Source organism: Hymenobacter armeniacus (genome assembly GCF_014699055.1).
Taxonomy (GTDB): domain Bacteria; phylum Bacteroidota; class Bacteroidia; order Cytophagales; family Hymenobacteraceae; genus Hymenobacter; species Hymenobacter armeniacus.
This window is the reverse complement of sequence record NZ_JACXAC010000003.1, coordinates 342474-400144: the sequence shown is the minus strand read 5'-3', so window position 1 is coordinate 400144 and position 57671 is coordinate 342474. Positions and strand designations below refer to the sequence as shown.

At 63.9% G+C, this 57671-nt stretch carries 38 protein-coding genes (1 of these 38 only partly in view); 21 read left to right on the top strand and 17 right to left on the bottom strand.

Annotated elements, in window-relative coordinates:
• Window positions 1-136: 136 nt before the first annotated feature.
• The 5 genes from IC234_RS22170 (at window position 137) to IC234_RS09950 (ending at window position 12336) form a co-directional block, all read left to right on the top strand.
• Window positions 137-2365, top strand: coding sequence for a GEVED domain-containing protein (locus IC234_RS22170; protein WP_317173355.1), 2229 nt, complete (start codon window positions 137-139; stop codon window positions 2363-2365).
• A 99-nt stretch (window positions 2366-2464) separates the two neighbouring features.
• Entirely contained in the window at window positions 2465-7996 is a 5532-nt protein-coding gene (locus IC234_RS09965) for a T9SS type B sorting domain-containing protein (RefSeq protein WP_190924037.1), read from the top strand.
• A 310-nt stretch (window positions 7997-8306) separates the two neighbouring features.
• Window positions 8307-10280, top strand: a complete 1974-nt coding sequence (locus IC234_RS09960; RefSeq protein ID WP_190924035.1) for a WG repeat-containing protein — start codon at window positions 8307-8309, stop codon at window positions 10278-10280.
• 113 nt (window positions 10281-10393) lie between these two features.
• Window positions 10394-11821 carry a 23S rRNA (uracil(1939)-C(5))-methyltransferase RlmD gene (gene rlmD / locus IC234_RS09955; RefSeq protein WP_190924032.1) on the top strand — a complete coding sequence of 476 codons (1428 nt, stop codon included), beginning with the start codon at window positions 10394-10396 and terminating at the stop codon, window positions 11819-11821.
• Window positions 11822-11961: 140 nt separating this feature from the next.
• Window positions 11962-12336, top strand: coding sequence for a hypothetical protein (locus IC234_RS09950; RefSeq protein WP_190924030.1), 375 nt, complete (start codon window positions 11962-11964; stop codon window positions 12334-12336).
• 151 nt (window positions 12337-12487) lie between these two features.
• Here IC234_RS09950 and IC234_RS09945 read toward each other — a convergent pair whose 3' ends face one another.
• The 4 genes from IC234_RS09945 to IC234_RS09930 all read right to left on the bottom strand — a co-directional run bounded on the left by IC234_RS09945 (window position 12488) and on the right by IC234_RS09930 (window position 16095).
• Window positions 12488-12943 (bottom strand): YybH family protein, encoded by a 456-nt coding sequence (locus IC234_RS09945; protein WP_190924028.1) that lies wholly within the window; start codon window positions 12941-12943, stop codon window positions 12488-12490.
• 113 nt (window positions 12944-13056) lie between these two features.
• On the bottom strand, window positions 13057-13581 hold the full coding sequence (locus tag IC234_RS09940) for a glycine zipper domain-containing protein (RefSeq protein ID WP_190924026.1): 525 nt from the start codon (window positions 13579-13581) through the stop codon (window positions 13057-13059).
• 140 nt (window positions 13582-13721) lie between these two features.
• Window positions 13722-14753, bottom strand: a complete 1032-nt coding sequence (gene thiL, locus IC234_RS09935) for a thiamine-phosphate kinase (RefSeq protein WP_190924024.1) — start codon at window positions 14751-14753, stop codon at window positions 13722-13724.
• 175 nt (window positions 14754-14928) lie between these two features.
• Entirely contained in the window at window positions 14929-16095 is a 1167-nt protein-coding gene (locus tag IC234_RS09930; RefSeq protein ID WP_190924022.1) for a T9SS type A sorting domain-containing protein, read from the bottom strand.
• Between the two features lie 219 nt (window positions 16096-16314).
• Between IC234_RS09930 and IC234_RS09925 the strand changes: the two genes are divergently transcribed.
• The 4 genes from IC234_RS09925 (at window position 16315) to IC234_RS09910 (ending at window position 18436) form a co-directional block, all read left to right on the top strand.
• Entirely contained in the window at window positions 16315-16914 is a 600-nt protein-coding gene (locus IC234_RS09925; RefSeq protein ID WP_190924020.1) for a TetR/AcrR family transcriptional regulator, read from the top strand.
• Between the two features lie 151 nt (window positions 16915-17065).
• Window positions 17066-17683, top strand: coding sequence for a hypothetical protein (locus IC234_RS09920; RefSeq protein ID WP_190924018.1), 618 nt, complete (start codon window positions 17066-17068; stop codon window positions 17681-17683).
• Window positions 17684-17767: 84 nt separating this feature from the next.
• Window positions 17768-18127: a hypothetical protein gene (locus tag IC234_RS09915; protein WP_190924016.1), complete on the top strand. Its 360-nt coding sequence runs from the start codon at window positions 17768-17770 to the stop codon at window positions 18125-18127.
• A gap of 165 nt (window positions 18128-18292) precedes the next feature.
• A complete protein-coding gene (locus IC234_RS09910; RefSeq protein WP_190924014.1) occupies window positions 18293-18436 on the top strand; it encodes a hypothetical protein in 144 nt (47 codons plus the stop codon).
• Window positions 18437-18516: 80 nt separating this feature from the next.
• On the opposite strand, the gene IC234_RS09905 is transcribed toward IC234_RS09910, so the two are convergent.
• Window positions 18517-20259 (bottom strand): M3 family oligoendopeptidase, encoded by a 1743-nt coding sequence (locus tag IC234_RS09905; protein ID WP_223827588.1) that lies wholly within the window; start codon window positions 20257-20259, stop codon window positions 18517-18519.
• Between the two features lie 148 nt (window positions 20260-20407).
• Complete coding sequence (locus tag IC234_RS09900) at window positions 20408-21508, bottom strand: ferredoxin--NADP reductase (RefSeq protein ID WP_190924012.1); 1101 nt, start codon at window positions 21506-21508, stop codon at window positions 20408-20410.
• A 184-nt stretch (window positions 21509-21692) separates the two neighbouring features.
• On the opposite strand from IC234_RS09900, the gene IC234_RS09895 reads away from it, so the two are divergent.
• Together IC234_RS09895 and IC234_RS09890 are read left to right on the top strand one after the other, a co-directional pair.
• Window positions 21693-22382, top strand: a complete 690-nt coding sequence (locus tag IC234_RS09895; RefSeq protein WP_190924010.1) for a peptidoglycan DD-metalloendopeptidase family protein — start codon at window positions 21693-21695, stop codon at window positions 22380-22382.
• A gap of 155 nt (window positions 22383-22537) precedes the next feature.
• The gene (locus tag IC234_RS09890; RefSeq protein WP_190924008.1) at window positions 22538-23053 is read left to right on the top strand and encodes a DUF4760 domain-containing protein; all 516 of its coding nucleotides are present in this window, start codon (window positions 22538-22540) and stop codon (window positions 23051-23053) included.
• Between the two features lie 42 nt (window positions 23054-23095).
• Here the strand turns inward: IC234_RS09890 and IC234_RS09885 are convergent, their stop codons facing one another.
• Window positions 23096-24319 carry an ABC transporter permease gene (locus IC234_RS09885; RefSeq protein WP_190924006.1) on the bottom strand — a complete coding sequence of 408 codons (1224 nt, stop codon included), beginning with the start codon at window positions 24317-24319 and terminating at the stop codon, window positions 23096-23098.
• A gap of 107 nt (window positions 24320-24426) precedes the next feature.
• On the opposite strand from IC234_RS09885, the gene IC234_RS09880 reads away from it, so the two are divergent.
• Genes IC234_RS09880 through IC234_RS09870 form a run of 3 tightly spaced genes read left to right on the top strand, consistent with a single transcriptional unit; the run spans window position 24427 to window position 27181 of the window.
• On the top strand, window positions 24427-25662 hold the full coding sequence (locus tag IC234_RS09880; RefSeq protein ID WP_190924004.1) for an exo-beta-N-acetylmuramidase NamZ family protein: 1236 nt from the start codon (window positions 24427-24429) through the stop codon (window positions 25660-25662).
• A 40-nt stretch (window positions 25663-25702) separates the two neighbouring features.
• Window positions 25703-26647, top strand: coding sequence for a methionyl-tRNA formyltransferase (fmt, locus tag IC234_RS09875; RefSeq protein ID WP_190924002.1), 945 nt, complete (start codon window positions 25703-25705; stop codon window positions 26645-26647).
• A 45-nt stretch (window positions 26648-26692) separates the two neighbouring features.
• Window positions 26693-27181, top strand: coding sequence for a dihydrofolate reductase (locus IC234_RS09870; RefSeq protein ID WP_190924000.1), 489 nt, complete (start codon window positions 26693-26695; stop codon window positions 27179-27181).
• Window positions 27182-27251: 70 nt separating this feature from the next.
• Here the strand turns inward: IC234_RS09870 and porU2 are convergent, their stop codons facing one another.
• Together porU2 and IC234_RS09860 are read right to left on the bottom strand one after the other, a co-directional pair.
• Window positions 27252-32477: a putative type IX secretion system sortase PorU2 gene (gene porU2 / locus IC234_RS09865; protein ID WP_190923998.1), complete on the bottom strand. Its 5226-nt coding sequence runs from the start codon at window positions 32475-32477 to the stop codon at window positions 27252-27254.
• 72 nt (window positions 32478-32549) lie between these two features.
• Window positions 32550-33677 carry a putative type IX sorting system protein PorV2 gene (locus tag IC234_RS09860; RefSeq protein ID WP_190923996.1) on the bottom strand — a complete coding sequence of 376 codons (1128 nt, stop codon included), beginning with the start codon at window positions 33675-33677 and terminating at the stop codon, window positions 32550-32552.
• 375 nt (window positions 33678-34052) lie between these two features.
• Here IC234_RS09860 and IC234_RS09855 point away from each other — a divergent pair, with 375 nt between their 5' ends.
• Both IC234_RS09855 and IC234_RS09850 read left to right on the top strand, forming a co-directional pair.
• Complete coding sequence (locus tag IC234_RS09855) at window positions 34053-34400, top strand: PadR family transcriptional regulator (RefSeq protein ID WP_190923994.1); 348 nt, start codon at window positions 34053-34055, stop codon at window positions 34398-34400.
• A 60-nt stretch (window positions 34401-34460) separates the two neighbouring features.
• On the top strand, window positions 34461-37115 hold the full coding sequence (locus IC234_RS09850) for a PspC domain-containing protein (RefSeq protein WP_190923992.1): 2655 nt from the start codon (window positions 34461-34463) through the stop codon (window positions 37113-37115).
• A 94-nt stretch (window positions 37116-37209) separates the two neighbouring features.
• Here IC234_RS09850 and IC234_RS09845 read toward each other — a convergent pair whose 3' ends face one another.
• The 3 genes from IC234_RS09845 to mce form a co-directional block, all read right to left on the bottom strand.
• Window positions 37210-38649 (bottom strand): CCA tRNA nucleotidyltransferase, encoded by a 1440-nt coding sequence (locus tag IC234_RS09845; RefSeq protein ID WP_190923990.1) that lies wholly within the window; start codon window positions 38647-38649, stop codon window positions 37210-37212.
• Window positions 38650-38672: 23 nt separating this feature from the next.
• Window positions 38673-39245: an L-threonylcarbamoyladenylate synthase gene (locus tag IC234_RS09840; protein ID WP_190923988.1), complete on the bottom strand. Its 573-nt coding sequence runs from the start codon at window positions 39243-39245 to the stop codon at window positions 38673-38675.
• A gap of 76 nt (window positions 39246-39321) precedes the next feature.
• On the bottom strand, window positions 39322-39726 hold the full coding sequence (gene mce, locus IC234_RS09835; RefSeq protein WP_190923986.1) for a methylmalonyl-CoA epimerase: 405 nt from the start codon (window positions 39724-39726) through the stop codon (window positions 39322-39324).
• A gap of 211 nt (window positions 39727-39937) precedes the next feature.
• On the opposite strand from mce, the gene IC234_RS09830 reads away from it, so the two are divergent.
• The 4 genes from IC234_RS09830 (at window position 39938) to IC234_RS09815 (ending at window position 42615) form a co-directional block, all read left to right on the top strand.
• Window positions 39938-41152 carry an IscS subfamily cysteine desulfurase gene (locus IC234_RS09830; RefSeq protein WP_190923984.1) on the top strand — a complete coding sequence of 405 codons (1215 nt, stop codon included), beginning with the start codon at window positions 39938-39940 and terminating at the stop codon, window positions 41150-41152.
• A gap of 99 nt (window positions 41153-41251) precedes the next feature.
• Window positions 41252-41662 (top strand): Fe-S cluster assembly scaffold IscU, encoded by a 411-nt coding sequence (iscU, locus tag IC234_RS09825; RefSeq protein WP_190923982.1) that lies wholly within the window; start codon window positions 41252-41254, stop codon window positions 41660-41662.
• Between the two features lie 112 nt (window positions 41663-41774).
• Window positions 41775-42170: a hypothetical protein gene (locus IC234_RS09820; protein ID WP_190923980.1), complete on the top strand. Its 396-nt coding sequence runs from the start codon at window positions 41775-41777 to the stop codon at window positions 42168-42170.
• A gap of 118 nt (window positions 42171-42288) precedes the next feature.
• Complete coding sequence (locus tag IC234_RS09815) at window positions 42289-42615, top strand: HesB/IscA family protein (RefSeq protein WP_046244758.1); 327 nt, start codon at window positions 42289-42291, stop codon at window positions 42613-42615.
• 161 nt (window positions 42616-42776) lie between these two features.
• Here the strand turns inward: IC234_RS09815 and IC234_RS09810 are convergent, their stop codons facing one another.
• From IC234_RS09810 to IC234_RS09795, 4 genes are all read right to left on the bottom strand, one after another.
• Window positions 42777-48419, bottom strand: a complete 5643-nt coding sequence (locus IC234_RS09810; RefSeq protein WP_190923977.1) for a T9SS type A sorting domain-containing protein — start codon at window positions 48417-48419, stop codon at window positions 42777-42779.
• An 894-nt stretch (window positions 48420-49313) separates the two neighbouring features.
• On the bottom strand, window positions 49314-50585 hold the full coding sequence (locus IC234_RS09805) for a glycosyltransferase family 4 protein (RefSeq protein ID WP_190923975.1): 1272 nt from the start codon (window positions 50583-50585) through the stop codon (window positions 49314-49316).
• 301 nt (window positions 50586-50886) lie between these two features.
• Entirely contained in the window at window positions 50887-51639 is a 753-nt protein-coding gene (locus tag IC234_RS09800; RefSeq protein WP_190923973.1) for a LytR/AlgR family response regulator transcription factor, read from the bottom strand.
• 63 nt (window positions 51640-51702) lie between these two features.
• Window positions 51703-52827 (bottom strand): sensor histidine kinase, encoded by a 1125-nt coding sequence (locus IC234_RS09795; RefSeq protein WP_190923971.1) that lies wholly within the window; start codon window positions 52825-52827, stop codon window positions 51703-51705.
• A gap of 320 nt (window positions 52828-53147) precedes the next feature.
• Between IC234_RS09795 and pulA the strand changes: the two genes are divergently transcribed.
• Window positions 53148-55136: a type I pullulanase gene (gene pulA, locus IC234_RS09790; protein WP_190923969.1), complete on the top strand. Its 1989-nt coding sequence runs from the start codon at window positions 53148-53150 to the stop codon at window positions 55134-55136.
• A 121-nt stretch (window positions 55137-55257) separates the two neighbouring features.
• On the opposite strand, the gene IC234_RS09785 is transcribed toward pulA, so the two are convergent.
• On the bottom strand, window positions 55258-57671 hold the 3' portion of the coding sequence (locus IC234_RS09785) for a glycoside hydrolase family 3 C-terminal domain-containing protein (protein WP_190923966.1). It continues 250 nt past the right edge of the window; the window shows 2414 of its 2664 coding nt (coding positions 251-2664); the start codon falls outside the window, past its right edge — the gene reads right to left on this strand; it ends in the stop codon at window positions 55258-55260.

Here is a 57671-nt window from a genome sequence, read left to right as displayed (position 1 = left end):
AATAGCCGATTTTGGCCTTTCTATCCCAGCTTTCTGCTTACATTTATCCACTGAATTCTATTGTTTTCCCCCATAATACCGTATGCACCCACTCTTACGTTCTTGGTCCCGCGTTGCACCGGGCGTTGCTGCCGTTTTGTTATCGCTGGGCCTGTCGTCGACGGCGGAGGCCCAGTGTCCTGTTGCGGCGGCCTGCACCCCGGGCTCGGCCAGCGTGGCCAATCCGTCGCTTTACGGCATGGCCATTCTGGGCGTAACGGTGAACAACACCGTGCTGGCCAACCGGACGGCTTACACCACCGGCTACCGCGACTTCAGCTGCACCGTGGCCGCCGTGCCGCTGGTGGTGGGCCAGACGTACCCCATCAGCATCCGCACCACCACCACGGCCGTGCAAAACGTGCGGGTGTACATTGATTACAACAACGACGGGGCCTTCACCGGCAACGACGAGTTGGTGTATCAGGACATTAACCCCGCCGGCAGCACGCCCGCCAACCCGCATGTGGGCACTTTCACGCCGCCCGCCACGGCCACCCTGGGCGCCCGCCTGCGCCTGCGCGTGGCCACCGACTACATCAACAGCCCCCTGCCCACCTCGTGCTCGACGCCGGTGTACTCGCAGGACGAGGACTACAGCGTCACGCTCTCGGCCAACGTGAGCCCGCCGCTGGCGGCCTTCACCACCAACGGCACCACCACCTGCTCGGGCTGCGTGCAGTTCACCGACGCCAGCCAGAACCTCCCCACCTCCTGGCTCTGGACCTTCGGCGACGGCACCACCAGCACCCAGCAAAACCCCAACCACTGCTACACCACGGCCGGCACCTACGCCGTGACCCTGCGCGCCACCAACGCGGCCGGCAGCGCCACCAGCGCCGCCACCACCATCACCTACAACACGACGGTGCCGGTGGCGGCCAGCTGCACGCCCAGCACCACCAACTTCTTCGCCAACTACGGCATCGTGCGGTTCCGGCTGGGCACCATCGACAACGCCTCGGCCGACGGCAGCGCCGGCTACCAGGACTTCACCTGCCCGCAGCGCACCGACCTGCAGGTGGGCCTCAACAACCAGATGATAATCACGACGGGCGGCAGCAACGCGCACGACATCCGGGTGTATCTGGACCTAAACAACGACGGCACGCTGGCCACCTCCGAGCTGGTGTACCAGGGCCTGAACTCGCCCAGCCCCGGCCCCACCGCCACCCTGAACCTGCCCGCCAGCACCGTGCTCAACCAGCCCCTGCGCCTGCGCGTGGTGGCCGACGCCGTGGGCAGCAACCCCGGCCCCTGCACCAACCAGGTGAGTGGCCAGGCCGAAGACTACACCGTGGTGGCCCGCCCCAACACCTCGCCGCCCATCGTGAACTTCAGCAGCAACTACGTGGCCGGCGGCTGCGTGAACCCCGTGCAGTTTACCGACCTGAGCACCAACGCCCCCACCTCCTGGCTGTGGACCTTCGGCGACGGCGGCACTAGCACCCTCCAGAACCCCTCGCACCAGTACCTGGCCTCGGGCACCTACACCGTGAGCCTGCAAGCCACCAATGCCAACGGCTCGCGCACCGTGACGCGCACCAACTACCTCACCATTCAGGTGCCCTGCCTGGTGTACTGCGCCTCCAACGGCACGGGTGGTACGGGCCCCGGCGGCACCCAGCTGGCCAGCCCCTTCTACATCACCTCCGTGAGCGTGCCGGGCGCCGTGCCGGCCTTCACCAACACCTCGCTGAACTCCACGGGCGGCTACGGCAACTTCACCAGCTCGCCCATCACGCTCACCACCCGCTCGATGACGCTCACCGTGGGCACCAACCTGACGGCGGCGCACCGCACTTCCGTGTGGGTGGACCTGAACGTGGACGGCGTGTTTGACAACAACACCGAACTGGTGGCCAACGGGCTCTCGCCCGCCGGCAGCGCCTCCTACACGGCCACCTTCGCCCTCAACAGCGCCGCAGCCAACCTCAACACCCGCATGCGCGTGTTGGTGGTGGCCAACACCAACGCCCCCAGCCCCTGCGGCGTGAACACCCTGAACGCCGAGGTGGAAGACTACCAGGTGCGGGTGCAGCCCCTCGCCGCGCGCGACGCCCAGGCCCTGCCCGGCCTGACCGTGTTCCCGACCCCCACCGCCGACGGCCTGGTGCGTCTTAACCTGGCCGATGCCAGCGCCGCCGGCACCTACGCCGTGGCCGTACAAAACGTGCTGGGTGCCACGGTGCTGAGCACCGCCCTGCGCCTGAGCCCCACCGCCGATGCCCAGCTCGACCTGAGCCGCCTGGCGCCGGGCGTGTACGTGCTGCACCTGCGCGACGCCCAGGGCCAGACGGCCGTGCGCCGCGTGGTGCGCCAGTAATTTTTCATTACTCGCCACCATCGATTTACCCGACCCCTAACACCGGCGGCCAGCGGGCCGCCGGACTGTTTTTCTGCATTCCCTTCTTCATCTTCTTGTATGTTTAAAACCTTACCACGGCGTTTTTTTGGGGCGATTCTGCTATTGGCACTGCTGGTGCTGGGGGCGCGGCCGGCGCAGGCCACCCACTTGCTCGGCGGCGAAATGAGCTACCGCTACCTCGATGCCAACGGCACCACGGCCAACCCCTTCCGGTACGAAATCACCGTCACCATCTACAGCAATGGTTACTGGACCAACACCAATCCCAACGGCGTAGCGGCTCCGCCGACCTCGGCCCCGGTCGATATCTACAACCGGACCACGGGGCAGCGCATTCAGTCGTTCAACATCGCCCGAACCGCCCCCACGCCCACCAACACCAACCTGCCGCCCCCCATCACGCCGCGGGTGCCGCAGGGCTGTACCGTGCAAGGCCCCAGCCAGCCGTTCTACCTCTGCAAGTTTGTGCAGGTGGTGAGCTTGCCCGTGTCGTTTGATGGCTACTACGCCGTGTATTCGGTGGCGGCGCGCAACAACGACCTCGCCAACATCGAAAACACCCTGGGCGGGCCCAACGGCGGCAACGTGCCCCTCACCCTCTACGTGAGCATGGCCCCGCCGCTTATCACCAACCGCTCGCCGGTGTTTTCGGACACCGCCGTGGCCGTGGTGTGCCAAAACGATACCACCATCACCCTCAACAACGCCTTCGACCCCGACGGCGACCGCCTGGTCTATTCCTTCGGCACGCCCTACGGCACGCTGAGCGGCACCGGCCTGTTTCCGCCTTTGCCCAACTCCGTGCCCTACAAAACCGGCTACAGCGGGACCAACCCCTTCGGCACCGGCGCCGGCAACTTTGCGCTGATTAACGCTTCAACGGGCATTTCAAAATACGGCGGCACCACCCTCGGCAAGTTCGTGGTGGCCGTCGACGTGTCGGAATACCGCACCATCAACGGCCGCGAAGTGCTGCTGGGCACCACCCGGCGCGACTTGCAATTGCTGGTGTCGACCTGCCCGGCCACGCCCCCGCCCGTGCTGCCGCCGGCCCTCACCGTGCCCCGCAGCTACACCATCGAGGAAGGCCAGAGCCTGAGCATCCCCATTTCGGCCACCCAGTCCAGCAACCACCCGCTGGTGCTCACCGTGAACAGCGCCCTGCTCGACGGCAGCGGGCCGTTCAACACCACCTTCAACGGCAGCACGGGCACCGTGCAGGCGGGCAACCTGACCGGCACGGCGTCGGCCAGCGGCACGGGCTCGGTGGCGGGCACCTTTGTGTTTAACTCCACCTGCGGCAACGCCCGCTCCGCGCCCTACGACCTGGGCGTGACGGTGAAAGACAACGGCTGCGGCGGCAAGATTGCCTCCGACGTGTTCCGCATTACGGTGAACCGCGCGGCGGGCCCCACGGCCATCAACGGGCCGGCCACCGTGTGCGACCCGGCCACGGTGCGTACCTACACGGCTTCGGGCCCGGTGCCGGCGTCGTACCGCTGGCGCGTGACGGGCGGCGTCATCACGAGCGGTCAGAACACCAACACCGTGAACGTGACCTGGAACAACGCCAACGCCACCGGCACGCTGGTGCTGAAAGGCATTTCCACGTATGGTTGCCCCACCGACTCGGTGACCAAAACCGTGGACATTCGCCCCCTGCCGGCCCTCACCGTGACGGCCAGCGCCGCCAGTATTTGCCAGGGCGGCAACGCCACCCTCACCGTGACCGGCCAGACCGGCCTGACCTATACCTGGAGCGGCGGCGGCCAGAGTTCTACCAGCACTTCTATCACGGTAGCGCCCACGGCTACCACCACCTACACCGTGGTGGGCTCCGATGGCACCTGCACCACTTCGGCTACCTTCACCGTGACCGTAACGGCGCCGCCCACGGCCGCCGCCGGCTCCGACATTACCGTGTGCCCCAACGTAGCGTCGGTGCCCCTGGGCGTGGCCCCGGTCACGGGCTATACGTATGTGTGGAGCCCGGCCACGGGCCTGAGCAGCAGCACCGTGGCGCAACCCACCGTGACGCTGCCCAACACCACCGGCGCCCCCATCCGGCAAGGCTACAAGCTGACCGTGACCGCCGGCGCGGGCTGCACCAGCACCGACTCGGTGTACGTGACGGTGAGCCCGGCCGCCGTGGCCAACGCGGGCCTGGCCCGCACCACCTGTTCGGGTGTGGCCTCGCAGCCGCTGGGCAGCGCTGGCCTGCCCGGCTACTCATACAGCTGGAGCCCGGCTACCGGCCTGAGCAGCAGCACCGCAGCCCAACCCACCGTGACGCTGCCCAATACCACCGGAGCGGCCATCACCCAGACGTACACCCTGACGGCCACCAGCCCGCAGGGCTGCACGGCCACCTCGACCGTGGTGGTCACCATCAGCCCGGCCGCCGTGGCCTCGCCCGGCCCGGCCATCAGCTTCTGCTCGGGCACCACCTCGGCGCCCCTGGGCGGCACGGCTACGCCGGTGGCCGGCACCACCTATAGCTGGAGCCCCGCCACCGGCCTCAGCAACCCCAACATCCTGAACCCGACCGTGACCGGCACCAACACCACCGGCGCGCCCATCACCACCACCTACACCCTGACGGCCACCACTACCAACGGCTGCGTGAGCACCGCAACGGTAGCCGTCACCATCAACCCCGCCGCGGTGGCTGATGCCGGCGCGGCCAAGCAAACCTGTTCGAATGTGCCCGTCACCATCGGCGGCACGGCCGTAGCGGGCACCACCTACGCCTGGAGCCCCGCCACGGGCCTGAGCAGCGCCACCGTGCTGAACCCCACCGTGACCCTGCCCAACCTAACCAATGCGCCCATCACGGCTACCTACACCCTGACGGCCACCACGGCCAACGGCTGCGTGGCCACCAATACGGTCGTGGTAACCATCAATCCGGCGGCGGTAGCCGATGCCGGCCTCGCCAAGCAAACCTGCTCCAACATTCCGGTTAGCATCGGAAGCACTGCCGTCACGGGCTATACCTATACCTGGAGCCCGGCCACGGGCCTGAGCAGCGCCACGGCGGCCAACCCCACCGTGACCCTGCCCAACCTGACCAACGCGCCCATCATTACCACCTATACGCTGACGGCTACCACGGCCAATGGCTGCGTGGCCACCAACACCGTGGCCGTGACCGTGAACCCCGCGGCAGTAGCTGTACCCGGCGCCGACCAAGCCGTGTGCTCGGGCGCTAGCATCACCCTGGGCGCGGCTCCTGTTGCCGGCTACTCGTATAGCTGGAGCCCGGCCACGGGCCTGAGCAGCACCACGGTGGCCAACCCCACCTTCACGCTGACCAATACGACCATCGCGCCCATCGTCACGACTTACACCCTGACGGCCACCACCGCCAATGGCTGCGTAAGCACCGGTACGGTGACCGTGACCGTGAACCCCGCTGCCGTGGCCAACCCCGGCCCGGCCGTGGCCGTGTGCGACAAGAGCCGCGTGACGCTGGGCACGCCCGCCTTGCCGGGCTACACCTACCGCTGGACCCCCAGCGCTAACCTCAGCAGTCCCGGTGTGGCCCAGCCCGTGCTCACCGGCGTGAACACGACGGCCGCCCCCATCACCCTGACCTATACCCTGACGGCCACCACCGCCACTGGCTGCGTGGCCACCAACACGGTGACCGTGACCGTGAACCCGCGCCCGGCACCGGAGCCCATTGTGGGCCCCGCTTCGGTGTGCCCCACCGTGACGGGCATTGCCTACTCGGTGCCCACCCCGGCCGCCACGGCCTACACCTGGCTGATTCAGGGCGGCACCATTGCCAGCGGCCAGGGCACGCCGGCCGTGACGGTGAACTGGGGCCCGGCCCAAACTGGTGCCTACCTGAAGGTATTCCGCCTGAACGCGCAGGGGTGCTCTTCCGATACCACCACCCTGCCCATCGTCATCAACCAGCGCCTGCAAACGGTGCGGCCCACCGGCCCCGGCGACATTGCCCAGCTGCCGCCTCCCGTACGCGGCGTGTGCCAAGCCGACGGTCCTTACACCTACCGCAGCGGTGCATTTGCGGCCGGCTCCAGCTATTCCTGGCTCATCATTGGCGGCACGCAGGTGAGCACCTCGCAGAACACCGTGACGGTGAACTGGAACCCGGTGACGGTGCCCACCATCGGCAAGATTGTGGTGACCGAGACCAGCAACCCCGCCGGGGGCGTCTGCCGCGGCGAGTCGGACACGCTGAAGGTGCTCATCAACCCCTCGCCCCGCCCCACGCTGGCCATCACGGGCCCGGTGCGGGTGTGCCAGGGCAGCGGCCCGGCCACGTTCTCGCTGCCGGGCGGCTTCACGGGTTCTACCTACGTTTTCCAGCTGAGCGGCACCACGCTGGCCGGCACCGGCAACAGCCGCACGCTGGCCACGCTGCCCGCCCCCGGCACCTACACGCTCACGGCCCAGGAAACCTCCTCGGCCGGCTGCGTGGGCCCGCTCTACAGCACCCCCTTCACGGTGAACCCCACGCCGACGGCGCCCACCATTTCGGGGTCGGGCTTCGTGTGTAATACCACCGTGGCCCAGCAGTACACCGTGGCCAATGCCCCCACCGGCGCCACCTACCAGTGGACCATTGTGGGCGGCACCATCACCTCCACGCCGGTTACGGCCAGCACCGTGACGGTGCGCTTCAACGCCACCGGGCCCTACTCGGTGAGCGCCGTGGAAGTGAGCGCCAGCCCGGCCTCCTGCCCCAGCGCCGCCACCACGCGCACCATTCTATTCGATGCGCCGAGCGTGGCCCTCACGCTCGGTTCGGTGGACGTGACCAGCAACAGCCGCATTGTGCTGTCGCTGAACGCGCCGGGCAGCACCAACACCCCCAACCAGGTGCAAATCATGCGCCGGGTGGCCGGAACGGGCACTTTCGCAGCAGTGGGCCAGACCGCGGCATCGTCGACTACGTTCGCCGACAACAACAGCGTGGACGCCAACGCCAACTCCTACGAGTACCGCCTCGACCTGACCAACGGCTGCGGCACCCTCGTGTCCAGCACCGTGGTGCAAACCGTGCGCCTCACCGCCGCGGCCACGCCGGGCGCTGGCCGCAACCAGGGCAGCGTGGCCCTCGCCTGGAACGCCTACCAGGGCTTCACGGTGAAGGAATACCGCATCTACCGCCGCTCCGATGCCGGCGCCGCGGCGCTGGTGAGCACCGTACCCGCCAACGTATTGACGGCCACTGTTTCGAACACCGACGCCAGCAACGTGGCCTCGGGCTTTGGCTTCCAGGAGAACTTCCGGGTGGTGGCCGTGAGCACCGACGCCACCGAGCGCCTGTCGAACTCCAACGAGGCCCGCGTCGACTTTGCCAACAACACCAAGGTCTACAACATCATCACGCCCAACCGCGACGGGCAGAACGATGTGCTCGTGATTGACAACATCTCCCTCTACCCCGGCAACACCTTCACCGTGTTCAACCGCTGGGGCCGCGAGGTGTACAAAACCACCAACTACCGCAACAACTGGGGCGACGACCCGAACATCGCCGCCGGCCAGTACTTCTACCTGCTGACCCTGCCCAACGGCACCAGCATCAAGAACTGGTTTGAAGTAGTGAAGTAGCCGCCCCTGGCCCGCAACCACTGCCCGAAAAGGCCTGCCGCATGGCAGGCCTTTTCTTTTATAGCAGGTTGTAACAATACGCCGGACGTCACCTGACCAAGGCTTTTTCAGGTTGAAAGCATCCGCCGGGGTAAGGGCACCACGAGGCGGCGGGGTGTGCATTATCGGGCAGTCCGGCATCAGCTAGGTACTTCAGCGTTGCTGCGGTCGACCTCAATTCCCAAGCTTTTGCATACCGATTTTGGGGGTAGAATCCGTTGGTTGCTTCGTGGTTACTATAGTCCAATTCTCTATGTGTATACTCCTGCTCTTGAAAGCCCTGGTTCTTTCGGCGTTGTTTGGCTGGCCAGCCGCTGGGGCGCAGCCGGCCCTGGCTCGGTTTCCGTTTGAAGAACGGGGCCGATGGGGATTCATTGATTCGACCGGCGCAGTCGTCATCGCGCCTCGTTTCGCGCAGGTGCACGGCTTCTCCGAAGGGCTGGCGGCAGTCCGCGAGCAGGACCTCTACGGCTACATCGACGCCACGGGGCAATTCGTCATTGCGCCCAGGTTTGAAGCCGCTGCCGAGTTTCACAGCGGGCGGGCGGTGGTCAGAAGCCAGCACACCGGCCCGCAGTTGATTGACCGCGCGGGCAGGTTGCAGCCCCTTCCGTCAAATTACCAGTCCCTGCGCTGGCTCCCGGGCCCGGACCGGGGCGGCCTGTGGCTGGGCACGCTGAAAGAAGATTGCCAGGTGCTGGATGCCCAGGGCCGACTGCTGAATCCCACTCACTTCCGCGAAGTGGAGCCGCTGGCCTGCAACCGCATGGTGGTGAAAGGCACCAAGCTGCAACGCCCCCTGCACCTGCCCGGCAACGACCCCGAGGATGCCGAAGACTATGCCGAGCTGCCCACCGGCGTGCTCGACGGCCGCGGCCGCTGGGTCATTCCCTTCGGCCGCTTCGACCACATCTCCACCTTTCGCGACGGATTGGCCCTGGCAACTGTGCGGCCCAACCCCAAAGCCCGCCAGCCCAACGAGGAGTGCCTGATTGATACGACCGGCCGCATCGTCGCCTTCCTGCCCAAAGGCGAGCTGTGTCTACCCAGCACCAGTTCGGAGTTTTCCGACGGCACTGCGCCCGTGCGCGTGGGCGACGACCCCAGCGTCCTCGACGATTCGCGCAGCTACCCCGCCGCCATCGATGGGCGGGGGCGCGTGCTTTTTCGCCAGCCCAGCCTGCGCCAGCTCAGCCCCTTCGTGCGCGGCCGGGCCTGGGCCCGGGAGGCCGACAGGGACCAGTGGTTTCTGTTGAACAAAGCCGGCCGCCGCCTCAATTCGGTTGTCATCACGTCCATTTTGAGTGATGAGTGGCCCACCGGTGCGCCCACGTTCGCCGGCGGCGTGGAGCTGGTGGCGGTAGCCGATGGCTATGCCGCCCTCGACACCCTGGGCCAGGTGCTGCGCCAGCTCCCGGAACCAGACTTTGCCGACGGCTCCCCGCGCCGCATCGGCGACCTGCTGTTGTTTAGCCAGGAAGACTCGGCCGGCACCCGCTTCGGGTATTGGAACTGGCGCACCGGGCAGTTGGTGGGGCCGCGCTTCAGCGCCGTGGCCAACGACGGCTTTGCCCACGGGCTACTGGCGGTGGCCGAAGGCCCGCGCTGGGGCTACTTCACGCCTGCCGGCACCTACGCCTGGCAACAGCCTGCCAGCGGCAGCGCCCCGCTCAACCTCGACTATATGCGACGCGCGTTTTACCCAGTGGCTTCGGCGCCGCTGGCCAAATTTGCCGGCTTCGGCGGGTGGGGGCGCTCCGGCAATCGGTCGCGCCCCCTGCCCGACCCGCGTTTTGCGCCCCGCGCCGTGAGTCTGCGGGTCGATGCCCAGCCCATGGCGGCCGCGTTTGAGCAGCGCGTCGATGGCCACCGGCTGTACCTGGCCAACACCACCGCCGACACGGTTGTCTTCGACGCCCAGGACAGCAGCTTGTTTCTTACCCTGCAGGCCCGGGATGCGCAAGGGCAGTGGCACGACATCGAGTACAACCCCAGCAGCTTTTGCGGCAACAGCTACCATCAGGTATTTCTGGCGCCGGACCAGTGCTGGCAGCTGGTCGTGCCCGCTTACGCGGGCGGACAGCCCACCCAGCTGCGGGCCCGGCTGCGCGCCAGCCGCGGGCGCAGCAAAGGCCAACGCCCCGACTTGTACAGCAACCCGTTTGCGGGCAGCGTGAACCCGGCCCAGTTCTGGCGCACCGAAGGGCACTCGCCGCTGAGCATTATGGACCCTTACCTCAACTAGCAGCATTCTTGGTAAGGGAGACCTGTTGGGCGCTTTAGCAAGGAAATTGGGACGGTGCCGGTGGCGGGGAGGGTGACTCGTCCGCGTACCTTTGCGGACTTATTGCTCCCGTTATGTCCCGCAAAATCACGAAAGCTTCTAAAAATTTACCCGACGACGCCCTGCAGAACGTTCTGATTCAGGACATGGTGGCCGAAGGCAAATGCCTGGTCCGCATCGAGAATCTGGTCATCTTCGTTTCGCAAGTGGCCCCCGGCGACGTGGTGGACCTGCGCATCACGCGGGCCAAGAAGAACTTCCTGGAAGCCGTGCCCACGCACTTCCACGCCTACTCCGAGCTGCGCACCACGCCGTTTTGCCAGCACTTCGGCACCTGCGGCGGCTGCAAGTGGCAGCACCTGGGCTACGACTCGCAACTGCGCTTCAAGCAGCAGCAGGTGGAAGACACCCTGCAGCGAATTGGCAAAGTCGAACTGCCCGAAATCCAACAGATTCTGCCCTCGCCGCAGCGCACCTACTACCGCAACAAGCTCGAATACACCTTCAGCTTCATGGGCTGGCTCACCAACGAGCAAATCAACGACGACACCCAGCACTACGACCGCCGGGTGCTGGGCTTCCACACCCCGGCCCGCTTCGACAAGATTATCGACGTGCAGCACTGCCACCTGCAGCCCGAGCCGAGCAACGAAATCCGCCTCTTCATCCGCGACTATGCGCGGGAGCGTGACCTGCGCTTCGGCAACATCGTGAAGCAGACCGGCAACCTGCGCAACCTCATTATCCGCACGGCCCAGACCACCGGCGAAATCATGGTGATTTTGCAGTGCTACCTGCCCCACCACAGCATCGAGCCGCTGCTCGACGCCGTGTACGAGAAATTCCCGCAGATTACCTCGCTCAACTACGTGCTCAACAACAAGGGCAACGAAACCTTCCACGACCTGGAAGTGGTGAACTACAAAGGCAAACCCTACATCGAGGAGGAAATGGAAGGCCTGCGCTTCCGCATCGGCCCCAAGTCCTTCTACCAAACTAACTCCGAAGGTGCCCATCAGCTCTACCAAGTGGCCCGCGATTTTGCCGACCTGCGGGGCGACGAGCTGGTGTACGACCTCTACACCGGCGCCGGCACCATCGCCAGCTTCGTGGCCCGGCAGGCCCGCAAGGTCATCGGCGTCGAGTACGTGGAGCAGGCCGTGGCCGACGCCCACGTCAACGCCGAAATCAACAACATCACCAACATGGAGTTCTTCGCCGGTGATATGAAGGACGTGCTCACGGCCGAGTTCACCGCCCACCACGGCCGCCCCGATGTGCTCATCACCGACCCGCCCCGCGCCGGCATGCACGAAGACGTGGTGAAGCGCCTGCTGGAGCTGCGCGCGCCCCGCATCGTGTACATCAGCTGCAACCCCGCCACCCAGGCCCGCGACCTGGAGCTGCTGGATGCGGCCTACAAAGTGACCCGCGTGCAGCCGGTGGACATGTTCCCCCACACCCACCACGTGGAGAATGTGGTGGCGCTGGAGCTGAAGTAGAATCGTTGTTTAAACTGTCATTCTGAGCGCAGCGAAGGACCTTATCACGCCCGAACGATTTGCAGTAATTTCAATCGACGCCAGCGTGAGAGGGTCCTTCGCTGCGCTCAGGATGACAGACAGTTTCTAAATTCCCCCCCATGGACTACTTCAACGCCCCCGAGCTCAACGGCAAATACCTCGGCACCATCACCAAGGATTTCGCCACCGTGTCCGACACGCTGAGCGAAGCTTCGGCACAGATTCGCAAGCGCGACATCAGCCAATACCCCATTTTCGTGTTTGCCAAGCAGGAAGTGCCCCTCGGCGGCCTGCTCGTGAACGCCGACGAAATGCAGTTGGAGTGGCACGTTTTCGCCAGCTACCTGGAGCTGTTCGTGCAACAAGGCATCGTCAGCGCCGAGGGCATCGAGGCGTTCCAAGCGACCTACAAGGATGCCAACGAGTTCTGCTGCCTCTTCGTGCTGGACGAGGAGTTTACCAATTTCGTGTTCGTGCCTTATCCGGAGGATTAGACCGGGAAAATAGAATTAAAAAGAACGTCATGCTGAGCACAGTCGAAGCATCTCTACCGCAGCAATAATCCTTTCGGTTGGATTACTCTCGCGGTAGAGATACTTCGACTGCGCTCAGCATGACGTTCTGATTCTCGGGTTATCCCAGTTCCTAATTCCGACGCTGCACCGGCAAGTCTTCCAGCTGCGCGTAGCTCAGCTTCCAGGTATTGTCGGCGGCTTTTTTCCAGAGGAAGATATAATTGCCCTCGCCAAAACCGGCGGCTTCGCCGGGGGCGGCGGGCGCCACATCCACCGAGAAGGTGCCGGCTTCGTAAGCCGTGTTGGCGTCCACGCCGCTGCTACTCACGCTGGTTTTCAGGTTGCTGATGGTGGCGACGGTGGCGCTCACCCATTTTTGTGACACTTCGTCTTTGCCCTTCCAGTGGGCATTGCCCTGCACAAAGGCCACGTCGTCGGCCATCATGCCGGTGATTTTGCCGGTGTCGCGGCTGTTCCAGGCGCTGATAAAGTCCTGGTCAAGGGTTTGCACGTTCACGGCGTCGCCGGTTTTGGAGCACGAGCTCAGGGCGACGGCTACAAACAAGCTGCAAAGAAAGGATTTCATACATCCAAGGTGTTGGTGAAAGAAAATGTGGTGGGCGGCATCACCCACGGGCTAAAAGTAGCAAACCCCGGGCGTTGGCGCCCAGGGTTTGACATATTACGCAAAGCGCGGGCTTACCAGCTTTTCCGACGAATTTCTTCGGTCGAGTACGGCTTGGAAGCGTCGCCGTAGTGCGGGTTGGGCAAGTAGGAGGCGCCCGGTACGCCCGGCTGGCTCATGGCGCCCGGCATAGCGGCCGAAGCGGTGAGGCTGTTCACGGGCATGGCCGTGGTTTGGGTGCTGGTGGCCACCAGGGCCGTCTTGCTTTCGTTGCGGGCGTTGGCACGGCGCAGCTCAGCGCGGTAGGCGGCCTCGCGGGCAGCGGCGGCGCGGTTAGCGGCGGCAATGCGGGCGCGCTCCTTGCGCTTGTTATCAATGTGCTTGCCTACGCCGTAGCCGATGGCACCACCGGCCACGCCGCCCACCACGCCGCCCACGGCCCGGTTGCGCTTGTTGATGATGGCACCGGCGGCGGCACCGCCCAAGCCGCCAATTACGGCGCCTTTGGCTTGCGGGCTCCACTGGGCTTTGGCAGGCGCCGAGCCGAACACGGTGCTCAGCAGGATAATCAGAGCGAAGAAATACGGAAGCTTTTTCATGGCTATCGAACGAAAAGTTAAATAAAAATCCTGGCGGATATCAAGCGGAAAAACAATTAGCGTGCCATTCCGGGATATCGACCTCAGCCCCCTAACGATTGACGGCCCCAGAAGGTTGATTTCCTCCGGCCGGCAATCGCCTAAAAGCTGGTCCACCCCTGCGCCTTAAGGGGCACCGGCTGACCAGCTTTGGTGATGAGATTGGCGCCGTCGGCCGCATCGGTGAGATGGCCGAGGATGGTGATGTCGGGGTGATTTTTAATTTTCTCGTGGTCGGTCACGGGCACCGTAAACAGCAGTTCGTAGTCCTCGCCGCCGTTGAGGGCGCAGGTGATGGGGTCGAGGTTGAATTCGGCGGCCGCTTCCAGCGTGGGATTGGCCAAGGGCAGAAACTCGCTGAACACCCGCGCGCCCGTGCCGCTGCTGGCGCACAAGTGCAGCACTTCGGAGGCCAGCCCGTCGGATACGTCAATCATGCTGGTGGGCCGGATGCCCAGCTCGCGCAGCTCGTGCACAATATCGAGCCGCGCCTCGGGCCGCAGCTGGCGCTGCACCACGTACTCGTAGTTGCCCAGTTCGGGCTGAGTTTCGGGGTCGGCCAGAAAAGCCTGCTTTTCGCGTTCCAGCACCTGCAGGCCCAAGAAAGCGCCGCCCAGGTCGCCGCTCACGCACAGCAAATCGGTGGGCTGGCCGCCGCTGCGGCGCACGGCCTGGCCGGCCGGGACTTCGCCCAGCACAGTCACGGCCAGGGTGAGGCCGCCGCGGCTGGCGGTGGTGTCGCCGCCCACCAGGTCCACGTTGTAGGCCTCGCAGGCCAGGCGCATGCCGGCATACAGCTCCTCCACCGCCTCCACCGTGAAGCGCGGGCCCACCGAGAGGGCCACCACCAGCTGCGTGGGCAGGGCGTTCATGGCCGCCACGTCCGACACGTTTACGGCCACGGCCTTGTAGCCCAGGTGCCGCAGGGGGCAAAACGACAGGTCGAAGTGAATGCCTTCGACCAGCAAATCGGTGGTCATCACCAGGTCGTGGCCCGCGGTGGGCCGGATGATGGCCGCGTCGTCGCCGATGCCCAGCACCGTGCCGGGCTGGCGCTGGCTGAGGCCGGCCTGCAGGCGGCGGATGAGGGCAAATTCGCCAATGGCGTTGAGGGGCGTGAGGTTATCAGCCATGTATTTGGATAGCAAAGGTTCGTTATCAGCTGTTTGGTATTTGTAGCGAGTTTATTTCGCCAATGGAGCCGCGTGACACCCGACCGCCAACAACTACCTGCTGCTCCGCAAAAGTACGCCCACAAAAAAAGGAGGGAATTGCTTCCCTCCTTTTCCTGCGTTAAACTGGGGCGATTTATTGCACCACCAGCTCTTTGTAAATTTTGGTTTGGCCATCGGCGCTCACAATCTGCACGAAGTACAGGCCGGGCTTCAGGGCCGATACGTCCAGCTTCAGGCTCTCTTGGCCGGCGCCTTTGGCCTGGGCCGAGATGCGCTGGCCGAGGTTGTTGAGCACGGTCACGGCGCCTACTTTGGCGTCTTTGATTTCGACCGTAGCAAAGCCGTGGGCTGGGTTGGGGTACACGCTGATGTTGGCGTCAAACTTGGCCAGCGTGCTGGTGATGGTGGTCTGGTACGCGCCGAAAGGCCCAGTGTAGCCAATGTGCTGGCCGAGTTGGTCGTAAAGCTGCGCGCCCACCGAGCCGTTGCCCGTGGTGCCGGGAGGAAAAGCGTAGCTATACACCGACCATTCGGTGGCGATGTTGTAGGCATCGGCGGCCGTGCTGCGCACGGGCGGGTTGCTGCCGGGCACGTTCTGGGGGCCGGGGTTCACGCGCAAGCCGGTCGAAACCGACGGGCGACGCACGATGCTTTGGTTGGCCGAAGCCACGTACACAGCGTTGGCGCCGGTGCCGTCGATGGGGTTGGTGCCGCTCCAGTTGCCGCCAGTGCCGCCGGCAGCCAGCAGGGGCTGCTCGCCAATCACGCCAATCAGGTCAACAATAACGCCCGGGCCCACGCCGGCCGTGCCGCTGGGGTAGCGCACCAGCGCCATGGCGTCGTCGCCGCTGAAATAGATGGGGCCGCCGCCCACGATTACCTTGTTCGTGGCAGCCGGGGTCAGCGCGTAGTCGGCGCAAAACTGGTTGGCCGCGCTCACGATGGAGGGCAGCGTGGCCTGGCCACAGGCAATCACGAAGGCGCTACGCGGGTTCATGGTGTTGTTGCCCACGGCCACGTGCTGCTGGTTGCTCCGGAACAAGGCCTCTTCCTGGAAGACAGACGTGCTGCCGTTGCTGTAGCGCCGCACCGAGTACGGGTTCAAATTGACGACGCTGGTGGTGGGGTTGTAAATCTCCAGCGCCCGCTCATTGCCCGAGGAGGGCGTGGCGCCGCCGTAGCTTACGTTCGACTGGTGCGCTCCTTCGTCGTATTCGGAGAAGAAGAGCTCGGTGCCCTGCGCGTGGGCAGCGCCCGAAAACAGCAGGCAGGCCGACAGCAATAAGTAGTGCTTGTTCATAAAACAGTAAGTTGGGGAAAGTCAGTGCAACGGCAAAGATACGCGTGCCGAGCGGTTTAGTTGGCGGGCGGCGTCGAAGGTAACGAAATGGTAAGAGCGGGCGCATTGGCCCGGCGAGGTGCCTGGCGACGGCGGCCTTCGGGCGGCTTTTTTTTAGCCGCTCGGGGCTCTTAACGGCCGTCAACCGGCCTATCTTTACCCCTACTCCCCCTCCCACCCATGTCGACTGCTCCCCCTATTCGGCCCCGCAAGGCCCAAATCGACCGCACCGCTACGGCCTTGTTTCGGTCGCGCGGCTTTGCCGCCACCAGCATGCGCGAGCTGGCCACCGCCCTTGGGCTGGAGGCCGGCAGCCTGTATTCGCACATCAAATCCAAGGAAGAAATTTTGCACCGGGTCTGCTTTGGCTTGGCCGAAAGCTTTTTTACGGGCTTTGCCACCGCCACCTTCGACGACGCCAAGCCCGTGGCCACCCGGCTGCGGCAGGCCATTGAGGCGCACGTGCGCGTGCTCACCGACGACAGCGCCGCCTCGGCCGTGTTCCTGCACGAGTGGCGCCACCTCAGCGAGCCGGCGCGGGGCGAATTTCTGGCCCTGCGCGACCGGTACGAGGCCGCTTTTCGCGAGCTCATTGCGAAGGGCGTGAGCACCGGCGAGCTGCACACCCCCGATGCTGCCTTTGCCGCCCTCACCCTACTGGCCAGCCTGAACTGGCTGCCTTCCTGGTACCGGCCCGATGGCAAGCTCTCGCCCGATGAAATTGCGCACCGCCTGGCCGAGCAGCTGCTCAGCGGCCTGCTGCGGACACCGCAGGCCTAAAAGACCAGCACACAAGCGCCGGGCGGGCCCCGCAATAACGCGTAGGAAACCGACGTTGGCGCTACGCGGTTGAAGAAGACCGTTTGCATTCCCGTTCCACCAAGAGGCTGGCGTAGCTTTGGCCTCTCCTAGCTTTCATTGACCGACCCGTATGGCTTTCCCGTTTGTTTCGCCGCTGAAATCATTTCTCTTTGCCTCGCTGCTGGTGGCGGCCTGTGCGGCGTCGTGCAAGCGCGACGGTGCCAAAACCGTGCTCAACCCCGCCTCGGCAGCGGCGGTGAAAACCCAGTTCGACGTGTTGCAGGACTCGGTGGCGCTGAAGTGGCGCAATATGACCGAAAGCGACGACCAGAAAATCGGCGTGACGCGGCTGCTTCTGCGCGAGCTCAAAAACCAGCCCGGCACCACTCCCGCCCAGCTGCAAGGCTTGGAGCGTGCCAACAACCGCCTCAAGGCCATTCGCTACAACCAGGAGACCATGGCCAGCTCCGACCTCATCGACCGCTACGACAACGCCCAGGACTCGCTGCTGACGGCCCTGTACCCCGTGGCTGCCCCCAACGGCCAGGCGCCCACCGAAAACGCCCGCAACTTCGTGGAAGGCATCCAGCAGCTCGATGCCGGCGTGGTGGCTTTCCGCGTGCAGTACGACCACGCCGTGCACCAATACAACGACTACCTGCGCCTGCATCTGGCCGAGCTGCAGTCGCTGGGCGGCAAATACGCCGCCCTCAAGCCCCTGCCCTTTTTCACCATCGGAGCAAAGTAAGGAAACCGGCCCCGCTACATTCAGAGCCCGTGCAACCCGGCAGCCTCCAGACCGGTCATGCCCCCGAACCTGAATTATCTGCTCATGGCCCGCTCCTTTTCTTTTGCGCGCCGCACCTGGCGTGTGGCCTTACTCGGCGTCGTTTTGCTCACCAACTGCAAAAAGGATGACACCGAGCCCGATGATAGAATCGTTGTCTGCTACGGATTCCCTGGCGCTTGCGACACGCCGGCCACCGTGCGCGACCTCTCCGGCCTCGACGGTTGCGGCAAGGTGCTGGAGCTGGCCAACGGCAAGCGCCTGGAGCCCCGCGGCACGGCTTGGACTTCCTTCCCCTCTGCCAACGGCCAGCACGTCATTATCGGGTATGTGCCCTCGGGCAGCGCCAGCATTTGCTTGGTGGGTCAGCCCGCCGAAATCACCTGCATTCAAAGCGCCAATTAAGGACGGTCCGAACGGCGGGCACCGCATTGAGTGGGGTTTGGATAGGGTTGTGAAAGGCTGTTGAGCAAATGAGTATCAAGACAGTCATTTTTCCCTATCTTTAAGACTCAATCACGTATTCGCAACGCTTTACCCCCGCACGCCATGCCTTACACTTCTACGCTCTTGCGTCGGCTCTTGCCGGCCCTGCTGCTCGGTTGCCTCGCCTTGTCGGCCTGCGAGCACCGCAAAGACTGCGACCCACGCCCCAAAAACAAATGCGGCAGCACCCAGACGTCGTCGGGCACCAAGCCGGGCGGCAACTCGTAGGGTTACGCTCACGGCACTAAAAAAGGGCTGGCACAAGTGCCAGCCCTTTTTTAGTGCCGCTTAGTTGGAGCAGCCGGATACTAAAGCGCGGCCATTTCTTCGCGCACGAAGTCGGCTAGGGTGCGCAGGTACTCGGTGCTGAAATCGAAGCGAATGCCGGCCGCGGCGTAAATCTGGCCAATGGGCGCGGTGTAGCCCAGGGCCAGCGCACGCTTGTAGGCGGCCAGGCCCTCGGCGGGGTTTTGGCGGAAGTTGCGCCACACGGCAATGGCGCCAAGCTGGGCCATGGCGTACTCGATGTAGTAGAAGGGCACTTCGTAGAGGTGCAGCTGCTTCTGCCACAGGTAGGGCTTGAACGTTTCAAGCCCGGTCCAGTCGACAGTGCGCTGGTTGAACTCGTCGAAAATCTGCACCCAGCGGGCGTGGCGCTCGGTTTCGGTGTGGGTGGGGTTTTCGTACACCCAGTGCTGAAACTTATCGATGGTGGCCACCCACGGGAAGGTTTCGAGCACGCTTTCGAGGTGCGTTTTCTTGGCGCGGCGCAGGTCTTCCGCATCGGGGAAGAACACGTGCCACTGGTCCATGCTCATCAGCTCCATGCTCATCGAGGCCAGCTCGGCCACTTCGGACGGCGGGTGCTTGTCGGCGCCCAGCGGCAGGCCACGCGTGAGGAAGCTGTGTACGGCATGGCCGCCTTCGTGCAGCATGGTCACCACGTCGCGCAGGGAGCTGGTGGCGTTCATGAAGATGAAGGGCACGCCGGTTTCGTCCAGCGGGTAATTGTAACCGCCGGGGGCTTTGCCTTTGCGGCTTTCCAGGTCGAGGTGGCCCATCTGGCGCATGGTGCGCAGGCAGTCGCCAAGGTAAGAATCGAGGTTCTGGAAGACGGTGATGGTTTTTTCCAGCAGCTCTTCGCCCGTGCCGAAGGGGCGCAGCGGCGGCTGGCCGCTGGGGTCCACGTCGAGGTCCCAGGGGCGCAACGAGGGCAGGTTCAGGTCTTGGCGGCGCTCCAGGTCGAAGTCGTCGATGAGCGGCACCACCGTTTCGCGGATGGCCGCGTGGAAGTTGAAACAGTCCTGCGGCGTGTAGTCGAAGCGGCCCAGGGCAGCAAACATGTAGTCTCGGAAGTTGGCAAAGCCGGCGTTGAGGGCCACCTGGTTGCGCAGGCCGATGAGCTCGGTGAAAAGCTGGTCGAGCGGCTGGGCGTCCTGCAGGCGGCGGGCCTGAATGGCGCGCCAGGCGGTTTCGCGCACGGCCCGGTCGGGGTTCTTGAGGCGGTCGGCGGCCTGGGGCAGGGTCAGCTCCTGGCCGTCGAGGGTCACGTTCATGGCGCCCACCGTGGCGGCGTACTGCTGCTGCTTGGTGCTGATTTCCGTTTTCAGCGGAATGTTTTCGGCCCGATAAATCTCCGACGCCCGGCGCACCGAGCGCAGAAACACCCCGTAGCGCCGCTCGTCGAGGCCGGCCAGGTGCTCCGAGGCCAACATCTTCTCGTTGAGGGCATGGTCGAAGGGCGCCACCTGGGGCTCCACTTCGTTCACAAAATACTGGAAGGCTTCGGCACGGGTGGGGTCCTGGGTGTCGCAGGTCATGCGGATGTAGCGCCAGGCCAGGTCCTCGCTCAGCACGGCTTCCAGCTCGGAGCGGTCAAGCAGCCAGCGCTCCAGCTCGGTGGCCGTGTAGATGGGCCGGTGCTGCAATTCCTGAAAGAACGGCTCGATGGCCGCCCAATCCGTGACGGTGAAGTCTTCGGGCAAATAGCCCCGCGGAGGCCGGCTGGTATCGGTGGCCGACTCGGCAGTGGGTTCAGCAAGTAGCATCATAAGTACAAGTATAGAAGAAGTAGCGGCGGACTCGGGCCCCGAACCGCAACCTACGCTTTACGAAACAAACACCGAGCGGGGTGAAGTTTTTTAGATTAAAAGGGGCTTAAATCCGACTCGTGAGGCCGGCCGGTTTGGTTTGCTGCCCCTAGCCAATTTCGATGACCACGCCGTCGGTCATGGGGTGGCCCACGCAGGTGAGGATGTAGCCCTGCTTCAGCTCGGAGTCGGACAAGCCTTCACGCTCGTCCAGGTGCACCTTGCCGCTTAGGCACTTGCCGCGGCAGGCCGTGCACACGCCCGCCTGGCAGGAATACGGCAGGTCGATGTCTTGGTCGAGGGCGGTGTCCAGAATGGTTTGGCCGGCGGGCACTTCGATGACGTACTCGCTGCCTTCGTACTGCAGCGTAACCGAGCGGGTGGTTTTGGTGTCGTCGGCGGGGTTGGTCGACACGTCGCCGTGGCCGTTGGGCTGGGCCGCAATCAGTTCGGCGGTGTCGGCGCTGGCCTGGAAGCTTTCGCGGCGCACGCGGGCTTCGGGCACGTTCAGCAGGGCCAGGGCGGCCTGGGCTTCCGCCATCAGCCCCTCGGGGCCGCAGAGGAAGTACTCGGCCTGCTCGGCCGGGAACTGGTGGCGCTGCTCCAGAATGCGCAGCAGCATGGTGCGGTTGAGGCGGCCGGTGTGGCGGTGCGGGCCCATGGGCTGCAGCGGCTGGCTATACACGTGCTCTACCTGCAGGTGGCCGTTGGACTTCGCTTCGAGCTCGGCCAGCTGCTGCTGAAAAATGACCGATTCCTCGTTGCGGTTGCCGTAAATGAGCAGCACGTGGCTCTGGGGCTCGGCCCGCACCACGGCCTTGAGCATGGACATGAGCGGCGTGATGCCCGACCCCGCCCCGATGAGCACCAACGAGCGCGCGGCTTTGGGGCTGGGGCTGAGGGTAAAATTGCCGAGGGGCTCCATCACTTCCAGCTGCTGGCCCACGCGCACGGTATCGAGCAGGTAATTGCTCACCAGGCCACCGGGCACCCGTTTCACCGTCACGGACAGCCGCGGGGCGTCCTGCGGGGTACTGCTGAGGGAATAGGCGCGGCGCTCTTTTTTGCCGCCGGGCCCGCAGGGCACTATCAGGGTTAGGAATTGGCCGGGGCGGCTGGCAATGGGCTGGCGGTCGGGCCGCTCAAGGTGAATGGTGACGGAATCGGCGGTTTCTTGGGTGAGGGCAACAACGGTGAGGGTGTGGTACATTCTGCAGGCAACTGAATAAGGGGGTGACGCCGGAACAATCGGGCGGGGCCGAGGTTCGCCGTGCGGCACGGGTACGTACGAAAAAAACCGTGTGCCCGGAGAAATTCCGGGCCGGCTTGCGCAGCAAAGGTAACTTGCCGCCGATGCCGGGCTTCATCCGGCCCGCGCTTCCTTGCCGCCTTACATGCTCACCACGCTGCTCCAACGCCACCAAGCCGATTTCGGCCCCGTCCTGCCCCTCGACCTCAACGGCCCCGACGTGGCCCGCCTCGACTTCTCGGCCCATAACCCGCGCCTCGCCACCGCCGACCTGCGCGACACCGCCGCCTTTGGCCGGCTCGTCGACGCCGAGCTACAGTTGCAGCACGCCGCCATCGGCGTGGGCGGCTACCTCGAAAACCGCGTCATCTACCGCCGCAGCCCGCACTTCGGCCCCGGCGCGGTGGAAGAGCCCCGCTCCCTGCATTTGGGCGTGGACGTGTGGTGTCCGGCCGGCGTGCCCGTGTGCGCGCCCCTGCCCGCCACCGTCCACAGCCTCGCCGACAACGACAATTTCGGCGACTACGGCCCCACCGTCATTCTGCAGCACGAATTGGAAGGCACTGTTTTCTATAGCCTGTATGGCCACCTCAGCCGCCTGGAGTGGAGGAACTTGCGCGTAGGCCAGACGTTGGCCAAGGGCGAGGCTTTCGCCACCGTCGGCCCCTTCCCCGAAAACGGCGACTGGCCGCCGCACCTGCATTTTCAGCTCATTGCCGACCTGGGCGGCCGCGTGGGCGACTTCCCCGGCGTGGCCCGGCCCAGCGAGCTGGCCACATGGGCCGCCCTGTGCCCCGACCCCAATCTCGTGTTGCAAAGCCGTTGGTTGGCCTGAATCGAATTTCACGCATTTTTCCGTGCTGGCACTGATGCCATCTCGGTGGTCTAAGCGCTTATTTGGGTAATTGCTGTAGTGCACTGGCCTTCGTTTATGGAAGCAAAATAGAGGCTAAGTGTGTACACCTGCAGCCCCACCTTTTGCGCGCACTCATGGAAGAATCCGTTAAGAGAACGAACAACTTTGTTCCCATCCTCGCTCTGCTGGTTTCCATCTCCACGGTTTATATGAACAACCGGCAGCACAATACTCAGCTCACCGAGCAACACAAAAATCAGCAAGTGCAAAACCTGGTGGCGCTCGGGCAATACCTGCATACCCCGCAGTTCAGTGACGCCCGCACCGCCGTGCGGCTGGGAAAAATCAAGCCCACCACCCAGGACACCATGGTGCGACGGGTGTGCTCCAGTTTCGGCTTTGCGGGCTCGATGGTGCGCACCGGGGCCGTAGACGAAGAGGCGTTTTTAGACTACTGGGGCATTCCATTAGTCATTTGTTCACGCCGGCTGCCCCAATCCATGTGGAATGACGACGCCAGCGCCGGGCTCGGATTCAAAGGTGTGGACTATTACGAAGATTTTATCTGGCTCATGAACGAAGCCAACAAAAAACTGGCGAACAAAAAGCACCTCCCCTCCGACCAACCGGTGGCCAGTGTGGCCAAATAATCATCGTATTCGGCGCTGCTGAGAAGCCGGCCAAGCAAGCGGTTAGTCGAACTTAATGGCCACCACCGGCTTGATGCGCGCAATCAGATACGTGGGGATGAGCACGGCCAGCAGCGAGGCCACGAACGTGGCCACGTTGAGCAGGATGAGCATGCGCGGGTCCCACGAAATCGGCACCCGGTCCATGTAGTAGTTCTCGGGGTCGAGCGGAATGATGTGGAAGAAATACTGCAACGCGCAGAATCCCACGGCAATGATGTTGCCGATGAGCATGCCCCGCACCGTGAGCGACAGCCCGCGGAAGAAAAACATCCGCCGAATCTGATTATCCGTCGCCCCCAGCGCTTTCAGGATGCCAATCATGTTGGTGCGCTCCAGAATCATGATGAAGATGGTGGCCACCATGTTGAACGTGGCCACGAAAATTATCAGAATCAGGAAGATGATGACGTTGCGGTTCAGCAGCTGCAGCCAGTCGAAGAGCTGGGCGTACTGGTCGGTGATTTTGTCAATCTTCAGGTCGTAGGGCAGCCGCTCGTAGAACTTATCGGCCGTGTTGTCCAGCGTATTGAAGTTATTGAGCACCACCTCCATGCCGCCCACCAGCGAGTCGGGCCAGGCCGGGGAGTTCAGCTCCCGAATCTGGCGGATGTCGCCGATAACGTACACTTCGTCGAACTCGTCGAGGCCCGTGGAATAGATGCCGCTGACGCAAAACTGCCGGATGCGAGGCGGGTTCTGGATGAAGTAGAACAGGGCCTTGTCGCCCACGTTGAGGCGCAGCTTATCGGCCACCTTGCGCGAGAGCAGCACGTCCTCGCCGGCCGTGCTGTCGGGAAAGCCGATGAACTTGCCGCCCACCAGGTTTTGGCGCATCGGCGAGAGGCCGTCGGTTTCGGAAATACCTTTCAGCACCACGCCCAGCACTTCGTCCTTGGTCTTGATGATGGCCGTTTTCACGGCGTAGGGCTGCGTCGACTTCACCTCGGGGAACTGGTGCAGCTCCTGCACCAGGCGCGGGCCGGCAATGGGGGCCACTTCGAGGGAGTTGTTGGTGTCGTAGCGCGAAATCTGCAGGTGGGCGCCAAACGAGAATATCTTGTTCTGAATCTCGTTGCGGAAGCCCTGCAGAATGGCAAACGACACCACCATCACCGCCAAGCCCATGGCAATGCTGATGATGGCTATTTTTGTAACCGACGCGGTAAAAGAGCCGGAATCGGCTCCTCCGTCGATTTTGTGCGAAATGTAGCGGGCGACATTCATTATTCGACCGTAAAGCTACGTTTCCGGCGCGTTCCGGCCACGCTGCGCGCTCTCATTGTGTGCGCCAATGCGTTGGACGCTTTTTTTACTTTCCTTTCCCCTGTTTCATGCTCGGCTTTTCCGCAAAATTCCTCCTTACGTCGCTGCTGGCTTTGCCCGCCTGCGCCACTTCGGCCCCGGCCGGGCAGGCTTCCGCCCCCCAAACCACGCCTCCTAGCACGGCCCCGGCCGCCCCGGCTCCGGCCGTGACCGTGGGCGCGCAGCGGCTGGATAAGTACCTGCCGCTGCTGAAAGGCAAGCGCGTTGGCCTCGTCATCAATCAAACCTCGCGGGTGGGCAATGCCTTTCTCGTTGACACGCTCAAAGCTCGCGGCGTGAACGTGACGGCCATTTTCGCGCCCGAGCACGGCTTTCGGGGCGAAGAAGCCGACGGCGCCACCATTAAGGACGGGCGCGATGCCCGCAGCGGCGTGGCCGTGCGCTCGGTGTACGGCAAAACCAAGAAGCCCTCGCCCGAAATGCTAGCCGACGTCGACGTGCTGGTGTTTGATATTCAGGACGTGGGTGCCCGCTTCTACACCTTCATCAGCACGCTGCACTACGTGATGGAGGCCGCAGCGGAGCTGAAAAAGCCCGTCATCGTGCTCGACCGCCCCAACCCCAACGGCGACCTCGTGGACGGCCCCATGCGCGAGTCGGCCCACCAATCCTTCGTCGGCCTCGACCCGCTGCCCATTGCCCACGGCCTCACCGTGGGCGAGCTGGCCCAGATGATAAACGGCGAAAAGTGGCTGGCCGGCGGCCGGCGCTGCCAGCTCACCGTCATTCCGCTGGCCAGCGGCTACACCCACGCCACGGCCTACCACCTGCCCGTGCGCCCCTCCCCCAACCTGCCCACCGACCACGCCGTGCGGCTCTACCCCAGCATCTGCCTGTTTGAGGGCACCAACGTGAGCGTGGGGCGCGGCACCAGCACGCCATTTGAGGTCATTGGCAGCCCCTCGCAGCCGGCATCGCGGCCGTATTCGTTCACGCCCGCGCCCAACCCCGGCTCGCCCACGCCGCCCATGAAAGGCCAGCTCTGCTACGGCCTCAACCTGGCCAGCGCCCCCGCCCGCGAAAACGGCGGCCTGGTGCTGAAATACCTGCTCGACTTTTACCAGCAAAGCACCGACAAGGCGCATTTCTTCGGCAAGTATTTCGAGGAGTTGTCGGGCACCACGGCGCTGCGCGAGCAGATACTAGCGGGCAAGAGCGAAGCCGATATCCGCGCCTCGTGGAAGCCGGGCCTGGACCGGTTCAGGACGCTGCGGAAAAAGTACCTGCTCTACCCGGAGCGGTAGGTGGCGCGGCCTTTCACGGGCCCGGCGTTTTCTTTGCCCCATGAATGCACCCCTCCGCCTGATTTTCATGGGCACCCCCGATTTTGCCGTGCCCACCCTGGAAAGCCTGCTGGCCTGGCCCGGTGGGCAGGTGGTGGCCGTCGTCACGGCGCCGGACCGGCCCGCCGGGCGCGGCCGGCAGCTGCAGGCTTCGGCGGTGAAGGTGGCGGCCGAGGCCCACGGCCTGCCCGTGCTGCAGCCCACCAACCTGAAGTCGCCGGAATTTCAAGCCGAATTGAAGAGCTACGCCGCCGATTTGCAGGTGGTGGTGGCGTTTCGCATGCTGCCCGAGGCGGTATGGAACATGCCCCGGCTGGGCTCCATCAACATTCACGGCTCGCTGTTGCCGCAGTACCGCGGCGCGGCCCCCATCAACTGGGCCCTGATGCACGGCGACCAGGAAACGGGCGTGACGTCCTTCTTCCTGCGCCACGAAATCGACACCGGCGACCTGATTTTGCAGGAGCGGGTGCCCATTGCGCCCGACGACGACTTTGGCAGCCTTTACGGCAAGCTGAAGCACGTGGGCGCGGCCCTGGCTCGCCGCTCGGTGGAGGCCATTGCCGCCGGCACGGCCCCCAGCATCCCCCAGGAAATGCGCGCCGACCTGCGCCCCGCGCCCAAGCTGCAGAAGGAAACCGGCCGGCTCGATTTCACGCGCCCGGCTGCCGAGCTGGTGAACTGGGTGCGCGGCCTCTCCCCCATCCTCACCGCCTTCGCGGCCCTGCCCGATGGCCGCCTGCTGAAGATTTTCCGCGCGAAAGCGCTGTCCGCCGACGAAGCCGGCGCCCCCCTGGCCGCGCCCGGCACCTGGGCTTCCGATGGCCGCACGTTCATGCGCGTGGCCGCGGCCGATGCCTGGCTCGATTTGCTGGACGTGCAGCTGGAAGGCAAGAAGCGCATGCCCGTGGCCGCACTGCTGCGCGGGTTTAAACTGCCTGCGTAAGCTGCGCAGCACGCGGGTCCTTTTTCATTTTAACCAGACAAACCGATGGTTTCTTTTGTAGTGGCCGTGGCTGAAAACGGCGTTATCGGCGCCAAGGGCGAACTGCCCTGGGGCCGCCTGCCCGCCGATTTGCAGCATTTCAAACGCCTCACGCTGGGCCACCCCGTGGTGATGGGCCGCCGCACCTACGACAGCCTGGGCAAGGCCCTGCCCAAACGCCCCAACATCGTCATCACGCGCCAGGCCGGCTGGAGCGCGCCCGGCTGCGAAACCGCGGCCTCCGTGCTGGCCGCGCTGGACCGTGCCCGCGAGCTTGACGAGGAAGTGTGCGTCATCGGCGGCGGAGAAATATACAAGGAAGCCCTGCCCGCCGCCGACGTCATTTACCTCACCGAGGTGCACCATAGCTTCGAGGGCGATGCCTTTTTCCCAGCGCTGAGCCCCACCGAATGGCGCGAAGAAACCCGCGAGCGCCACGAGGCCGACGAGCAGCACGCCTACGCCTTCAGCTTCGTGACGCTGCGGCGGCGCTAAAGCACGCGGAGTCATCACAACAAAAAAGGCAGCCTGATGAGGCTGCCTTTTTTGCTTGCCGGCGCAGGTGCTACCGCATGAGCACCAGCTTGCCCCAGTCGTTTTTAAAGGCCTGGTCGCCGGCGGTGGCGCGGTGCTTGAAGTCGCCGTTGGGGTCGTCCAGCGCCACGCGGTAGAGGTAGGTGCCGTTGGCGAGGCGGTCGCCGTAGGTGTCGGTGCCGTCCCAGGCGTATTCCGAGATGTTGTTGCCGATGTGCAGCGGGCCCAGCTCGCTCATGAAAATCTCGCGGACCACGCGGCCGGTGAGGCTCATAATCTGGATTTTCATGTTGGTGGGCAGCTGCTGGCCGGTCAGGGTGAACACGAAGCGGGCCTTGCTCACCACCGGGTTGGGGTACGGGTACACGTTGGAAATCTGCGAGGTGCTCACCACTTCAAATTTCACCTGGAACTCCTGCGTGCCGGCGGCCGAGTTGCTGGGGTCGCGGCCCTGCACTTTCAGCGTGTACATGCCATCGGCCAGCGGGGCGCTTTGGCCGGGCTCGTAGGTGAGCGTGGCCAGGCTGCCGTTGCTGGTGTCGACGGTGAAGCGCACGTTGCTGCCCGACAGGTTCACGGGCGTGCCGGCGCCGGCCTGGCCCGGCCCCTGCAGCGTGACCGTGAAGGCCGACGCGCTGGTGATGTGGCGCAGCTTGTCTTCGTCCTTCAGCTGAATGGTGATGACCGGCCGCGCCGACACCAGCTCGCCGTTGAGGATGTGGCGGCCGTCGACGGCCACGTCCAGCACCGGCGGCAGGTTGGGGTCAGCCACGCAGAACTGGGCCAGGTTCAACTCGTTGTTGAACAGGTTTTGTTCGGGCTGCGCGTTCGGCGTGGGGTTCACGGTCACTTTCGTGGTGTAGCAGCCAAACACGCCCAGCATGGGCACTTTGGCCAGGTACGTCACAACGGAATCGCCCTTGACCTGGCGCGGAAGCGTGACGTACACCGGCGGGCGCGTCACGTTGCCCTGGGTCAGCTCCACCTTGGCCCGCAGCGGCGTGCCAAAGCTGAAGGGCGTCACGTTCTCAAACACCACCGGGATGCTGAGAGTACCCGTGCCCAGCACCTGTGCCGTAAGGGTGGCGGGGTCGTAGATGTTGGCGGGTTGGGCCAGGTCGCGGCGCACCACCCCTTCGGGCACGCCCTGGTAGGTAATGAACCACTCTTTCAGCTGCGGCGCCTGACGGCGGGCTGTGTCCTGCATGGTCAGTTCCAGCTGCAGGTTGGGGTACTGGCGGGCCGAAATCGTGCTCAGCGAGTAGCCGCCGCGGCTGGGCGAGCCGGCCGGCACGCTGGCCACCAGCACCTGGCTGTTGCCCAGCGTGTCGATGCCAATCACCTTGAGGGTATAGCTGCTCGTGGCATTGGGCTCCCGCTGAATCCAGTGGTAGAGGTTTTCCCAGCTCTTGGCCGGGCCAATGCGCACCGACGTGATGGTGCCGCGCGTGGTGGGCGTGCGCAACGTATCCGAGAAGCTGATGATTTGGCTGTAGCGCGGGCCGGCGGCCGTGGCGGTGCTGGGGCCTTGCTCGCGTATCAGGCGGCCGCCGCCAGCGCGCTTCTGCGCCAGCAGCGTGAAGGGGTCGCCGTTTTGCAGCTGGCTCACCAACTGCGAGCCCAGCAACGTGCTTAGCGCGGCGCGCACCGGCCCGATGCTGGCCCAACGCAAGCGGTTCATGCTCACCACGGCCACGTAGGCGCCATCGGGCACGGCTGCCAAGAAGGCGGACAACTGCGCTTGGCGTGCCGCGCTGTTGTTGAGCGTGTTCAGCGTATCGCCGGCGTTGCCGGGGGCAGGGTCGCTGCCGAAAATGTAAAACTGCTGAGGTGCCTGGCCACACACCGCCGGCGCCGGCAGGCCCGTGATGGGCCGCAGGGTGCGCTCGTCGTACACGGCCACCAGCAGGTTGGGCGTGTTGCGGCCGCACAGGTTGAGCGCAGGCGGCGCCAGCGCGTTGGCAATGATGCCCAACCCTGACGTGCTTGGAAAAGTGGCCGCCGCGCCCGGCAGGCCGCCGCCCACGGTGCGAAACAGCAAGGGCGCGTTTTCGGTGCTGAAAGCCCAGTGGCCGGACGGCGACACTTCCACGCCGGTGCGCTGGTCGCGCCGGAACTGGGCAAAGTGGCTTTGCGACCACCCGCCGGCGGCGCGGCCCTGAATGATGCGGAACGAGCTCACGGCCCAGTTCGGGTCTTCGTCGGCCGTAGGCGCCTGGAAGCGCACGCGCCAGTACCACACTACACTGTCGCGCCCGGCCACCGAAGGCAGCGTGGGCCGCCAGCTGGGCGTGAGGGTGGCCGTTACGGGGCCGGAAGCCCGCTTCAGGGAGCTGCCAAACGCCGCGCTGGTATCGGCTTCAAACTCGTAGACTCGGGAGGTACCCAGCGGGTCGTTGGTCTGGGCCACCAAGCGGGGCGTGCTGTTGCCCACGATGGCAAATTCTACCGGGTGCAGGGTAGTTACACCGCCCCGCAGAAAAGTGTAGTTGATGAACGCAATGTTGTTGGTTTCGTCGCTTTCGGCCACGACGTTGTTGTAGTCGATTTCCACTTTAAAAGCATTGACACCAAACACGTTGACGCCCGCCGGGCTTGGTAATCGGAAGTCGTAGGTGGCGTTGCCTTGCAGGCCCTGTGCGAAGGCCTTGGTGTACACCAGCGGAGCGTTGGAACCCACGGTGCGCGTCACCCGAATCCGCACCGAGTCGGTGGTGACGCGGCGCGGGTTGCTTACGCCGATGAGTAGCGAGAAAGTACTGGAGTTGGCCGTTACGGTCAGGTCCGGTGCCACGGGCCGGATGCCGAGCGTGGCGTTGCTCACCTGGAAATCGGGCAGCGCCGGCGCGTACAGCGTAATGGTGGGGTCGCCGTGCCACACGGTGCCCAGCAGTTGCTCGGTGGCGATGTCGTCCGGATTGGAAGCCGGATTGAACACGCCATTCGGGGCGCGCTGTAACTGCCGCACGGTTTCGTTGTAGACGGCCGTGAAGGGCTTGCCGAACCAAGTTGGGTCGTTGTAGAGCAGCTTGGTGTACAGGTCTTTGGAGATATCCAAGTAGCCGTCGAAGCCGAAGCCCGTGGTGCCCATGCAGCCAATGGCGCCTTTGTTGGCCGAAAACAGCCAGTCTTCGAAAAACGTGGGCGAATTGACGTAGAGGTTGCCGGCAAAGCAGCCGTCGTACATCATCACCGGATACTTGCCGGCGTTGTTGTATGTCGGGTTTTTGGTGGGCGTGCCAATGTCGAGGGCAAACGAGGTGTTCGAACCGTGCCCAAAATACTGAATTACGCCCAGGCCGGCGTTGAGTTCTTGGGAAATATCGGCGTCTACCAGCAGGGATGGGCCACTGGTCGGGTTAACAATCAACCGCTCGAAGGTCTTCACCACTCGCCCCCCAAACAGGGGGCTTTCCACGTGCTGCTTGTACTTGTCCACGTAGGTTCGGAACGGCACAAACTCATTGGCCCGGAGGCCACCCGTCAGGTGCAGCACATTTTTCCGCCAGGGCTGGTCGCCGGCCCTCTCGTATTCGCGCAGCTTGCTCAGATACACCATCACCTGCGCCGGCGTGGTAACGGTAAGGCGGCCGGTGTTGAGTTTGGCTGCGAAGTCGTTGTTGGCAAAATCGGCCGTAAGCAGGTTATCCGACACCGACCGGGTGCTGGTGGGCACCAAGTCAATGCCGCGCTCGCCAAGGGTGCGCGGGGCTACCCGGATGTCGGTTAAAAAGAAGCCGCCCCCATTGGCGGGTTCAATGCCTTTGCCTAGCAACAGCAGGTAGCGCTGGCTGCCAGCCGGGCTGGCCGCAGCCATCCAGCGGGCAAAGTGCCGCATGGCCAGCCACGACCGGTCGCCGTAGCCAAACTGGTCATAGAGTTGAAAGGTGGTCACCATCAGCGTGTCATAGCGCTGCAAGCCGGCCCCGGGATTGGCGCGGTACTTGGCGTACTCCAGGGCGGCGTTGGTGGCGCCGGCGGCCGGCTTCATCAGCTGCGGGTGCGTGATGATGATGAAGTTGGCCAACGCCGGGTTGATGGTCCGAAACGTGACGCGGCGAGCCGGCAGCGGCGGGCGCGGGGTCGTGGCCTCGTCGGTCAGCAGCAGGGTGTGGGTGGCCGCGGCGTTGGCGTCCGGAAACACGAAGCGGCGGCGCGTGCCGCTGGCGGTGCTCACCACGCGCTGCACGTTGTAGAGGTCCTGCACGTCGTAGCCTGCCACGGTGGCTGGGATGGAATCGTTCTCGTACTCGTAGGTAGCCGGCCCGGCCAGTGTGGAATCGTTTTGGAACATCACACTGTGCCGGTTTTTGAACCACCGGTTATTCTGCGGCACGATGAAGCGCACGTAAGAAGAGTAAAAATCATCACCCGGCAACGCCGAAGCATCTTTCCACGTGGTAACGCGCACCGTGTCGTTGACAAAATCGGAGCGCTGCAACGTGAACGTCTGGCGATAAGGCACGCGCCCGCTCCACCGCATCACCCCGAGGCTGCGCATGCGGTTGGAAGGCCCCACCTGCACCTGCACGGCATGCGCCGAGGGCGAAGTGGAGTTTGTGGCACCATACAACTGCACCTCGAGCCTAGGGGCCGGGCCGGTCGATGCTATGCTTCGAATCAACGAATCGTTCAGCAGCCGAATGCCGCCGCCGTTGAAATAGCCTTCGGCGGGCTCCACCCAGGGCAGGTACACGTCCACCGATTTAGGCAACTCAATGTAAAAGCCGATTCGCAGGTTGAGCTGGTTGTGAATGCGGTGCGGGTGCACCGCCCCGCCAGCAGCCGTGGGCTGGGCCATGTGCCGCCCCTGCACCCCCGCCTTCCAGGTGATGAAGTAGCTGGCCGTGTCGGTGTAGTAATTGTAGTACTGGTGAGGCTGGTCTTGCGGGCGCTTGTAGAGTTCCACGTCGAGCTTGCCGTCGTTGTGCACGGCGTAGAACTCGATGAAGGACGTGGGGTCCAACGAGGTCTGGTTGCCCCCTACGTACGTGGCTATCTCGCGGCCTCGGCGCCAGATTTGGAGTTGGTTGGGAGCCACGCCCGTGATGCCGGCCTGGGTCAGGTACTGATAGTCGAGCTTATAGAGGCCGTCTTTCAGGATTTTAACCTTGTAATACGTCTGGCCCGGTACAATCCACTCGTTGCCGACCTGGGCCGGGGTTTGCGCGCGTGCCGGGGCCCAGCCCAGCCACATGACCAATGCCAGCACCCACAACCCCCAACGCGGCGACGACTGCACGTAGTTTTTACACATATTTTCTCTGGTAGATATTGACATCGTTAAACAACGGACAGCCCGGCCCACGGCAAGGCTGCCCGCCCGGGTTTATTTAAAGCCGTAGCCGAGCGACACAATCAGCGAGTTGGTTTGGGAAGTGCTGCCCAGCTTTTCCACGGCCAGGCGCGACAGCGCCAGGTCGACGCGCAGGCCGCTGACGGCCACGCCGGCGCCCAGGCTGTACTGCCCCTTCCAATTGCTTTCGTACTCGTTGTTGGCGTTTTTGGTGAAGCTTTGAATCTTCTGAAAGTTGCCGGCGCCGCCGCGCAAGAACACCAGGTTTTTGTAGCCGATTTCCAGGCCCACGCGCGGGTCCACGCTCACGGCGCTGCTCGAAACCAGCGTGTTGCGCTTGCCGTCGGTGGTGGCTTCCAGGTCCACGGCCAGCAGGGCCGAAAACTGCTTGGGCAGCTCCACGCGCCGGCCAATGCCCAGCACGAGGCGCGGCAGCGTGATTTCGGCGCTGTTGGTCGGGATGGTGTCCGTTTTGGCCAGGGTGCTGGTGAGGCCCTTGCGGTACTCGTCGGCGTTGATGGTCCACTGCGTGAACGTGGTGGTGATGTCGCGCGCCATCAGGCCCATGTTCCAGCCCTTGTGGTTGTACTGCACGCCCGCGTCGATGCCAAAACCGTAGCCTTTGCCGAAGTTGCCGACGTTGCGGTAGATGATTTTGGCGTTGGCGCCCACGCTCAAGCCCTCCACCTGGCTCACCTTGCGGGCGTACGATACCAGCAGGGCGTAGTCGGCCACCGAGAAGTAGGTGATTCGGTCGTAGTGCACGCCGCCGTATTCGTCGAGCAGGGAGCGGGTGTCGGCAATGTTGTCCACGCCCAGGCGCATCACGCTCACGCCAATGGCGCTTTTGTCGTCGAGCGGGGTCGAGAAAGCCGCGTAATCGTTTTTCACGATGCCCGAAAACAGCTCGGAGTGCATCAGCACCGCGTCGTATTTGCGGGTTTGGTTGGCCAGGCCGGCCGGGTTCCAGTAGCCGGAAGTGGCGTCGCTGGCCAGGCTCACCTGCACCTTGCCCATGCCCAGGGCGCGGGCGCCCACGCCAAGGTTGAGGAATTCGTTGCTGTATTTGGGCGCTTTGGTTTGAGCCGCTGCCGGCAAGGCCAGCGCAACCGTGGCACCCAGCACAAGCAGCCCGCGGGCAGCCGAGGAAAGTTGGGACATAGAAAGGTAGTGAAGAGGTTTTGCGCCGTCGCAACGCAAGTTACTCCAAGATAGTGCGTACCGCCCGCGAATTTCGGGCCAACTGCGGCCCGCGGCCCGCCCCGGCCATATACGGCGGCGCCCACCGGCCCGGATGGCCCCGCCCCTGCCCTGAGCGCACGGCCGTCCGGCCAGTTGGGCAAGGCGTCGACGGCCCTTGCCATTTATGAGAAGCCAGTGGCCGGCAAAATATTTTCGAAAATTTTCCTGCTGATTATCAATGGGTAAAATATTTTTTTACCTAATAGCAATGAATTATTCATCCAGTACCTTGCGTTGCAAAGTACCTACCATACATTTGTACTGTTTCTCACCCACTAGTAATTCGCAACGCCCATGAAACTCGAGAACACCCAGGTTCAGATGCGCAAGGGAATCCTTGAGTTCTGCATTCTGGAAATCATCGCCCGCGGCGAAGCCTACGCCTCCGACATGCTGGAGGAGCTGACTTCGGCCCGCATGATAGTGGTGGAGGGCACCCTCTACCCGCTCCTGACGCGCCTGAAAAACGCCTCGCTCCTGGACTATGTCTGGAAGGAGAGCACCAGCGGCCCGCCCCGCAAATACTACACCCTGACCGATACCGGTCGCCAGTTCCTCAACGAGCTGCGCGACACCTGGGAGGAAATGGCCACGTCGGTGGGCATCATCCGGCACAGCGCGCCACCCAAGCCAGTTGCCTGAGTTCCGTCTTTTTCCTTCCCCACTCACCAGCATTAAACGGCCGTTTTTCAGCCATTTACCATGAAAAAGAACATCAGCATCAACCTGCAAGGGATTATCTTTCACATCGAGGAAGACGGTTTTGAGGTGCTCAGCCGCTACCTGGCCGAAGTGAAAGCGCACTTTGCCAACTACCGCGGCCACGAGGACATCGTGGCCGACATCGAGGGCCGCATTGCCGAGCTCTTTTCGGTGCGCCTCTCCCCCATGCAGCAGGTCATCACGCTGGACGACGTGAACGCCATGATGGCCAAGATGGGCCGCGTGAGCGACTTCGCCCCCGACGCCGACGAGGACGACGAAGCCCCCGAAACGGCGTACGCCGCGGGCTCGTCGGCCAACGCTTCGGCCGGCTTCGGCGGCGCCGCCACGGCGGTGCCCCCCGCCGCCACGGCCGCCACGGAAACCGGCCCCAAGCGCCTGTACCGCGACATGGCCAACCGCAAGATTGCGGGCGTGGCCGCGGGCATTGCCCAATACTTCGCCGTGAACCCCCTCTGGATTCGCCTGGCCTTCGTGTTCGGCACCATTTCCCTGCCGGCCGTCAACATCTGGTCGCGGCACAACAGTCGGGTCGACTTCGGCGGCTGGGTGGTACTGGGCTACATCATTCTCTGGATTTTGCTGCCCAAGCGCTACGATGCGCCCGCCCACCCCGAAGCCCTGCTGAACACGGGCCCGCTGGCCGGCCGCCGCTTGTTTCGCGATACCGGCACCGGCAAGGTGGCGGGCGTGGCCGCCGGCCTGGCCGCCTACTTCAACATCGACGTGACCCTGGTGCGCGTGATTTTGCTGGCCGGCTTGTTTGCGGGCGGCTTCACCTTCCTGCTCTACATCATTCTCTGGATAGTCTTGCCCGAGGCCAAAACGGTCTCGGACAAGCTGCGCATGCGCGGCGACGACATCACGCTCGAAAGCTTTGACAGCAGCGCCCGCAACAACGCCTTTGCCCAAGACGGCCCCGCCACCACCAACCGCCCCGTGGGCGCTTTCGTGGAGGACGCGGCCCGCACCTTGCAGCCGGCCGTCAACTTCGTGGGCTCGTCCATCCGGGTGGTGGCCGGCATTCTGCTCACCCTCACGGGCTTTGGCCTGCTGGTGGCGCTGGCCATTGGCCTGGGCGCCGGCATCGGCCTGCTGCCCCACTCCCAGAACATTGTGCTGGGCGACGCCCCGGCCCACGTGATGCTGAACGGCGTGCCCCAGTGGGGCCTGCTGGCCGGCTTCCTGGCCCTGGGCATTCCGGCCCTGTCGCTGCTGCTGGGCGGGCTCAACCTGCTGTTCCGCCACTCGTTCATGAACCGCACGGTGAGCTTGTCGCTGCTGGGTCTGTGGCTGCTGAGCGTGGTGGGCGTGGTGACGGCCGTGGCCCAGCAAAGCCGCGAGTATCAGTACGATGCCCAGGTGGAACAGCTGGAGCGTTTCCCCAAGCTTAGCACGCCGGTGCTGCTGCTGGATGCCCGCCACGTTGACCGCCAATGGGAGCAGCACGTGGACCTGCGCCTGGCCGCCGCCGACAGCGGCAGCGTGCTGGAAGTGCTGCGCACCATGGGCGCAAAGGGCTCGAGCGAGGCCGTGGCCCGGCGCAACGCCCTCACCAGCATCGACTACACGGTGCGGACCAGCGGCGACTCTTCGCTGGTGCTTGACGACCATTTCTCCTTCCTGCCCGATGCCCGCTACCGCAACCAGGAGCTGACCGTGACCCTGCGCCTGCCCCGCGACCGCACCTTCCGCCTCAGCCGCGACTTTGCCTACGACCTGCTCGGCGACGACAACTTCGTGGACAACCGCCGCCCCGAAGACCCCGAGCAGCACCGCTACCGCCTCAACGGCAACAAGCTGGAATGCATTGGCTGCACCGACGAGCAGCTGGGCAAAGACGAGGACGACTCGGACGGGAACATTGACATCGATGACAGCAACGGCGACAACGGCGACGAGGACAACGACGGCGACGACAGCAAAGGCGGCATCACGCTGAACTACGGCGGCGCCCCGTCCTTCGACACCGACCTGAACAGCTACGGCGGCGGCCGCCGCAACTTCGACGAGTCCGGCTTCAACCGGGTGAGCGTGGTGGGCGGCTACCGCGTGGTGGTGCGCCACGGCGACGCCTTCAAGATTGAAGCCGCCGGCAACGAGGGCGTGCTCAGCGACATCCGGGTGGAGCGCGACGGCGACGAGCTGCAAATCAAGTCCCGCAACAACACCTCCCTCTTCGGCCGCCGCTGGAGCAACGACGAAAAGAAAGTCCTCATCGTCGTCGATATGCCCCGCATCGAGCGCATCGAGCTGGCCGGCTCGGTGCAGGCCGACCTCGGCGGCTTCGACCGCCAAGACGAGCTGCGCGTGGAGCAGGCCGGCGCCAGCCACCTGCGCCTCAATGGCAACTACGGCACCCTGAAACTCAACCAAGCCGGTGCCTGCCGCACCACCGCCACCGGCCAGGCCGACGTGCTGGACCTCGACGCCGCCGGGGCCTGCGAGCTGGCCGCCGCCAACCTGCAAACCCGCACCGCCACCGTGGAAGTGGCCGGCGTGTGCAAAGCCCGCGTGAACGTGACCGAAAGCATTAAGGGCGAAGCCGTGGGCGCCAGCGAAATTGCCTACAGCGGCCAGCCCAAAAACGTGGACATGGACTCCACGGGCCCGTCGAGCGTCAAGCGTTTGTAACCTGAACGTTGTCTTAAAAAAACATTAAAAAATGTATTTGAGGCAACTTCCTTCGTATATCTGCATCTATCTCCCCGAATACAAGAAGTCAGGCTTAGTTTGGTGAGTGAACGACGCCTCCTTCCGGAGCCAGTCCCATGGCCGCCCCCTGCTGCAACAGGAAGGCCAGGGCTGGCTCCATTTCGTTTTTGATGGTGCCTTCCAGAATGGCTTCCATCATGGCTTCTTTGAGCTGTCCCACCTGCCGCGAAGGTTTCAGGCCGAAGGTTTCCATGATGATTTCGCCGGTGATAACGGGCTTGAAATTGCGCAGGTGGTCTTTTTCCTCCACCTCCTTCAGCTTCTCCTCCACTTGCGTGAAGTTGCGCAGGTACCGCTCCTTCTTCGTGTGGTCCTTGCTGGTGATGTCGGCCCGGCACAGCAGCATGAGGCGGTCGATGTCGTCGCCGGCCTCGAACAGCAGGCGGCGCACGGCCGAGTCGGTCACGGTTTCCTTCACCAGCGCAATGGGGCGCAGGTGCAGCCGCACCAGCTTCTGCACCATGCGCATTTCTTCGCCCAGCGGCAGTTTCAAGTCAGTAAAAATGCCGGGCACCCAGCGCGCGCCCTTGTCCTCGTGGCCGTGAAAGGTCCAGCCCACTTTGGGGAAGTAGCGCTTGGTGGCGGGCTTGGCGATGTCGTGCAGCACGGCGGCCCAGCGCAGCCACAAGTCGCCGCCGGCGTTGGCCACGTTGTCGAGCACCTGCAGGGTGTGGTAAAAATTGTCCTTGTGGGCGTGCGTGCCCACTTTTTCCACGCCGTGCAGCTGCGCCATTTTCGGGAAAATGAGCTGCAGCAGCCCCGTCTGAAACAGCAGCTTGAAGCCATAGCTCGGCGTGGGCGACTCGATAATCTTGTTCAGCTCGACGGTAATCCGCTCCTGCGACACAATCTTGATTCGGTCCTTATTCCGAATAATGGCGTCGAACGTATCGGGCTCGATGTCGAAGTTGAGCTGCGAGGCGAAGCGCACGGCGCGCATCATGCGCAGCGGGTCGTCGGAAAAAGTCACGTCGGGCCCCAGCGGCGTGCGGATGGTTTTGCTGGCCAGGTCCTTCATGCCCTCGTAGCGGTCCACCAGCTCCCCGAAGTTCTCAGGGTTGAGGCTCAGGCCCAGAGCGTTGATGGTGAAGTCGCGGCGGGCCAGGTCTTCTTCGAGCGTGCCGGCTTCCACTTCGGGCTTCCGGCTTTCGGCGCGGTAGCTTTCCTTGCGGGCACCCACAAACTCGATGTCGCCCGCCTCCTGGGTAGGCAGCATGGCCGTGCCGAAGTTCTTAAACACCTGCACGCGGCCGCGGCCTTTCAGCCTAGTGCCCACGGCCTGCGCCAGCGCAATTCCGTCGCCCACGGTCACCACGTCAATGTCCTTGCTGTCGCGCCCCAGCGCCAAGTCCCGTACATAGCCACCTATCACGTAGGCAGGCTGTTTCAGCTCGGCGGCGGCTTCGGCGATGGTGCGAAAAATGGGCAGTTCGGGCAGTTGGGGCGTCTTCATGCCCGCAAAGGTCGGCACGGGTTTTATTCCCGCACCACTTCCAGCCGGCCGCCATCCCCAAGCCGTACCACCCGCGAGGGGGCTACGCGGGTGTCGTCGTCCTGCCGCCAGTTCACCACGTGGTCGACGCCGCGCACGATGGCGGGGTCCACTTCGGCGTACACGGCGGGCGTGGGCTCGCCGGCTTTGTTGGCCGAAGTCGAGACGAGGCCGTGCCCCAACCGGCGCACCACTTTGTGGCAAAACTCGTCTTTCACCACGCGCAGGCCCACGGTGCCGTCGGGTGCCACCAGCTCGGGGGCCACGGCCCGCCCGGCCGGCACGATGTAGGTGGTGGGCCGGGTATCCGTCGCCAGCATGGCTTCCAGCTCGGCCGGCACGTCGGGGGCGTAGCGCTTCATCATGGCAAAGTCGGCCACCAGCACGATGCTGGGCTTGCCGGCCTCCCGGCCCTTGAGCTTGTACAGCTGCTTCACGGCGGGCGGCGCCTCGGCGTCGCAGCCCACGCCCCACACGGTGTCGGTAGGATACAGAATGACTTGCTGCAGCAGCAGGGCATCGACGGCGGCATCTACTTCTTGCTGAAAACGGTTCATAGCGTGTAGCGCGGACTTTTAGTCCGCGATTATTAAGGGGTAATGAATGCAAGGCCTCGCGGACTAAAAATCCGCGCTACTTGATGCTTTGGCAAAGCTCCACCAATACGCCGGCGGCGCTTTTGGGGTGCACAAAACACACGAGTTTATTGTCGGCGCCGCGCTTGGGCTCCTCGTTCAGCAGCACAAAGCCCTCCCCTTTCAGCCGCGCCATTTCGGCGTGAATGTCGTCTACCTCAAACGCGACGTGGTGAATGCCCTCGGGCTTTTTGGCCAGAAACTTCGTGATGGCGCTGTCGGACGAGGTGCCGGCCAGCAGTTCAATTTTGGAGCCGCCGACCTGGAAAAAGACGGTATCCACGGCTTCGCTGGCCACGTGCTCCTTCTTGTAGGGCGCGGCGCCGAGCAGGGTGGTGTAGAGGGCCGTGGCGGCTTCGAGGTCGTGCACGGCCAGGCCGAGGTGTTCGAGGTTGGTGAGCATGCGGAATTGAGAAAGGCTGCGCAGGGGCCGCTGGCATAGAAAAAGCCGGGTTTTGCCCGGCATTTTGGGCCAGCGCCGGAAGTCGGCGCATTTCCTTATTTAGATTGTATCTACTTTTGTGAAACCAAAGAAAACTGATTGCCCCGGAACCGTGTTCTAGCTGGGTATCGGCTTTTCGCTGGTTTCCCACTTGTCACTACTGCTGCGCGCAATGCTAAAGCTCCCTATTTACCTCGACAACAACGCCACCACGCCCCTCGACCCGCGGGTGCTGGAGGCCATGATGCCTTACCTGACCGACGTATTCGGCAACGCTGCTTCGCGCAACCACCCCTTCGGCTGGGCCGCCGAGGAAGCCGTGGACTACTCCCGCGAGCAGATTGCCAAGCTCATCAACTGCGACCCCAAGGAAATCATCTTCACCTCGGGCGCTACCGAGTCCGACAACCTCGGCATCAAGGGCGTGTTTGAGATGTACAGCCAGAAGGGCAACCACATCATCACCGCCACCACCGAGCACAAAGCCGTGCTCGATACCTGCAAGCACATCGAGAAGCTCGGCGGCAAGGTGACCTACCTGCCCGTGAACGAGCAGGGCCTCATCAGCCTCGAAGAGCTGGAAGCCGCCATAACGCCCCAGACCATTCTGGTGACCATCATGTACGGCAACAACGAGACGGGCACCATCCAGCCCATCCGCGAGATTGCCAAAATTGCCCACAGCCACGGCGCCCTGTTCATGACGGACGGCACGCAGGCCGTGGGTAAGATTCCGGTGGATGTGATTGCCGACGGCATCGACATCATGGCCTTCACGGCCCACAAGATGTACGGCCCCAAGGGCGTGGGCGCCCTCTACGTGCGTCGCAAGAACCCCCGGGTGAAAGTGACCGCCCAAATGGACGGCGGCGGCCACGAGCGCGGCATGCGCTCGGGCACCCTCAACGTGCCCGGCATCGTGGGCTTGGGCAAGGCCTGCGAGCTGGCCATGCAGGAAATGGCCGCCGACACGGCCCGCCTCTCGGCCATGCGCGACCGCCTCGAGCGCGAGCTGCTGACCCTGGAAGAAAGCTACGTGAACGGCTCGCGCGAACACCGCCTGCCGCACGTGACGAACATCAGCTTCAAGTACGTGGAAGGCGAAGGCCTGATGATGGGCGTGAAGGACCTGGCCGTGTCGTCGGGTTCGGCCTGTACCTCGGCCTCGCTGGAGCCCAGCTACGTACTCAAGGCTCTGGGCCTGAGCGACGACCTGGCGCACTCTTCGTTGCGTTTCGGCCTGAGCCGCTTCACCACCGACGAGCAAATCGATTACGCCATCAACCACGTAAAGGAAGCCGTGACCAAGCTCCGCGAAATGTCGCCCCTGTGGGAGATGTTCAAGGAGGGCGTCGACCTCAGCAAGATTGAGTGGGCAGAACATTAATTCAGTGAACAGTTATCAGTGAGCAGTGAACAGTGTTGTTCTTTTAGCTCATCTTGGTAACTGCTCACTATTCACTGACAACTGTTAACTGAAAATACAATGGCTTACTCCGATAAGGTAATTGACCACTACAGCAACCCCCGCAACGTGGGCACGCTGGACAAAAGCAAAAAGAACGTAGGCACGGGTCTCGTGGGCGCGCCTGAGTGCGGCGACGTGATGCGCCTGCAAATCGAGGTGGACGAAGCCACCAACACCATTACCGACGCCAAATTCAAAACCTTCGGCTGCGGCTCGGCCATTGCGTCGTCGTCGCTGGCCACGGAGTGGCTGAAAGGCAAAACCGTGGACGAGGCCCTGGCCATCGACAACATGGAGATTGTGGAAGAGCTGGCCCTGCCGCCCGTGAAAATCCACTGCTCGGTGCTGGCCGAAGATGCCATCAAATCGGCCATCTCGGACTACCGCGTGAAAAACGGCCTGCCCGCGCTGGAGCTCTCGCACCACTAATCAACGAGTGAATTTTGAATGGGTGAATGAGTGAATGGGCTGCGGCCACTTCGCTTGTTCACCCATTTTTTCATTCCTCCATTTACCCTTTCATCCATTCGCTCATTGCATAATGACCGACGAATTTGAAGCAGCCCGGCTGCAACGCGAGATTCAGCAGTATCTGGGCCTGACGCCGGAACAGCTGCGGTTTGATTTTCGGGAAGTGGAAGGCCAAACCCGGCTCGACCTCGTCACGGTGAACCCGCGCCACCAGCAGAGCTTCCTGTTCCGCTACGAAACGGGGCGCGACGAAACCGAGACGCTGCAGAAAATGCTGGACTACGTGAAGCGCTTCCGCGACACCGAAAGCTCCTACACGCTGCAGTGGCGCACCCGCGGCGACCGGGAGCTGCAAACGTCTTACTTCCGCGCCCACAACATGTACGAGGTCCTCGACAAGCTGTATTTCGGCCGCGACCTGAACGCCATCACGGTGTTTAGCGTGGTGCTGAACCCTAGCTCGTAGAAGGAACCGCCCTTGCGGCAGCCGGATTGAACAAAGGATTCCTCATCCTTGTTTATAATTTGTCTAAATTGCGCTTCCATTCCTGTTAGCTAAGCGAGGCCTGCCCTCTCCTATTGCCATGATTACCGTTTCTGATAAAGCCAAAGAGAAAGTGACGCGCCTGATGCACGATGCGCACCTCGACGATACTTACCGCCTGCGCGCTTCGGTGGCCGGCGGCGGCTGCTCGGGCCTGAGCTACAAGCTCGACTTCGACAACGAAGTGCGGCCCATGGACCAGGAGTTTGAGGACAAGGGCGTGCGCGTGGTGGTCGACATGAAGAGCTTCCTCTACCTGGCCGGCACCGAGCTGGATTTCTCCGACGGCCTCAACGGCAAAGGCTTTCAGTTCAACAACCCCAATGCCTCGCGCGAGTGCGGCTGCGGCGAAAGCTTCTCCGTCTGAACCACGGATTCGTGCGGATTTTTCGAATTCCACGGATTTTGTAGGCGGCTCAAATCTAGTACCAGCCAAAAAAAGGCCTCTCAACTGAGAGGCCTTTTTCTTTTCATCACGTCCACAAAATCCGTGGAATCCGAAAAATCCGCACGAATCCGTGGTTCAGATTACTGCTTCTCGAACTTCTGCACGCTGCGGCCAGCGGGCGTTTGCAGCTCCAGCAGGTACAGGCCGGCGGGCAGCTTGTCGACGGCTACTTTGGCCGTGCCGGCTTCGGTGGTGCCTTGCAGCAGCACCTGGCCTACTTGGTTGAGCACGCGGTAAGGCGTGGCGGCCTCGGCAATGAAGCTGATGCTGGTACTTGTGGGGTTGGGGTAGAGCAGCACCTTGACGGTTTCGCTGCCGCCAGCCACCGTGACCACCGGCGAGAAGGCCGCGGTGCCGTCGTTATCAACCTGCCGCAGGCGGTAGTAGAGCAGGCCGGCCGGGGCCGACTTGTCGAGCACGGTGTAGGCCGTGGCTTTGCTGCTGGTGCCTTGGGCCTTGGTAGTGGCCACGGTCACAAAATCGCGGGCATTGCGGCTGCGCTGCACCTCAAACCGTTCGGCGTTCTTCTCGCTGGCGGTGGTCCAGGACACGGCCACAGCCTGGTCGGCCTGGCGCTGGGCACCGAAGCGGCTGAGCTCTACTGGTAGCGGGTTGATGGCCTGGAAGGAGTTGAGGGTCGAGATATCGTTGGTGGCTCCCAGGGCAAACGTGGCGTCATTGGCCAGGGTGGAGATGGGCGCCGACGTGAGCGTGCCCACCGACGGCGCGCCGCCGGCCCCGGTGGTGGCGCCGGTGAAGCCCGAACGGCTCAGGTTCTGCCAGGCCGGGAAAGCCGCATTGCGGGCGGCAATGACCAGGCCGGCATCGGCGGGGTCGTTTACGCCGTCGCCGGTTCCGAAGCTGAGCGCGACGGTGCCGGCCGCATTAGCGGCGGCATTCGACGAGCTGAGGTTGAAGGACCGGATGGCCGATACCCGCTGGAGCGGCGCCGTGCCCAGGCCATTGCCGGTGCCCAGCGGAGTTTGGCCGGGGTTGCCTTCAATTTGCTCGGCGGTGTAGGTGCTGGCGTTGGCTTGGCTGGCTACGTTCACCGTCATCGGCCGGTAATGGCTGCTTTTCCCAACGGGGAAGACGAACGAAGTAGCCGACGTGCCGGCTTGCACCGGGCGAGCCACCGGGCCGTCCACGTACCCAACGTTGGGGCCCGAAGCCGGCAGAACCGGCGCAACCGTAGCCGCCGAAGCCAGCGTGAGCAGGCTGGTGCTGCTGGAAGTGAGGGCCCCGCTGGTGAGCGTGAGCGCCCCGTTCACCGTGAGCGGCGAACCGAGCACTGCCGAGCCGTTGGTGGTGCGGTTCAGGGTCAGGTTGTTCAGCGTTTGGGCACCCGGTGCGAACGTGAGCGTGCCCAGGGCGCCTGTGCCCAGTACCGCAAGGCTGCTGGTGGCCGAGCCGGCCAACGTGCCGCCACCCGCCACGGTGCCGAGTAGCGTGAGCGACTGGCCGTTCAAATCGAACTTGCCGCTGGTCAGCGCCAGTTGGTTTTCCACCGTCACGGCTCCGCCCTGGGTGGGCTGGCTGCTGTTGTCGGTGGTCACGTTGTAGTAGCTGCCGGGGTTCACCGTGGCGGTGGGGGCGTTGTAAATGGGGTTGCCCACAACCGTACCCCAGCCGGTAGCAAAACGGAAGCCGTCCATGCTGAACGTCGGGTTGTTGACGTCGGCTTCCCGAATGAGGAAACCGTTGACGTCGCCCAGAATGTTCGTGCCTTTATTGATGGTGAGCAGCGGCGTGCTGGGCTCCTGGCTGAGGCTGGTGCCGCTGGGCAACACGTACAGGCTAAACCGGTCGGTGTTGCCGGTGGCCGGGCTATTCTCCATCTTCATCACCAGCAAGTAGGGCGTGTTCACGCTGAACTGCGTGGGCGTTGCCTCCACGGTGGGCCCGGTGTCGCTGCTAGCAAAGCGGATTTTGAACGTGAATTTGACCGGGGCAGAGCTCGGCACTTTGGCAATGGTCACGCGGCCGTAGAAGCTGGTGGGATTGGCCGATTGGAAAGCAAAGAGGTAATCGTTGCCCGACACGTTTTCGGCGCTGGAAACGCTTATCAGCGCCGATGCATACACGGCGGTGGTGCCAGCGGGCACCGTGGCCGCGCGAAACAACGAACTCCCGCTGTTGCCATCAATGCTCGCCTTGTAAGACGTGGCGCCGGTGGCTGCCACGCCTTGCGGATACGAGGCCAATGCGACGTTGCCGGCACTGGTAACCGAACTGGCAGTGCCCGTCCAGCCGTGGGTGTTCAGCGCACCGGTATAGTCGAAATCATCTTCCACCAGCAACAGGCCGGGGTTCGTGAGCACCGTACCGCTCACCGCTACGCTCACCGAAGTAGTGCCGACGGCATTGAGTACGTTGCCGCTGAAATTTCCTTGCGTGCCACCCGTCAGGCGCACGTAGATGGTCTGGCCGGCGTTGACGGCTACCGCCGAAGGCGATACCGTGGCGGCGAATGCGACGCCATCCAACGATACTTCAAAGTTGGCCGGCGCCGTCACGGTGACGGGCGCCGTTACGCCACTGCCTACCAGAGTATAGGTTTGCGCCAGCGAACCGGTGCCCGTGTTGGTAATGAAACCGGTGAGCGACGTGGGCGTGGGGGTGAGGGTGGGCACCGTAACGGTCACAGCCACTTCGGCGCTGGTAACCGTGGCGCAAGCCGCAAACGTGGATTGCGCCACTACATAGTAAGTACCGGCCGTGGCGAAGGTGGGCGCGTAGGTAGTGCCCGTGGCACCGCCGATGGGCATGTAAGGGCCACCGGGCATGGTCGCGAAAGCCCACTGGCGCGATGCCGCCGGGGTTTCGGTCACGGTCAGGGTAGCGCCGGCAGTGCCCACGTTAATGGTTTGCGGGCCGGCCGGGGCAACGGTGGCCGTCGGGTTGCTCACGACGGTGATAGCGGCCGAAGCCGTGCCCACGGTGCCGTCGGTATTGACCACGCGCACCCTGTAGGCGGTGCCGCTGGCCGTAGAGGCCGGCACCGTGACCGTGAGGCTGGTGCCGGTGCTGCTAACGGTGGCCAGGGTGCTGGGCGACGCAAAGTTGCCGCTGGCGTCTGACAATTGCACTTGGTATGTGCCGGTTGAGGCAGGGCCAGCGGTAGCGTAGTTCACCAGCACGTCGCTGCCGCCGCACACGGCCGAGGGGTTGACGGTGCCCGTGGCAATGAGCGGCACCGGCGATGGCGAAGTAGTACCGTTCACTACCAAGCCCAGGGCGGCGCCATTGTCGAGGAAATAGAAGTTGCCGCCGGTGCTACTATAGCCGTAGAGGCGGAAATAAATGGGACTGGATACGCCCTGCAGCGCCGTCGGCATCGAAGCGAAGCTAATCGGCGAACCCGGCGAAGCGAGGCCCGACACGCCTTGGCTTCCCACCGAAACGGGATTGGAGAAGTCGCTGCTGAAGCTGTACAGCAATTCGACCGTGGCCGGAGCCGTGCTGGTGCGATAAGCATTGGCGACCACGCTGCTCACGTTGGCGAGGCTGCCGAAGGCGGGCGTAATGGCAAACGCAAAGAATTTGTTACCGGTTTGGGCCGCTGTCAGGGTGGCCGTGGTGCCCCAACCTGCACCGCCGTACAGGCCGGCCGCGTTGCTCAGCCCCGAGGTGCTGATGCCCGAGCCGCGCGTGAGGTTGGCAGCAGCGCTGATGCCAGGGTCTTTGCTGGTTACGGCGACCGACCCTGCCGTGCCCGTGGTGCTTGCCATGGAGTAGGTGGCCAGGAACGGCGGGGTCGTCACGCTGCCGTTCACGGCTACGTTCTTGGTGGTAGCGCTGGCGCTGGCGTTGGTCACGTTGACGGGGGTGCCCGCCGTGCCAAACGTGCCAATGGCCGCCCCCGTGAGGCGCACGTAAATGGGCAAGCCCGTCGTGGCCGCGGCGGCCGTCACCGACTGCGTGGGGGCAAAGCCCGCCGTGGCACTGGTTTGCGATACTTCGTAGCCAGAAGGAGCAGTGACGGTCACGGCGCCCACGAGGTCGGTGCCGCTGAGGGTGTACGACTGCGCCGCCGAAGGCGTGAGCTGGGTGGTGCTAAAGCTGTTGAGGGCAGCCGGCGTGACACTCACAACGGGCTGCGGCGACACCGTGCCCACCAGGTCCACATCTTTTTGCGCGGCGCCGGGGCTGGTGTGCGTTAGCTGAACGGGAGCACCGGCCGTGCCGTAAGCCCCCGCCGGGGCAGAGGCCGCCAGGCGGACGTAAATGGCCGTGCTGGCCACCGCGCCGGCCGCCGTCGGCGTGAGGGCCTGGCTGCTGGCGTAAGCGCCGCCAGTTCCGTTTTTCGAAATCTCGTAGCCCGCAGGAGCCGTGAGCACGAGGTCGGCGCCAAGGCCGGCGCCGCTCACGTTATAGGTTTGCGAAGCCGAAGCCGTGCCGGTGATGGTGCTGAAAGTCAGCGGGCCGGCCGTGGACGTGGTAATAACCGGCGTGATGGTGCCGGTCACGGCCACGTTTTGCGTGGTGGCGTTGGTGCTGGCATGTGCTACGTTGCCGGCCACCGTGCCCACTCCCGCGCCGGTCATGCGCACGTAAATGGTAGTGCTAGCCACCGTGCCGCCCGTTGGCGTGAGGGTTTGGGTGGCGGCAAAGCTCGCCGTGGCGCTGGTCTTCGAAACTTCGTAGCCGGTAGGCGCCGTCACCAGGATGTTAGCCGTGAGGCCGGCTCCGCTCACCGTGTAGGATTGCGCAGCGGAAGCCGTGCCCGCGGTGGTGGCAAAGGTGAGCGGCCCCGCCGTGGAGGGCGTGATGACGGGAATGATGGTACCCGTCAGGGCCACGTTCTTGGTGGTAGCGCCGCTGCTGATGTGCGTAATGTTGCCGGCCACGGTGCCCGTGCCGGTGCCCAGCATGCGCACGTAGATAGTGGTGCTGGCCACCGTGCCGCCCGTTTGGGTGAGCGTAAGGGTATTGGCGCCCGTGCCGGTGTAGGTGCCGGAAGCCAGGCTGATTTCGTAGCCCGTGGGGGCCGTCACGGTCAGGTCGGCGGTCAGGTTATCGCCGCGCACCGTGTAAAACTGCTCGTTAGACGGGGTGCCGGCGTTGGTAGAAAACGTGAGCGCGGCCGTGGGCGACACCGTAATGGTGGGCGTGGGGGCCGTTACGTCAATGCGTACCTCGTTGCTAGTGATGGGGCCGCAGGTTGCAAAAGTCGATTTGGCCACCACATAGTAAGTGCCAATGGCGGCAAAGTTCGGGGTGTAAGTATTGCCCGTGACGCCGGTGGCAGTGAGGTGGCTGCCCGAAGTAGTGCCGTAAAACCACTCGCGGCTGGAGAAGTTGCCCGCGGGCGTTTCGGTAGCTACCAGGTCGGTCCCGTTGGTGTTTATGCTAATGGTTTGGAGGCCGGAGGGGGCCACGGCCACGTTGTTGATGGTCAGGGACTGGTCGCCGGTGCCGGTCACGCCGCTTGCGTTCACGCGTATTTTGTAGCCCGTGCCGCCGGCCACCGTGGCCGGGATGGTGAACGGAATGCTGCCCGTGCCGCCGCTCGTCGTGGCCGTGCCGGTCAGGGCCGTGGTGCCGCTGGCAAAGCTGCCCGAAGCGTTGGACAGAACCCCGGAGATAGACGTGGGGCTGCCGGTGTAAGAAAAGTTGACGGTGGTGCTGCTACCGGCGCACACAGTTGCCGGGGCCACACCGGTTGCCGTGATGGTGGCGCTAGGGGCAGCTAATTGAACGTTGTCAAGCCCAACGTTCACACCGGAAATTTTGGTTGTAAGGACAAAGCGTATATATCGGGTAGACGTCTTAGGAGTACCCGATGAAATTGTTCCAGCTGTAGCGGTAGAAGGATTATTGATAGTAACCAGCGCGGTATATGTAACGCCATCATCTGATTCCTCTGCTGTGAAAACTGTAGTTCCAGTGCCACTGCCATTCGCCTTTGAAGCGAAACTCAACGAACCAGCAGCACCCGTGAAGTTGACTACCAGTTGGTCACCTTGCGTATCAAACTTTGCGGTGCCCCCTGATGCACTGCCAGATAACTCTGATGCATAGTCAGTACCTAAGCCTGTTTGTGTCCATCCAGTTGGAAGGCCATTGGCCCAAGTACCTTGATAGCTAATTGGTAATGTCGCTTGCCCCCACCCCATCAGCGGAAACAGTAACATCAGCAGCAGCGCCATTACGCGGCTGGTTGAGGATGTAAAAACAGTAGGGGTTTGCTGCATAAACAACGAGTTTAAAGGGGTAAATGAAATGCCACTGGGTGGGCGCACTGACGGTAAAGTTACCAAGCCGCTATAGCACTAATTGCATGCTAGGGGTTATCAAAACGTTACAATCGAAGGCAGTGCAACTGGCATTGCCGCGGCTGGTGCGGCAGTGGAATTCTGTGAGGGCATAATCCATTTTAAAACACCGACCATAAAAAAAGCCTCCGCCGGGGCGAAAGCTTTTTGGGGGTAAGCAAGCGGCCGGGCGGGCCGGTGGCATGCTTCTCACGATGGTGCCTGCCATTCCGGCTCCGGTGGTTGGGCGGGGCGCTGCTGCCAGCGGCGGCAATCCGCTGGGTGGGTGGCCACACCCCACGCGCCCATCCGGTTGAGAATGGCAGGACTTATGCCGGTACGTGCCGGGCGCACTTTTTCTCACGAAGGCACCAGCACGGGCGCAAACGCAGCGTGCAGCGTCGCGGCGCGGCGGGCGTTGGCGGGCAGCGCAGGCACGGAGGCCGGGCGCGGGCCGAGCCCAGCCAGCACGTCTTCGGTGAGGGCGCACTGGCGCTGGTGCGAGTAGCGCCAGCGGTCCAGCCGGGCGCGCTCCACGCGCTGCCGGGTGGCGGGGGCGTCGTCGAGGCAGCGGCGAATGGAGCGGGCGCAGGCGGCCACGTCGCGGTGCAGGTAGAGCAGGCCGGTGTGGCCGTGCTGCACCAACTCCACGGTGCCGCCGGTGGCGGCGGCCACCACGGGCACGCCGGCGGCCATGGCTTCGAGGGTCACCATGCCGTAGGTCTCGTTTTCGGAAGCCAGCACAAACACGTCGATGGCCTGGTAGAACACGGCGGGGTTGGCCCGGAAGCCCCGGAAATGCACCTGGCCTTCCAGGCCCAGGCGCTGCACCTGGGCCTGCAGCTGGCGCAGGTAGGCGTCGCCCTCGTTGCGGGTGGGCTCGCCCATGATGACTAGGCTGGCCTTGCGGCCCAGCCGGGTGCGCAGGTGGTGCAGGGCCTCAATCACAAAGTCCTGCCCTTTGCCGGCGTCGAACCGGCCCAGGATGCCCAGCAGCCGCCCTTCTAAGGGCAGGCCCAGCTCCTGACGGGCTTCGGCGGCGGTGCGGCGGTGCGGCGCAAACTGCTCCAGCGGCAGGCCCAACGGCACCACGTGCAGCTTGCGGGCATCGAGGCGGGTGCGGCGGGCCACTTCGCGGGCCAGGCCGGGCAAGGGCGTCAGCCAGGCGTCGAGCTGCCGAAAGCGCAGCGTGTGCACCAGCCCGCGCTTGGGCCGCCCCAACTGCATGTGCTGCTGGTAGATGACGCGCAGGCGCCCGCCCATCAGGCCCTTCACCAAGGTGGCCAGGGCCAGGTCCTTGTTTTGCGTCACCACCAGCATTTCAACCTGCAGGCGCTCCAGCAGCGTTTTCAACTCCCAGGCGGCCAGGGGCATGGCCAGCCCGCGGCGCACCCGCAGGGTTTCCAAGGGCACAAACCACTCTTCGGCCCAGTGGGCCAGCGGCGTGGCCGGCGGCGCAACGAAGGTGATGCGCCAGCCGCGCTCCTGCATCCAGCCGGTAAACTTCAGGCTGTTGAGTTCGAGGCCGCCCAGGCTGCCGGAGAGGCAAAGCACCGCGAGCTGCGGCCGCGATTCCGGGGCACGGGCGTCCCGGCCGAGAACGGAGTTCCCGGTGATGAAGTGTGGGGTCATAGCTCAGAAAGACAGGCAAAGAGTAGCGGGCAGCGCGGCAGAAAGCGGCAGGGCGAGGGCAGTAGTGGTTAGAGCGCATGTCGAGCTTGCCGAGACAGCTCGCGTGCTTCGTGGTGACGTGACGCCTCACCCCCGGCCCCTCTCCACAGGGAGAGGGGAGCCTGACGATTTCGCTCGGAGCAAAACCGGTGTCCCCTCTCCTTGGGGAGAGGGGGTCAGGGGGTGAGGCGTCACAGTAGGACGATTCCTGCGAGCTGCTTCGGCTGCGCTCGGCTGACGTGCCATTAACACGAATTCGGTATCAGGTCCAGCGGCTGAGGAACTGCAGGAAGGCGTCCTTGTACTGGTCGCCCACCGGGATGGTGATGGCGCCAATCTGGACGGTGAGGCGGCGCACGGCCTCAATCTTGTCGAGCGCCACGATGAACGAGCGGTGGATGCGCATGAAGCGCCGGGTGGGCAATTTTTCCTCCATGGCCTTGAGGCTCATGAGAGAAAGCAGGGCGCGGGGCGTGCTTTTGAGGTGCACTTTCACGTAGTCCTTCAGGCCTTCCACGTAGAGAATGTCGCTCAGCGCGACGCGCACCAGCTGGTATTCGGCTTTCAGGAACAGGTACTCTTCCTCCTCGGGGCCGGTGGCGGCGGGGGCGCTGGCGTGCTGGGAGGTGAGCTCGGCGTAGGCGCGGGCCTTGCCGGCGGCACGCAGGAATTCTTCGTAGTTGAAGGGCTTAACGAGGTAGTCGAGGGCGTCGACGCGGTAGCCGTCCAGCGCGTACTGGCTGAAGGCCGTGGTGAAGATGACACGCGGGCCGGTGGGGCCCAGCACCCGGGCCAGCTCCAGGCCGTTGAGCTCCTGCATCTGAATGTCGAGGAAGGCCAGGTCGACGGCGCCGGGGTGCTCGTGCAGGTACTTGAGGGCTTCCACGGCGCTGCCAAACTTGCCCACCAGCTCCAGAAACGGCGTTTTCTGAATGAACGACACCACCAGGCCCAGGGCCAGGGGTTCGTCGTCGACGGCGATGGTGCGCAGGGGCGGCAGGGCGGGTTGGCTCATGTAGGGAAGCGTGGGTTAAGAAAATACTGTCATCCTGAGCATTCTGCTTGAACCGCAGAAGGCTCAGGATGACAGGACGGAAACAGGCTCGGGCAGGCTTACGGCACTTCCCTCCCCCACCGTCAGGGTGAGGTGCACTAGGAATTCGTTGGCCGGCGTGTGGTCGTCGACCACCAATTGGAAGCGACCGGGGTAGAGCAAGTCGAGGCGGCGGCGGGTGTTGGCCAGGCCGATGCCGTTGCTGCCGGCCAAGTCGGTGGAGGGCAGCGCGAGGCGGCTGTTGCGCACTTCGAGCTCCACCACGTCGGGCCGGGGCTGGCGAATGGCCACGTAGATGCGGCTGGGCTCGGTGGCCGCCACCCCGTGCTTGAAGGCGTTTTCGAGGAAGGGCAGCAGCAGCATGGGGGCCACGGGCACGTCGCGCACGGGCTCGGGCCGCTCAAAGGTGACGGTGACCCGGTCGTCGAGCCGCAGCTGCATGAGGGTGATGTAGTCCTGCACGAAGGCGATTTCCTGGCTGAGCAGGGTCATGCCGCCGGCCGTGTCATACAGCACGTAGCGCATCATGCGCGAGAGGCGGTGAATGGCCGTGCGGGCCTGCTCGCCATCCAGCAGCGTAAGGGCGTAGATGTTGTTGAGGGTATTGAAGAAGAAGTGCGGGTTTATCTGGGCCTTGAGCATCGACAGCTCGGAGCTGACGCGCTGCTGCTCCAGCGTCTGGCGCAACTGGGCGTCCTTTTGCCACTTCTGCACCACCGTGATGCAGGTGCTGATGCCCAGCACAAACATGGTGGTGAGCAGGCCCATGGAATCGAAGCGGTAGCCGCGGGGGTTGAGGCGCGGGCGGCCCGCCACGGCTTCAAACGCCTTGTTCAGGAGCTCGGGCAGGTTGAGGGCCGACTCCAGAAACTTGCTGAACACCAGCACCCCCAGCGTGATGCCCACCAACGACAGAATGAACCAGCCCGTGCGCCCCTGAAACAGCAGGCGCGGCACCAGCACCTTGGCGGTGAGGTAGAAAGCGGCCACCCACACGCAGAACATCAGGCCCTGCTTCAGCCAAAACTGCGGGGGCATGGTGAGCCGACCGGTGAGCGGCTGAAACAGCAAAAACGTGAGTCCGAACAAGCCCCACACCAGCACGTGAATGAGCGGAGCGAGGTAGCGCCGGGGGGTGAGGACGGCCATAGACAGGGAAGAATTCGAAGCAAACATACCCGCTCCGATTTCCAAAACCCGGCCAAACCGACCGTAACCGGAATTGTATCGACGGCGGGGGCCGTTTCATCGGCCGGCAAGATGCCTGCAAGGGCCAAGCGGGCATCGTCTTAAAAAGGGAAAGGCCGTGCTGCCGATGGCAGCCAAGGCGTCTGGTGTGCTTCAACTAATCCAATCGTTGGAATTGGAGCCGCAAGCCAGATTGGGCGCTGCGTAGGGCAAGATGGCTTTTTTGTAGATTGCCAGCCGCGGCTACTCTTCATTACGTACAATTCCCGAACTTTGCCGTCATGATTCGCTCCCTCCTATTGTTTGTGCTGCTATCTACTACCAAAACCCCGGCGGCGCCTCTGCCCGACTTCGGCAGCTACCCCGTGTACCGCGGCCCCGACCTCGGCCTGACCTGGCGCGGCCCCCAGGCCAGCCTGCGCGTGTGGGCCCCCACCGCCGAGGCCCTGCACCTGAAGCTGTACGCGGCCGGCACCGGCGGCGCGCCCACCGCCGACTACGCCATGGCCAAGGCCGAAGACGGCACCTGGCTGTACGCCCTGCCCGCCGGCACCACCGGCTTCTACACGGTGCAGGCCACCATCGCGGGCAAGAAGATGGCCGAAGTGGCCGACCCCTACGCCCACGCCGTGGGCCTCAACGGCCAGCGCGGGGCCGTGCTCAACCCCGCCGCCGTGGCCCCGCCCGGCTGGGCCGACGACCTGCGCCCGGCCCTGAAACAGCCCACCGACGTCGTGATTGGCGAAGCGCACGTGCGCGACCTGAGCATGCACCCGCAGTCGGGCATCACCCGCAAGGGCAAGTACCTCGGCCTGGCCCAGCTGGGCACCCGCGGCCCCCAGAACGTGACCACCGGCCTGGAGCACCTCGTGGAGCTGGGCCTGACCCACGTGCACCTGCTGCCCACCAACGACTTTGCCAGCATCGACGAGGCCGCGTCCGCCAGCGCCAACCGCTACAACTGGGGCTACGACCCGCTACACTATTCGGTACCCGAAGGCTCGTACGCCACCAACGCTGCCAATCCCAGCACCCGCATCAGCGAGTTCAAGCAGCTGGTGCAGAACCTGCACGGCCAGGGCCTGCGCCTGGTGCTCGACGTGGTGTACAACCACACCGCCAACGCCGCCCGCAGCTCTTTCGAGCAGCTGGTGCCCGGCTACTACTACCGCCACAACCCCGACGGCACCCTGAGCAACGCCACCGCCTGCGGCAACGAAGTGGCCTCGGAGCGGCCCATGGTGCGCAAGCTCATCGTGGAATCCGTCGTGTATTGGGCCCAGGAATACCACGCCGACGGCTTCCGCTTCGACCTCATGGGCGTGCTCGATATCGAAACCATGCGCGCCATCCGCGTGGCGCTCGACCTGCAGGACCACAGCATATTGCTATACGGCGAGGGCTGGACCGCCGGCCCCTCGCCCCTGCCCGAAGCCAAGCGCGCCGTGAAGGCCAACATGGGCAAGATTGACCGCATCGCAGCCTTCGGCGACGAGCTGCGCGACGGCGTGAAAGGCCACTACGCCCGCCAGACCGAGCCCGGCTTCGCCAGCGGCCGGCCCGGCCTGGAAGAGAGCGTGAAGTTTGGCATCGTGGCCGCCACGGCCCACCCGCAGCTCGATTTCGCCAAGGTGAACTACTCGAAAGCCGCGTGGGCCAACTCGCCCGCCCAGGCCATCAACTACGTGGCCTGCCACGACGACATGGTGCTCTGGGACAAGCTCAAGGCCTCGAACAAAGGCGCTTCGGAGGCCGACCTTATCAAGATGGATGTGCTGAGCAACACCATCGTATTTACCTCGCAGGGCATTCCGTTTTTGCCGGTGGGCGACGAGTTTTTGCGCACCAAAGGCGGCTCGCACAACTCCTACAACCTGCCCGACAGCGTGAACCAGATTGACTGGGCGCGCAAGGCCAAATACGCCGGCGTGTACGAATTCTACCGCAAGCTCATTGCGATGCGCCGGGCCCACCCCGCCTTCCGCCTGCCCACCGCCGAACTGGTGCAGCAGCACCTGGAGTTTTTGCCCAACACCCACCCTGGCGTCATTGCCTACCAGCTGAAAAACCACGCCGGCGGCGACGCCTGGCAGGACATCATCGTCATTTTTAACGGCAACCGCTCCGCCGACAGCGTGACCCTGCCCCGCGGCACCTACACCGTGGTGCTGCGCGGCGACCAAATCAACCAGGAAGGCTTCGACGTGCTGGAGGTGATGAGCGGCGTGCAGGTACCGGGCAGCTCGGCGCTGATTCTGATTCGGCAGTAGCCCGCGGGCCCGGCTGACCGAATGTAGAGACGCATACCTGCGTCTGGGCATCCGCCCCGTTCGAGCATCGTTCACCCACACCGTTCAACGCCGAGACGCAAGTATGCGTCTCTACATTCGGTCAGTCAATCGCCACCGGCGCGCCGGTCAGCTGCACAACGGTTTTGACCACCTTATTGGCCGCAACGGCTGCAGCCATCGGCTGTCCACCGCCCACATACACCTGCACCGTGCCGGGCATTTCCACCCGTTTGGCCTGCTCGGTGAGGCGCGAAAGCTGGCGCGGCGTGAGCGTAAAGGCCACCGTTTGCCGGGCGCCGGGCGCCAGGTTGATGCGGCGGAAGCCTTCCAGGGCGTGCCGGGCCACGCGGCCCGATACGCCGGCGTGGCGCACGTAGAGCTGCACCACTTCATCGCCGGCCCGGGCGCCGGTGTTTTGCACATCCACGCTCACCCGAATGGGCTGGCCGGTCACCGGCTTCGACAGCACTTTCAGGTTGCTGTACTTGAAGGTGGTGTAGCTCAGGCCGTGGCCGAAGGAGAACAGCGGCTCGCCGGTGAAGTAGCGGTAAGTGCGGCCCTTCATGTCGTAGTTGTCGAAGGGCGGCAGCTGGGTTTCTGATTTATAGAACGTGACCGGCAGGCGGCCGGCGGGGTTGTAGTCGCCAAACAGCACGTCGGCCAGCGCGGTGCCGGCCGCCTGCCCGCCGTACCAGGTGTTGAGGATGGCCGGCAGGTTCTGGGCCTCCCAGGGCGTGGCCAGGGCGCTGCCCGTCATCAGGGCCAGCACCACGGGCTTGCCGGAACCGTGCAGCACCTTCAGCAGGTCGGTTTGCACCTGGGGCAGGCCGATGGTGGTGCGGTCGCCGCCGCTGAAACCGGGCACGTCCACTTTCATTTCCTCGCCTTCGAGCCGGGGCGAGATGCCGCCCACAAACACGATGGCGTCGGCATCGCCCACCTTGGCCAGGATGTTGGCCGCGTTCATGGGCACCACCTTGGCGCCCGTGAACTTGAGGATGGTGCGGCGGTCGACCTGGAAATACTCCAAACGCAGGCTCAGTTTCTGGCCGGCCGTCACGTTCAGCACGTGCTGGTTGGTGGAGAAGCCGCGGCCTTTCCAATTGTCAATGACCAGCTTGTCGTCCACGAACAGCCGGTAGCCGTCGTCGCCGCTGATTTGCAGGGCCAGCTCTTCGGTTTTCTCCGGGGTGAACGTGGCCTGGTAGCGGGCCGAGAAGTTTTCGGCGAGCAGGCCGGGCGCCACTTCCATCTTCACGTTGGCGAGGTAGCGGTCGAGGGCGGCTTCCTGGCGCGTGGCTACGGCCGCGCCCTCCAGATTGGTGCCTTTGAAGTACTCGGCTTTGAAGCCCGGCTGGCCTTGAAACGCCAGGTTTTTGTTGAGGTCGAGCGGCTCGTATACGATGTTGCTGGCGTAGTCCACGCCTTGCACGTACACCACTTCGGTGCCCTTGCTCACCTTGGCTCGAATGCCTTCCAGCGGCGTCACTATCTCCGTCGCGAAGCCGTTGTAGTTGCCCAGCTGCACGCTTTCGTTGTCGGCGTTGGGGCCCAGCACGGCAATCTTCTTCAGGTTTTTGCGCAACGGCAGCGTGCTCTTCTCGTTCTTCAGCAGCACCACCGACTCGCGGGCCATCTTCAGGGCGTGGGCTTGGTGCGGGGCGCTTTCCACCACGCTCATCGGAATGCGGGCGTACTTCACGCGCTCCACCGGGTCGAACATGCCCAGCTGGAAACGGATTTTGAAGAGCCGCTTCACCGAGGTATTCAGCTGCTCTTCGGTGATGAGATTTTTCTGTACCGATTCCAGCAGCGAATTGTAGGTAAAGAGCTTACCGGTGGCGCACTCGATGTCGGTGCCGTGCAGCACGGCGTTGGCGGCGGCCGTGGCGGCGTCGGGGTCGGTTTTGTGGTGCTGCCAGAAGTCGTTTAGGCCGTCGCAGTCGGAGGTGACGTAGCCCTTGAACTTCCACTTATCGTAGAGAATTTCGTTCATCAGCTTGTCGGAGCCGCAGCAGGGCTGGCCGGCGTAGGCGTTGTAGGCACACATCACGCCGGCCACTTTGGCGTCCACAATCAAGTCGCGGAAAGCCGGCAGGTAGGTATCCCACAGGTCGTAGTCGCTGATTTGGGCGTTGAACTCGTGGCGCGACGACTCCGGCCCGCTGTGCACGGCGAAGTGCTTGGCGCAGGCCGTGATTTTCAAATACTTCGGGTCGTCGCCCTGAAAGCCCTTCACCAGCGCCGAGCCCAGCTGGCCGGTCAGGTAGGGGTCTTCGCCGTAGGTTTCCTGGCCCCGGCCCCAGCGCGGGTCGCGGAAGATGTTGATGTTGGGCGTCCAGAACGTGAGGCCCTGGTAGATGCCCCGCTCGCCGCGCCGCACGTACTCCTGGTGCACGGCCCGGGCCTCGTCGGAGGTCATGGTGGCCATGGTCAGCATGGCGTCCTTGTCGAAGGTGGCGGCCATGCCGATGGCCTGCGGAAACACCGTGGTTTTTAGGTTGGTGCGGGCCA

Bases quoted from the DNA above. Each gene is read 5' to 3' on its own strand.
- IC234_RS09965 (WP_190924037.1), top strand. From the start codon at position 2,465: ATGTTTAAAACCTTACCACGGCGTTTTTTTGGGGCGATTCTGCTATTG.
- rlmD (WP_190924032.1), top strand. From the start codon at position 10,394: ATGTCCCGCAAAATCACGAAAGCTTCTAAAAATTTACCCGACGACGCC.
- IC234_RS09950 (WP_190924030.1), top strand. From the start codon at position 11,962: ATGGACTACTTCAACGCCCCCGAGCTCAACGGCAAATACCTCGGCACC.
- IC234_RS09945 (WP_190924028.1), bottom strand. From the start codon at position 12,943: ATGAAATCCTTTCTTTGCAGCTTGTTTGTAGCCGTCGCCCTGAGCTCG.
- IC234_RS09940 (WP_190924026.1), bottom strand. From the start codon at position 13,581: ATGAAAAAGCTTCCGTATTTCTTCGCTCTGATTATCCTGCTGAGCACC.
- thiL (WP_190924024.1), bottom strand. From the start codon at position 14,753: ATGGCTGATAACCTCACGCCCCTCAACGCCATTGGCGAATTTGCCCTC.
- IC234_RS09930 (WP_190924022.1), bottom strand. From the start codon at position 16,095: ATGAACAAGCACTACTTATTGCTGTCGGCCTGCCTGCTGTTTTCGGGC.
- IC234_RS09925 (WP_190924020.1), top strand. From the start codon at position 16,315: ATGTCGACTGCTCCCCCTATTCGGCCCCGCAAGGCCCAAATCGACCGC.
- IC234_RS09920 (WP_190924018.1), top strand. From the start codon at position 17,066: ATGGCTTTCCCGTTTGTTTCGCCGCTGAAATCATTTCTCTTTGCCTCG.
- IC234_RS09915 (WP_190924016.1), top strand. From the start codon at position 17,768: ATGGCCCGCTCCTTTTCTTTTGCGCGCCGCACCTGGCGTGTGGCCTTA.
- IC234_RS09905 (WP_223827588.1), bottom strand. From the start codon at position 20,259: ATGATGCTACTTGCTGAACCCACTGCCGAGTCGGCCACCGATACCAGC.
- IC234_RS09900 (WP_190924012.1), bottom strand. From the start codon at position 21,508: ATGTACCACACCCTCACCGTTGTTGCCCTCACCCAAGAAACCGCCGAT.
- IC234_RS09895 (WP_190924010.1), top strand. From the start codon at position 21,693: ATGCTCACCACGCTGCTCCAACGCCACCAAGCCGATTTCGGCCCCGTC.
- IC234_RS09890 (WP_190924008.1), top strand. From the start codon at position 22,538: ATGGAAGAATCCGTTAAGAGAACGAACAACTTTGTTCCCATCCTCGCT.
- IC234_RS09885 (WP_190924006.1), bottom strand. From the start codon at position 24,319: ATGAATGTCGCCCGCTACATTTCGCACAAAATCGACGGAGGAGCCGAT.
- IC234_RS09880 (WP_190924004.1), top strand. From the start codon at position 24,427: ATGCTCGGCTTTTCCGCAAAATTCCTCCTTACGTCGCTGCTGGCTTTG.
- fmt (WP_190924002.1), top strand. From the start codon at position 25,703: ATGAATGCACCCCTCCGCCTGATTTTCATGGGCACCCCCGATTTTGCC.
- IC234_RS09870 (WP_190924000.1), top strand. From the start codon at position 26,693: ATGGTTTCTTTTGTAGTGGCCGTGGCTGAAAACGGCGTTATCGGCGCC.
- porU2 (WP_190923998.1), bottom strand. From the start codon at position 32,477: ATGTGTAAAAACTACGTGCAGTCGTCGCCGCGTTGGGGGTTGTGGGTG.
- IC234_RS09860 (WP_190923996.1), bottom strand. From the start codon at position 33,677: ATGTCCCAACTTTCCTCGGCTGCCCGCGGGCTGCTTGTGCTGGGTGCC.
- IC234_RS09855 (WP_190923994.1), top strand. From the start codon at position 34,053: ATGAAACTCGAGAACACCCAGGTTCAGATGCGCAAGGGAATCCTTGAG.
- IC234_RS09850 (WP_190923992.1), top strand. From the start codon at position 34,461: ATGAAAAAGAACATCAGCATCAACCTGCAAGGGATTATCTTTCACATC.
- IC234_RS09845 (WP_190923990.1), bottom strand. From the start codon at position 38,649: ATGAAGACGCCCCAACTGCCCGAACTGCCCATTTTTCGCACCATCGCC.
- IC234_RS09840 (WP_190923988.1), bottom strand. From the start codon at position 39,245: ATGAACCGTTTTCAGCAAGAAGTAGATGCCGCCGTCGATGCCCTGCTG.
- mce (WP_190923986.1), bottom strand. From the start codon at position 39,726: ATGCTCACCAACCTCGAACACCTCGGCCTGGCCGTGCACGACCTCGAA.
- IC234_RS09830 (WP_190923984.1), top strand. From the start codon at position 39,938: ATGCTAAAGCTCCCTATTTACCTCGACAACAACGCCACCACGCCCCTC.
- iscU (WP_190923982.1), top strand. From the start codon at position 41,252: ATGGCTTACTCCGATAAGGTAATTGACCACTACAGCAACCCCCGCAAC.
- IC234_RS09820 (WP_190923980.1), top strand. From the start codon at position 41,775: ATGACCGACGAATTTGAAGCAGCCCGGCTGCAACGCGAGATTCAGCAG.
- IC234_RS09815 (WP_046244758.1), top strand. From the start codon at position 42,289: ATGATTACCGTTTCTGATAAAGCCAAAGAGAAAGTGACGCGCCTGATG.
- IC234_RS09805 (WP_190923975.1), bottom strand. From the start codon at position 50,585: ATGACCCCACACTTCATCACCGGGAACTCCGTTCTCGGCCGGGACGCC.
- IC234_RS09800 (WP_190923973.1), bottom strand. From the start codon at position 51,639: ATGAGCCAACCCGCCCTGCCGCCCCTGCGCACCATCGCCGTCGACGAC.
- IC234_RS09795 (WP_190923971.1), bottom strand. From the start codon at position 52,827: ATGGCCGTCCTCACCCCCCGGCGCTACCTCGCTCCGCTCATTCACGTG.
- pulA (WP_190923969.1), top strand. From the start codon at position 53,148: ATGATTCGCTCCCTCCTATTGTTTGTGCTGCTATCTACTACCAAAACC.